Source organism: Hydrogenophaga sp. H7 (assembly GCF_002025745.1).
In the GTDB taxonomy this organism is placed as follows: domain Bacteria; phylum Pseudomonadota; class Gammaproteobacteria; order Burkholderiales; family Burkholderiaceae_C; genus Hydrogenophaga; species Hydrogenophaga pseudoflava.
In genome coordinates this window covers 1-54,427 of record NZ_MCIC01000012.1, presented here as the reverse complement: position 1 = coordinate 54,427, position 54,427 = coordinate 1, and the positions used below count along the sequence as shown (strand labels likewise).

Here is a 54,427-nt window from a genome sequence, read left to right as displayed (position 1 = left end):
TACCGAACCGCAGCTGCTCCAGAACGCGCTCAGCGGCGCCGCAGTCAACGAGTTCGCTGCCTTGCGGTACGACGCCTGGCTGCGGCGCCTGGCTCATGAACCGCTGCCGGTCCACGTGGTGGTGGCGCAGACCGACACGGCGGGCGAGGTCATTGTCGAGCTGCTCCCGCTGGAGCAGCAGGCCCGGCAGGAACGGGAAGAGCGGCTGATCGACCAGGCCCAGGCGAACAAGGAGCTGATCCGCAACCTGGCCCATGAAATCAAGAACCCGCTGGGCGGGATCCGCGGCGCGGCCCAGCTGCTGGAACTCGAGCTCGACAACAAGCAGCTGACCGAGTACACGCAGGTCATCATCCACGAGGCCGACCGCCTGCAGTCGCTGGTGGACCGCCTTCTGGCGCCACACCGCCGGCCCCATGTGGTGGGCGACGTGAACATCCACGAGGTGTGCGAGCGTGTGCGCTCGCTGATCGTGGCTGAGTTTCCCCGAGGTCTGAAGGTGGTTCGCGACTACGACACCTCCATTCCCGAGTTCCGCGGTGACAAGGAGCAGCTGATCCAGGCGGTGCTCAACATCGCGCACAACGCGGCGCAGGCGCTGGCCGAGCGCATCGCGGCGGGCGATGCACAGATCACCCTGCGCACGCGCGTGGGTCGGCAGGTGACCTTCGGCAAGCAGCGTTATCGGCTGGCACTGGAATTGCATGTGATCGACAACGGGCCTGGCGTGCCCGATGCGATCAAGGACCGCATCTTCTTCCCGCTGGTGTCGGGTCGTGAGGGAGGTTCCGGGCTGGGGCTGACCCTGGCACAAACCTTCGTGCAGCAGCACCATGGACTGATCGAGTGTGAGAGCGCGCCAGGCCACACGGATTTCAAATTGCTGATTCCGTTGCCATGAAACCGAAACGCCTCGCCTGAGGAAGGGAAGACGCACACATGAAGCCGATCTGGATAGTGGATGACGATCAATCGATCCGCTTCGTTCTGGAGAAGGCGCTGTTGAGGGAGAACCTGCCCACCCGCAGTTTCACCAATCCGCAGGAAGTCCTCAAGGCACTGAACGAGACGCCCGAAAGCGAAGGACCGCAGATCCTCGTGAGCGACATCCGCATGCCGGGCGGCTCGGGCCTGGACCTGCTGGAGAAGGTCAAGGAGAAGCTGCCGGGCCTGCCCGTCATCATCATGACCGCGTTCTCCGATCTGGACAGCGCGGTGTCGGCCTTCCAGGGCGGTGCGTTCGAATACCTGCCCAAGCCCTTCGATCTGCCCAAGGCGCTGGAGCTGATCCACCGCGCGGTGGAGGAGAGCCAGCGAGAGGAAGTGGCGCAGGAGTCGCTGACGGCCGCGCCCGAGATGCTGGGCCAGGCGCCCGCCATGCAGGATGTGTTCCGCGCCATCGGGCGGCTGTCGCAGAGCAACGTGACGGTGCTGATCACAGGTGAGTCGGGCTCGGGCAAGGAGCTGGTGGCGCGCGCGCTGCACAAGCACTCGCCGCGCGGTGGCGGTCCGTTCGTGGCGATCAACACCGCCGCCATTCCGAAGGACCTGCTGGAGTCCGAGCTGTTCGGTCACGAGCGCGGCGCCTTCACCGGCGCGCAGACCATGCGGCGCGGCCGCTTCGAGCAGGCCGAGGGCGGCACGCTGTTCCTGGACGAAATCGGTGACATGCCGTTCGACCTGCAGACGCGCCTGCTGCGCGTGCTGTCCGACGGGCACTTCTACCGCGTCGGTGGGCACAGCGCCGTCAAGGCCAATGTGCGCGTGATCGCGGCGACCCACCAGAACCTGGAGCAGCGCGTCAAGGAAGGCGTGTTCCGGGAGGACCTGTTCCACCGCCTCAACGTGATCCGGCTGCGCCTGCCCGCGCTGCGCGAGCGCCGAGAGGACGTGCCCATGCTCACGCGCTTCTTCCTGCAGCAAAGCGCCAAGCAGCTGGGTGTGGAGCCCAAGCGCATTTCGGATGCAGCCCTGCGCCTGCTCAGCGGTTTTGATTTCCCGGGCAACGTGCGCCAGCTGGAAAACGTCTGCCACTGGCTGACGGTGATGGCGCCCGCGCAGATGATCGAGGTGAAGGACCTGCCGCCGGAGGTGCTGTCTGCGGTCGGCGATGCGGTGCCGCCCGAGTTGTCGGTGCCCGCCGAGCCGGTGGCGCCGGTGTTTGCCGCGCCGGCACCGACGGCCGCTCCCGCGGAGTGGTCTCCTGTGGTTCACGAGGCGCCCGCAGTGGCCTCAGTGGGTGCGCCCGCCACGTCAGCCCCTGTGTCGGCCTGGGAGCTGGGTCTTCAGGCCGAAGCCCGCTCGCTGCTGGAAGCCGGGCGCACCGATGTGTGGGACGTGCTCACGCGCCGCTTCGAGACCGGCCTGATCCTGACCGCGCTCGCGAACACGCGCGGGCGCCGCATCGAGGCCGCCCACAAGCTGGGCATCGGCCGCAACACGATCACCCGCAAGATCCAGGAACTCAATCTGGAATGACCCCCTGCGGCGCTGACGCGCCTTCCCCCTTAGAGGGGGACAGCGCCTGCGGCCCGGCGAAGCCGGTTCCGCGGTGCTCCTGGAGGGGCTCAGGCGCCGATCGTCAACACCACCGGTGCGTGGTCGCTGGGCTGGGGGTTCTTGCGGGGCGCTCGGTCGATCTCGCAGGCGGTGGTGCGGGCCTTCAGCGCGTCGCTGATCAGGATGTGGTCGATGCGCAGGCCGCGGTTCTTCTGGAAACCCAGCATGCGGTAGTCCCACCAGCTGAAGGTCTTGGGCGGGTGCTCGAACAGCCGATGGGCGTCGTGCAGTCCGAGGCCGATCAGGCCCTGCAGCTGGGTGCGTTCTTCGGTCGTGCAGTGGATGGTCTCGCGCAGGCCCACCGGGTCCCATACGTCAGCGTCGTCGAAGGTGATGTTGTAGTCGCCCATGAGCACCAGTTGCGGATGCTGTTGCAGCTCAGCCCGGACCCACTCGCGCAGCGCGTCGAGCCAGCGCATCTTGTAGGCGAACTTGTCGCTGCCCGGCTCCTGGCCGTTCGGGAAGTAGGCTCCGATCACCCGCACGCCGTCGAAGGTGGCGCAGAGCACGCGCGACTGTTCGTCCTCGAAGCCCGGGATGTTTTTGATGACGTCGGCGGCGGGCGCCTTGCTCAGCAGCGCCACGCCGTTGTAGGTCTTCTGGCCGAACCACTGCGCGTGGTAGCCGGCGTCGGTGAAGGCCTGCACCGGGAACTTGTCGTCGGTGAGCTTGAGCTCCTGCAGTGCCAGCACGTCGACCGGGTGGGTGGCCAGCCAGGCCAGCACCTGGGGCAGGCGCACGTTGAGGGAGTTGACGTTCCACGTCGCTAGTTGCATGGGGATTCCCTGGAGTCCAAAGAGCTGCATTCTAGGGAGTGAGGGCACTGTTACGTCTCCCATAAGACTCGCTTAATCTGGTCCGCAGACCATGCATCCGTGTCCGGCCGAACCGGCTGGAAAAGGAAGCACGATGTCCCTGGCCATTGCCACCGCGGGTGGCCCATGCGCCCCCTCGTTCCCCGCGGCGAACCCGTCACCCTCGCTCTGCGTGTGCACAGAGTCCGATCCGGGGCGCGAAACCGTGGAGCGCTTCATCCAGCGGGTGTTTGCGCGCCGGTTTGGTGCACGCGTGCAGCGCTTCGCACCTGAACTGGTGTGCCTGCGCGATCCCGACAGCAGTGACATCGTGGCCGCGGCCGGCTACCGCTTTGCCGATCACGGGGCCCTGTTTCTGGAGCGCTACCTGGACCGGCCCATCGAGCAGTGCCTGGCCGAGCCGGGCCAGCCGGCGGTGGCCCGCGCCGGCATTGTCGAGGTCGGGCATCTGGCGTCCGAGCGCGCCGGTGAAGGCCTCCGCCTGATCGTGCGGCTGGCCCACCACCTGGCCGCGCAGAACACGCAGTGGGTGGTGAGCACGCTGACCGAAGAACTGCGCCACCTGTTCGTGCGCATGGGCATCACGCCGCTGGCCCTGGGCCGGGCGGACGCCACCGCGCTGGGCGAGCAGGCGGGCGAATGGGGCAGCTACTACGAACACCACCCGGTCGTGCTGGCGGGGCAGATGCAGCCGGCGCTGCGCTGGCTGCAGCGCCGCCAGGCCAGGGGGCTGGACGCATGATGGCGTTCGACACCGTGATCGCGCTGGGCAACGGCCAGACCGGTCTGACCCGCGACGAACTGACCGCCGAAGTGGCCGCCTTGACCGCGCACCTGAAGCACGCTGGCACCCGGGTGCTGGCCACGCTGCTGGACAACGGCATGCCCTGGGTGGTGGCCGACCTGGCCGCCGAGGACGCGGGTGTGGTGCACGTGCCGCTGCCACTGTTTTTCACGCCAGAGCAGACCGCGCACGCGCTGCAGGCGGCGGGCGTCGACACGCTGCTCACCATCGCCCCGCTGGCCGCGCGCTGGCCGCAGGCTCCGTGCGAGCAATGGGACGTGGCGGGCGAACCGCTGTGTGCGCTGCGCCTGCCGGCGCAGGGGCTGGTCATGCCGCCCGGCACGGCCAAGCTGACCTTCACCTCAGGCACCACCGGCACACCCAAGGGCGTGTGCCTCGGCGCCGCGGGCCTGCACCGGGTGCGCGATGCGCTGGTGCAGGTGCTGGAGCCGCTGGACATCCGCCGCCACCTGTGCGCGCTGCCGCTGGCGGTGCTGCTGGAGAACGTGGCTGGTGTCATGGCGCCGTTGGCGCGCGGGGCGGAGTGCCTAGTGCCCCCGTTGGCCGAACTGGGCCTGAGCGGTTCTTCGTCCTTCGACCCTGCCGTGTTCAACGCGGCGGTGGAGCGCCACCAGCCCCACAGCCTGATCCTGCTGCCGCAGATGCTGCGCGCCTGGGCCGGCTGGCTGGTCAGCCAGGGCCGCCGGGCGCCCGAAGGCCTGCGCATGGTCGCCGTCGGTGGCGCCGCCGTGGGCGCGCCGCTGCTGATGGCCGCCCGCCAGCTGGGCATTCCTGCTTACGAGGGATATGGCCTCTCTGAGGGCTCATCGGTGCAGACGCTCAACCTGCCCGGCGCCGACCGTCCCGGCAGCGCCGGCCGCCCATTGCCACATGCGCATCTGCGTGTGAATGAACACGGCGAGATCGAGGTGGCTGGCGGCCTGATGCTGGGTTACCTCGGCCAGCGGCCGCTGCAAGGCGACTGGTGGCCCACCGGTGACCTGGGCGAGATCGATGCTGACGGCTTCGTGCACGTGCGTGGGCGCATCAAACACGTGCTGATCACCGCCTTCGGCCGCAACGTCTCGCCCGAGTGGGTCGAGACCGCGCTGCGCAGCGGCCGCACCCTCGCGCAGGCGGTGGTGCTCGGCGACGGCGAACCGGCCCTGAGCGCCGTGGTCTGGCCGGTGAACGACGCGCTGCCCGATTCGGCCATCCAGGCCGAGATCGACGCCGCCAACGCCTCGCTGCCCGACTACGCCCGCGTGGCCCGCTGGGTGCGGGCGCAGGCGCCGTTCACCGCCGGCAGCAGCATGGCCACCGCCAACGGCCGGCCACGCCGCGACGCCATCCTGACCCTTCATGCCCAATTGCTCGGTCTCACCGCCCACGACGCGGTGACCGCCTGAGCGTTTCTCTGGAGTCCTCATGTCCTTTCACGCCCAACTGCTGCAACAGACCGTACAGGCCCGCATGGGCCTGCTCTCCGCGCCCATCATCCAGGGCTGCCTGCGCGGCGAAGTCTCGCTGCCCAGCTACATCGCCTTCCTCACCGAGGCTTACCACCACGTCAAGCACACCGTGCCGCTGCTGCAGGCCTGCCAGGCCGCGCTGCCGGCGCACCACGCTTGGCTGAAACCTGCACTGGACGAATACGTCGAAGAAGAGAAGGGCCACGAGGAGTGGATCCTGGACGACATCCGCGCCTGCGGTGGTGACGCCGAAGCGGTGCGCCACGGCCGGCCCGGCCATGCGGCCGAGGTCATGGTCGCCTACGCCTACGACACCATCCAGCGTGGCAACCCGCTGGGTTTCTTCGGCATGGTGCACGTGCTCGAAGGCACCAGCGTCTCGCTGGCCCTGCTGGCGGCCGACAGCATCCAGAAGCCGCTGAACCTGCCGGACTCGGCCTTCAGCTACCTGCGCTCGCACGGCACGCTGGACCAGGAGCACACGGCCCACTTCCAGCTGCTGATGGACCAGATCAGCGACCCGCAGGACCAGGCCGACATCGTGCACAGCGCGAAGGCGTTCTTCCGTCTGTATGGCGACGTGTTCCGCGGCCTGCCGCTGCCGCAAATGGCGGCACAGCCCGCGCGCGAGGCGGTGGCCGCATGAAGGCCGCGAACGCGCGTGTGGTGATCACTGGCGCGGCTGGTGGCATCGGTGCCGCCAGCGCCGAGGCGCTGCTCAAGGCCGGCGCGGCGGTGATGCTGGTGGGGCGCTCGGCGTCCCGCCTGGAAGAGCTGGCGAGCCAGCTCGGACGCAGCACCGGTGCCCATCCCGCGCGGGTGGCCTGCCGGGTGGCGGACCTGACGCAGCCGAAGGATCTGGACAGCCTGTCCGCGCAGGCGGCGGTCTGGGGCTGCAACGTGCTGGTGCACAACGCCGGCCTGCCCTCGTTCGGACGGCTGCAGGACCAGACACCCGAACAGATGACGGCGGCGCTGCAGATCAATCTGCTGGCGCCCATGCTGCTCACGCGCTGCCTGCTGCCGCACCTGCTGGCTCAGCAGGCCGCACAGGTGATCTGCGTCGGCTCGGCCCTGGGGGCCATTGGCCTGCCGGGCTTCAGCGTCTACAGCGCGGGCAAGTTCGGGCTGCGCGGTTTTGCGCAGGCGCTGCGCCGCGAGCTGGCCGAGACGCCGGTGGCGGTGCAGTACCTCGGCCCGCGCACCACGAAAACCGCCTTCAACAGCGAAGCTGTGGAGGCCTACAACCGCGCCACCGGCACCGCCAGCGACCGCCCCGAACAGGTGGCCGCCGAGCTGGTGGCCCTGCTGGAGAGCGGGGACGGGGAACGCTTTGTCGGCTTTCCCGAGAAGTTCGCTGCCCGCCTCAACGGCCTGGCGCCTGCGCTGCTGGATGGCAGCTTCAAGCGCCACAGCCGCCACCTGCAGGCCACCGGTCATGTCCGGCCGGTCCTGAGTTCCTGAATCACATTCCCGGAGGTCCTTCCATGTCTGTTCCGTTTCCGCTCTCCACCACCGGCGCGTCGCGCCGCCGTCTGACCTCTGTCCTGCTGGCGCTCGCCGGCCTGTCCCTGTTGCCGGCGGTCCAGGCCGCCACGGTCGAAGAATCCGTGACCGAGCTGCAGCAGGCCTGGGAGCTCATCAACTACAAGACGCCCGCGGCCGAGAAGGAGAAGAAGTTCGAGGCCCTGGCCGCCCGCGCCCACAAGGTCAGCGAGAGCTTCGCCGGCCGCCCTGAGCCCCTGGTCTGGGAAGGCATCATCCTCAGCTCCTGGGGCGGCGCCAAGGGCGGCCTGGGCGCGCTCGGCCTGGTCAAGCAGGCCAAGGTGCTGTACGAGCAGGCGATCCAGATCGACGGCAACACGCTCGATGGTTCGGCCTACAACAGCCTGGGCGTGCTGTACTACAAGGTGCCCGGCTGGCCCATCGCCTTCGGCGACAAGGACAAGGCACGCGACCTGCTGCAGAAGGCGCTGGCGATCAATCCCAAGGGCATCGACGCCAACTACTTCTTTGCCGACTACCTGGTCGAGACCGGCGAGCCGCAGAAGGCGGTGGCGCACCTGGAGAAGGTGATGCAGGCCGCGCCCCGCGCCGGCCGCCAGATCGCCGACGAAGGTCGCCGCGCCGAAGCCCGCGAACTGATGGAAAAGATCCGGTCGAAGTGACGGCCGGCGGGTGGTGGACGTTCAGGCGTCCGCGCGCCGGTAGGTGACGAAGGCGAAGGGCAGGCCGCTGGCGCTGACCTGCTCTTCGCGAGCCACCTCGCGCCAGTCGCCGCCCAGCACGGGCGCGAAAGCGTCGCCCTCGAAGTCCTGCGCGATCTCGGTCACCACCACCTCGCTCGCCAGCGGCAGCGCCTGCGCATAGATCTGTGCGCCGCCGATCACCCAGGCGGTGCTGCCGGCGGGGCATAGCCCGCGCGCGGCTTCGAGCGAGTGCGCCACGCTCGCGCCCTCGGCGACAAAGGCGGTGTCGCGCGTCACCACGATGTTCAGCCGCCCGGGCAGTGGACGAAACTTCGGCGGCAGCGAGTCCCAGGTCTTGCGGCCCATAATGACCGGGCAGCCCAGGGTGCTGCGCTTGAAGTGCGCCATGTCTTCTGGCAGGTGCCAGGGCAGCCGGTTGTCCTTGCCGATCACGCCATTGGCGGCGCGGGCGTAGATCAGGTGGAGCGAAGCGGGGGCGGTGGTCTCAGGCATCCGGCGATTGTGCCGCGCCGGGATTTCTGCGCAGAAAGCCCGAGGGCAGCAGCACGCTGGCGATCGCCACCATCACGAACACCATGGCCAGCCAGTCCTGCCAGTGCGGCACCTCGCCGGTGATGAAGGTGGCGCTGAGCGTGCCCACCAGCGGGATCGCCATCACACTCATGGCGCTGGTGGCCGGCGGCAGGTCGCGCGCCATGCCGAACCAGATCAGCTGCGCAAAGCCGTAGTTGATGAGCACGCCGTAGGCCAGGCTGATCCACATCATGGGCGTGAAGCTGGCAGGCTGCGGCAGCGGTTCCAGCGACAGCGCGAGTGCCCAGACCACGGCGCTGCCCAGCAGCAGCATCCAGACCGTGACCACCAGCGGCGAGAGCGTGAGGTGGGCGCGGCGGAACATCAGCGTGCCCAGCGCCCACGAGGCCGCGGCGCCCAGCATCCAGGCCACACCGGCGGGGCGGCCACTGAGCCGCTGCAGCTCGTGCCACAGCAGCAGGCCGATGGCCAGGCTCACACACACCACCGCCAGCCGCACGCGCGGCGTGATGCGCTCGCCGAAGAAGGCGGCGCCGATCAGCACGGTGAAGATGGGCATGGTGAAGCCCAGGATGGCGGCACGCCCCGAGGCCAGTTCCTGCACGCCGAAGATGGACAGCGTGTGCCAGCCGAGCACATTGGGCAGGCCCAGCCAGGCGATGGTCAGCCATTCCTTGCCGGAGGGTCGCATGCGCTCGCCTTTGGACGCCACGTAGGCGAACAGCCAGGCCGCACCCAGCAGCATGGTGCTGGCGCGGAAGTACAGCGGCGAGAGCTGCTGCAGCGAGAGCTTCATCATGGGCCAATTGACCCCCCACATGAGTGTGAGGGCCAGCAGCGCCCAGAGCTGGCGGCGCGAAATCACGGACAGATCGTCAGACGGCGACGGGCGCCTTGATGGCGGGGTGGCACTCGTAGCCGACCACCTCGAAGTCCTCGTACTCGTATTCGAAGATCGAGGCCGGCTTGCGCTTGATGTTGAGCGTCGGGTAGGCAAAAGGCTGGCGGCTCAGCTGCAGCTCCACCTGTTCGTGGTGGTTGCTGTAGATGTGGCAGTCGCCGCCGGTCCAGATGAAGTCGCCCACGTCCAGGTCGCACTGCTGCGCCAGCATGTGGGTCAGCAGGGCGTACGACGCGATGTTGAAGGGCACGCCCAGGAAGATGTCGGCGCTGCGCTGATACAGCTGGCAGGACAGCTTGCCGCGGCCGCCCGGCTCGGTGGCGGGCGCCACGTAGAACTGGAAGAAGGCGTGGCAGGGCATGAGCGCCATCTGGTCCAGGTCGGCCACGTTCCAGGCGCTGACGATGATGCGGCGGCTGTCGGGGTTGGTCTTGAGCTGCTTGACGACCTCGCTGATCTGGTCGATGTGGCCGCCACCCGGCTTGGGCCAGTTGCGCCACTGCACGCCGTACACCGGGCCGAGCTCGCCGTCTTCACGCGCCCATTCGTCCCAGATGGTGCAACCGCGTTCCTGCAGCCACTTCACATTGGAATCGCCGCGCAGGAACCACAGCAGCTCGACGATGATGGCCTTGAGGAACACCTTCTTGGTGGTGACCAGCGGAAAGCCTTCGTTGAGGTCGAAGCGCATCTGGTGGCCGAACACGCTGCGCGTGCCGGTGCCGGTGCGGTCGCCCTTCTGCACGCCGTGTTCATAGACGTGGCGCATGAAATCTTCGTACTGGGAGCGGACAGGGCGGGCGGTGGTCGGGGCGGTCATACCGCCATTTTGCCTGCTCGGTTGTGGCCGCCGTGGGCTGCGGCTAGGATCGCCCTTTGCCACCACCGACCACAGGAGGAACGCCATGAGCGAGCTGGTTTTCTACACCAACCCCCAGTCCCGGGGTCGCATCGCACACTGGATGATGGAAGAGGTGGGCCAGCCCTACCGCACCGTCTGGCTCAACTTCGGGCCCGAGATGAAGTCCGCCGAGTACCGCGCGGTCAACCCGATGGGCAAGGTGCCCGCCCTGCGGCACGGCGATGTGGTGGTGACCGAGGCCGCTGCGATCTGCGCCTACCTGGCCGACGCTTTTCCCGAGACCGGTCTGGCGCCCCCGCCGGGCGACCCGCTGCGCGGCACCTGGCTGCGCTGGCTCTTTTTCGGGGCCGGGCCGCTGGAGCAGGCGGTGACGGCCAGGGCGCTGGGCTGGCAGGTGCCGCCGGGGCGTGAGCGCATGGCGGGCTTTGGCAGCTACGACGACACCCTGAACGCGCTGGAAACCGCCCTGCGGCCCGGGCCGTTCATCTGCGGTGAGCGCTTCACCGCGGCCGACGTCTACCTGGGGTCGAGCCTGGCCTGGGGCCTGATGTTCGGAACCATAGAGAAGCGCCCCGTGTTCACCGACTATGTGAAGCGGCTGGGTGGGCGCCCGGCCGCACAGCGCGCCGACCGCCTCAACGAAGAACGCCTCAAGGCGCAGCCCGCAGGCTGACCTCGCCTGGACGGGCGTGCCGCTGCCGGCCGATCAGCGCAACACCCGGCCGGGGTTGAGGATGTTCTGCGGGTCCAGCGCCTGCTTGATCGAGCGCATCAGCGCCAGCGCCACCGGGTCCTTGTAGTCCGGCAGCTTGTCGACCTTGAGGCTGCCGACGCCGTGTTCGGCGCTGATCGAGCCCTCGAAGCGCGCGACCTGGTCGAACACCAGGTGGTTGACCCGTTCCTCCTGCTCGCGCAGGAAGGTGGCCGGGTCGCCGCCCTCGGGCGCCTGCACGTTGTAGTGCAGGTTGCCATCGCCCAGGTGGCCGAAATTCACCAGGCGCACGCCGGGTATCTCGCGCTGCAGCAGCGCGTCGGTCTCGGCGCAGAAGGCGGGGATCTTCGAGACCGGGATGCTGATGTCGTGCTTGATGTTCAGACCCTCTTCGGCCTGTGCCAGCGGAATGCTTTCGCGGACGTGCCACAGCGCATGGGCCTGCGACAGGTTCTCCGCCACCACCGCATCGCTGACCACGCCGTTTTCAAACGCGGTCTCCAGCAGTCGTTCGAACTGGCCGCGCGCGTGGTCTTCGGACTCGCTGTCGCTGTTTTCCAGCAGAACACAGTAGGGGTGGTCGGCCCACAGCGGCACGCGCTGCTGCGCAAAGTGTTTCGCCACCAGCGAGAGGGCGAACCGGCCCATGACCTCGAAGCCGGTCAGGCCCGCGCCCAGGTGCCGGTGCGCCAGGCCCAGCAGCTGCACCGCCGCCTCCAGCGAGGGCACGGCGGCCCAGGCGGTGAGTTGCGCGGCGGGCAGCGGGTAGAGCTTCATCGTCGCGGCGGTGATCACGCCCAGCGTGCCTTCGCTGCCCACGAACAGGTCGCGCAGGTCGTAGCCGGTGTTGTCCTTGCGCAGGCCCGAAAGCCCGTTCCAGACCTCGCCCTGCGCCGTCACCACCTCCAGCCCCAGGCACAGCTCGCGCGCGTTGCCGTAGCGCACCACCTGGGTGCCGCCCGCGTTGGTGGCGAGGTTGCCGCCGATGGTGCAGCTGCCTTCGGCCGCCAGCGACAGCGGGAACAGAAAGCCGGCTCTTTCGGCGGTTTCCTGCAGCACCTGCAGCACGCAGCCAGCCTCGACCGTCATGGTGAGATTGTCGCCGTCGATGGCGCGCACGGCGTTCATGCGGGTGAGGCTGAGCACCACCTGCGTGCCGCTGTCGTCGGGCACCGCGCCGACCACCAGACCGGTGTTGCCGCCCTGGGGCACGATGCTCACGCCGGCGGCGGCGCAGGCTTTCACCACCGCCGCCACCTCGGCCGTATGGCCGGGTCGCACCACGGCGAGGGCACGGCCGCGCAGGCGCTTGCGCCAGTCCTGTTCCCAGGCCGAGAGGTCGGTGGCCGGATCGTCGTGCGTCAGCACCTGGGCGTGGCCGACGATGCTGCGCAGGGTGGTGATCAGTTGGTTCATGGGGTCTTGGACGGAGGGAGCGGGTCGGCGGCAAAGCCGGCCTCGGCAGCCCGGCGGGCCGCGTCGGCCGCGATGGCCTCCTTGCCGGCGGCGCGCAGCCGGGTGCGGATGTGCCAGGTGCAGGCCACGAACAGCACGACGCACAGCAGCAGCTCGATGCCGGCCAGCAGGGCCGAGAGGCTGCTGGGGTCGCTGGTCATGCGCACCGCGCCCTCGGCCGCATACAGCCAGACCAGCAGGCTGAGCCAGCGGTAGGTGTACATGCGGTTCTTGAGCAGGCCCGCGAGCGGGATGGTCAGCGGCAGCACCTTGAGCACCAGCCAGGAACCGCCGGGCCGCAGCGGCGCCAGCCAGAGTTCCCAGGCCAGGCACAGCGCGATCAGCGCCACCAGGCTGGCCACTGCGAGCTGGCGGGAGCGGGCCACGCCCGCGGGAGCCGGGGCCATGGCGGCCGCGGGGGAAGAGGGGGTGAGCGGGTCTGACATGGCGGGTGGCATGATACCGGGATGACTGTTTCCGAGCGCCTTGCCGACGCCCAGACCCTGCTGGCCGAGCTGTGGCAGAACCTGCTGCGTTTCCCCTGGCGCACCACCGCGCTGACCCTGCGCGAGCGCTTCCGCGAGGACCGGCTGGGCGTGACCGCGTCCAGCCTCACCTTCACCACCACCATCTCGCTGGTGCCGCTGTTCACCGTGGCGCTGGCGGTGTTCAGCGCCTTCCCCATGTTCGGCCGCCTGCAGGTGACGCTGCAGCGCTGGCTGGTGGAGAGCCTGGTGCCCGACAACATCGCCAAGCAGGTGCTGAGCTACCTCAACCAGTTCGCGGCCAAGGCCGGGCAGATCGGCTGGGTCGGGGCGCTGATCCTGCTGGGCACCGCGCTGGCGCTGATCCTCACCATCGACCGCAAGCTCAACGACATCTGGCGTGTGCGCACCTCGAGGCCGCTGACACAGCGTGTGCTGGTGTACTGGGCGGTGCTCACCCTGGGGCCGCTGCTGCTGGCCGCCAGCCTGACCGCCACCTCCTACGCCGTCACCACGACGGGCGTGACGCGATCGGGCAGTGTGCGGGTGCTGCTCGACTCGCTGCAGTTCGTGCTTATGACCGGCGGCATGGCCGCGCTCTACCGCTTCGTGCCCAACACCAAGGTGCGCTGGTCGCACGCGCTGGTGGGCGGCCTGTTCACCGCGGGTGCGCTGGAACTGGCCAAGGGCGTGCTGGCCTGGTACCTGGGCCAGGTGCCGACCTACTCGGTGGTCTACGGCACCTTCGCCACCGTGCCCATCCTGCTGGTCTGGTTCTACGTGGCCTGGGTGATCGTGCTGCTGGGCGCGGTGGTCGCGGCCTACCTGCCCAGCCTGCTCTCGGGCATCGCACGCCGCGGCAACTACCCGGGCTGGCGCTTCCAGCTCGCGCTGGAGACGCTGGTGCAGCTGCAGCTGGTGCGCGAGGCCCCGGCGCGCGGCCTGAGCCTCGACGCGCTGGCGCAGGCGCTGCAGGTCGACCCGCTGCACCTGGAGGAGCCGATCGGCGCGCTGGTGGCGCTCGACTGGCTGGGCCGGCTGGACGAAGAGGACGAGCGCTACGTGCTGCTGCAGGACCCGGCGAACCTGCCGGTGGCGCCGCTGGCGCAGCGCCTGCTGCTGCCCGATTCGCCAAGCACCGAGGCCTTCTGGGCGGTCAGCGGGCTGCGGAGCATGACGGTGGCGCAGGCGCTGGCGGCGCCGTCGGTGCCCTGATCAGGCGGTCCTGAACGGCGCCGAGAGAAAGCCCCGGAACCGCGCCCGCCCGCCGCGCACCGGCGGCGCGCTGAGTTCAAAACGCGGAAACCGGTCGAGGAAACGCCCGATGGCGATGCGGCCTTCGAGCCGCGCCAGGCTCAGGCCCGCGCACTGGTGGATGCCGAAGCCGAAGGCCAGGTGTTTGTTGCCCTCGCGGCGCAGGTTCAGGGTCTCCGGCTGGTCGTACACGGCGGGGTCGCGGTTGGCGGCGCCGATGCAGAGCGTGACCAGCGCACCCGCGTCCAGCGCCATGCCGCCCACCGTGGCCGACGACAGCGCGCGCCGGTTGCCCAGCTGGTTGGACGACTCGAAGCGCAGGCATTCGTCCACCGCCAGCGTCAGCACCTGCTCGCGGGCCGCCTCGTCGGTGCCGGCGGTGCGCAGGTCGGCCAGCAGCTGTTTGCGCTGGGCCGGGAACTCCTGCATCAGGATCAGGCCGTTGCCGATCAGGTTGGTGGTGGTTTCGTGGCCGGCGTTGAGCAGGAAGATGCAGTTCTGCAGCAGCTCGACCTCGCTGAGTTTCTCGCCGCTGGCTTCGCCCTGGATCAGGCGCGTGAGCACGTCGCGCTCGGGGTCGCCCGGGGCCTGGCGCCGTGCGGCAACCAGCGTGCGCAGGTAGGCCAGCATCTCGGTCACGCTGCGGTTGCCGGCGGCGTGCTGCTCGGGCGTGGGCACGGGTTCAAGCGCGCCGAGGATGGCCAGCGACCAGTCGCGCAGCGGGCCACGGTCGGCGTGCGGCACCCCCAGCAGGTTGCCGATGATCTCGACCGGGATCGCGGAGGCGAAGTCCTCGACCAGATCACCGCCGCCTTGCGCCTCGATGCGGTCGAGCAGCTGGTCGACCAGGGTCACCAGGCCCGGCTCCATGTCGGCGATCGCGCGGCGGGTGAGGGCGCCCATGATGAGCTTGCGCACCCGCGTGTGCAGCGGCGGGTCGTTGAACACCAGGCTGGTGGTGTGGTGCTCGTACAGCGGCGAGCCCACGCCGTACTTGGGTGCGAACTCGACGTGTTTGTCGGAGCTGAACACGGCGGCGTCGCGGTACACCGCCATCAGGTCGGCGTGGCGCGTGAGGAAGAGCGAACCATCGGGCATGCGCCGCACCGGCTCGTGTTCGCGCAGCAGGGCGTAGACCGGGAATGGGTTGGCCAGGAAATCGGCGGGCAGGGCGCGCAGGTCGAACGTTGCGGCGATCTCGCGCGCGCGCTCGGCGCTCATGGGCGGGGTGATCTGTTGCGGCTGGATCATGGTGCGGCCATTCTGGCGCCGCCGCGCGGCGCTCAGGCGCGCTTCTTCTCGGGGTTTTCCTGCAGCATCTGCCGCGCGATCTCGCCGATGCGCGCCAGTGCCTGCATCTCCAGCGTGGTCCAGGGCCCGGAGAAGTTCAGGCGCAGGCAGTGCCGGTAGCGGTCGGTGGCGGTGAAGAATTCGCCGGGGCCGAAGGTGATGCCTTCGGTGGCGCAGCGACGGAACAGCTCCATGGCCGACAGGTCGGGCGCCAGTTCCAGCCAGAGCGTGTCGCCCGAGGGCGGGTTGCTCACCTTGGTGCCCGGCGGGAAGTGGTGCGCGATCAGGCGGCGCGCCTCGTTGCGGCGCTGGTTCATGTAGGTGGTCAGGCGCCGCAGGTGGGCCTCGTAACTGCCCTGGTTCAGCAGGTCGGCCAGGGCTTCCTCCAGCACCACCGGCGTGGCCGCACCCTGCAGCCGCTTGTGCGAGGCCACGCTGTCGCGCCAGCGGCCGGCCTCCACCCAGCCCAGGCGGATGCCGGGGGTGAGCGTCTTGGCGAACGAGCCGCAGACCATCACGTTGCCGTCGGTGTCGAAGGACTTGGCCGCCTTGCGGCGCTCGTCGCCGGCCAGCAGGTCGTTGAACACCACGTCCTCGATCAGCGGCACCCGCCGCTGCGCCAGCAGCTTCACCAGCTTCTGCTTGGCGCCCATCGACATCACCGAACCCAGCGGGTTGGACAGCGTGGGCGCGGCCAGCACCGCCTTGACCGGCTGCGTGTCCAGCGCGAGCTCGAGCGCGGGCAGGGACAGGCCGGTGGCGGGGTGCGTGGGGATCTCCAGCACGCGCAGGCCCAGCGACTCGATCAGGTCGAGGTAACCGAAGAAGGTGGGCGACTCCAGCGCCACCACGTCGCCCGGCTGGGTCACGGCGTGCAGGCACAGGCTGACGGCCTGGGTGCAGCTGGCGGTGATGACGATGTGGGCCGCGTCCAGCGCGCAGCCCAGGTGCAGCGCGCGCCGGGCCACCGCCTGGCGCAGCGCGGGGCGGCCGGCGTCGGCCTTGTTGTATTCGGTCAGGCTGTGGCGGTGCACGCGCGAGGCGCGGCCGATGGCGACGCGCAGGCGTTCCTCGTCGAACAGCGTGCTCTGTTCGGGCGCGAAGCCGCCGAAGCTGGCGCGGTCGCCCGGCTGGTGCAGCATGGCAAAGCCTTCGGAGCGCGTCTGCCGCTCCACCAGAAAGCTGCGCTGCGGCGGCGCGCTCAGGCCGGGCTGGGCGATGCGCTGCGGTCGCCGCACGAAGTAGCCGGCCTTGGGGCGCGCCTGCGCCAGGCCTTGCTCCTCCAGCTGGCGGTAGGCCTGCAGCGCGGTGGAGATCGACACGCCGTGCGCCACCGAGGTTTCGCGCACCGAGGGCAGGCGCTGGCCGGCCTTGAGGGTGCCGCCATGAATCAGTTGTGCCAGGGCCTGCGCGATCTGCTGGTACAGCGGCGTGTCGGGGGGCGACACCGGTGGAACCGGGCGCAGCGCGGGGGGCTGGGAGGGCTCGGGCATGGACGGTCCATGCTAACCGAGCGCCGGCCGGCCGGCGACGCCGGTGGTCTGCCGCCGACCAGCACAGTTGGCCGGCAAGCCGACCACACAGATGCGGATCTGTGCGGCGCTGAGCGGGCATGCTGCCGGCCCGCTGTGTCTGTTGCGGTGGGGCGGAACGCCGGACAGTGGGGCCTCATTCACGAAAGGTCCGACATGTCCACCAGCCAGCCCCCCACCACCCGCCTGTTCCCGCTGCAGACCCGCGTGATCCACGCCAGCGCCGGCCTGCGGCTGCGCGTGGTCAGCGGTCGGCTCTGGCTGACGCAGCCGAACATGGCGCAGGACCTGTTCCTCGGCCCGGGCTCGGTGATTGATCTGCAGCAGGACTGGGTGGTGATCGGTGCCGACGCTGAACCCTCGCACACGCCGCAGGAGCACTACAGCGAGTACCTGCTCATGCCGCTGGTGGCGCCCGCACCGTCCTGGTTTCAGCGCTTGAGGAAGTCGCGGATCGCGAACAGGGTGAGGTCCGGGGTCTCCGTCATCTGGTGATGGCCGACCGGCAGGGTCACGACCTGCACGGTTTTGCCCGCCGCCTGGGCGGTCTTGATCAACCCTTGTGCAGCCTTGGGCTGGGTCATCTGGTCCACGCCACCCAGCAGGAACAGCACCGGGCAGGTGAGCGCCGCCATGGCCGCCTCGCCCCCCGCGTAGCGGTCGCAGGCCACGAAGCCGCGGTGGAACACATTCACCTTGGGGTTGCTGCGCAGCACGCGCCGGCCCAGCGCCATGCCGGCGCCGTAGACCCAGGTGCCCGGGCCCAGTGCCGAGGGCGGCGCGGCCAGGGTGGAGCGCGAGAACACGTTGACCATGGTCAGCGCCTTCTCGGGTTCGTTCAGCGAGGACTCGATCAGCGCGGGCGACACCTTCATCGGGAAGGCGGTGCCGACCAGCACCGTGTGCGTGACACGGTCCTTGAGCCGAGCCGCCGCTTCCATCGCGATCAGCGAACCCCAGCTGTGGCCGACCAGCGCGGCCTTCTGGACGCCGGCGGCGTCGAGCAGGGCGCCGATGAAGTCGGCCGCTTCCTCGACCGTCGAGGGCGCTTCGCCCGCGCTGCGGCAGTGCCCCGGCAGGTCCACCGCCAGCACATTGAAGCCGTGGTTCGCCAGGTAGCGGCTCTGCAGGATCCAGACGCTGTGGTCGTTGAGCACGCCGTGGATGAAGACGACGGTCGGCTTGGCCGGGTCGAAGGCCTTGCCGCCGGTGTAGCAGTAGGTGGTGGCGCCGTTGACTTGGAGTTCCATCACGCACCCGCCTTTTCTGCGGCTTTCAAGGCGCGCTTGAGATCGTCGATGAGGTCGTCCGGGTCTTCCAGCCCGATGGACAGGCGGATCGTGCCCCGGCCGATGCCGGCGCCCGCCAGCGCCTCGTCGCTCATGCGGAAGTGCGTGGTGCTGGCCGGGTGGATCACCAGCGAGCGGCAGTCGCCCACGTTGGCCAGGTGGCTGAAGATCTTGAGCGCTTCGATGAAGGCCTTGCCCTGTTCGCGCGAGCCCTGGATGTCGAAGCTGAACACCGAGCCCGCGCCCTTGGCGCCGTGCCTGAGCAGGCGGTTGGCCAGCGCATGGCTGGGGTGCGATTCGAGCAACGGGTGACCGACGCGGCCCACGAGCGGATGGCTGGCCAGGAAAGCCACCACCTTTTCGGTGTTGCTGATGTGGCGTTCCATGCGCAGCGGCAGGGTTTCCAGACCCTGCAGGATCAGCCAGGCGCTGTGCGGACTCAGGCAGGCGCCGAAGTCGCGCAGGCCCTCGCGGCGCGCGCGCAGCAGGAAGGCGCCGACGGTGCTTTCCTCGCTGAAGGTCATGCCGTGGAAACCGTCGTAGGGCTCGGTCAGCTCGGGGTACTTGCCCGACGCGTCCCAGTCGAAGCTGCCGGCGTCCACCACCACACCGCCGATGACGGTGCCGTGACCCGAGAGGAACTTGGTGGCCGAGTGGTAGACCAGGTCGGCACCGTGCTCGAACGGCTTGATCAGGTAGGGCGTGGTCAGCGTGCTGTCCACCAGCAGCGGCACCTTGGCCTCGTGGGCGATCTGCGCCACGGTCGGGATGTCCAGCACGTCCAGGCCCGGGTTGCCCACGGTCTCGCCGAAGAACAGTTTCGTGTTCGGTCGCACCGCGGCCTTCCAGCCATCGATGTCGCCGGGTTTGACAAACGTGGTCTCGATGCCGAAGCGGCGCAGCGTGTAGTGCAGCAGGTTCTGACTGCCGCCGTACAGCGCGGTGCTGGCGACGATGTGCGAACCGGCGCCCATGAGGGTGGCGATGGACAGGTGCAGCGCGGCCTGGCCGCTGGCGACCGAGATGGCGCCGATACCGCCTTCGAGCGCGGCCATGCGCTGCTCGAACACCGCGTTGGTCGGGTTGCTGATGCGGCTGTAGACGTGGCCGGCGCGCTCCAGGTTGAACAGGGCGGCGGCGTGGTCGCTGGATTCGAAGACGAACGAGGTTGTCAGGTGGATGGGCACGGCGCGGGCGCCGGTGGAGGGGTCTGGGGCCGCACCGGCGTGCAGCGCCAGGGTGTCGAAGCCGGGGTCTGAATGGCCGGGCATGCGTGTGTCTCCGAAGGTAACGTCCGGGCAGTCCCGGTGTGTTGTTCGCGCCGATTGTGGGCTATATTCATCTCCACGCCTGCTCAGCTGGCGACAGCATCCATCCCAAGGAGAAGTGCCATGAAGGTCAGCGACATCCTGCGCGTCAAGGGCAACGCCCTCTACACCGTCACCCCCGAGGACTCCCTGGCCGACGCCGTCAAGCTCATGGACGAGAAGGACATCGGCTCGCTGGTCGTGATGTCCAACGGTCTGGTGGTCGGGATGCTCACCTTCCGCGAGGTCATCAAGACGCTGGTCAAGAACGGCGGCCAGCTGGGCACCACCACCGTCTACCGAGCCATGGACCCCGGCCCGCTGACCTGCACCATGGCCACCGAGATGGACGAGGTCCGCCGCATGATGCTCGACCGCCACGCCCGCTACATGCCCGTGATCGAGAACCGCATGCTGATGGGCGTGATCAGCTTCTACGACGTGGCCAAGGCCGTGGTGGACGCGCAGAACTTCGAGAACAAGATGCTGAAGGCCTACATCCGCGACTGGCCGGAAGAAGAGTCCGAAGGCAAGAACGAACCGAACTTCCCCTGATGGGTCTGTCCGTGACCCGAAGCAAAACGCCCCGCTCGCGGGGCGTTTTGCTTGGCGATAATCGGAGCCCATGAGCGGCAACACCTTCGGAACCCTGTTTTGCGTCACCAACTTCGGTGAATCCCACGGCCCGGCCATCGGCTGCGTGATCGACGGCTGCCCGCCCGGCATGTCGCTGACCGAAGCCGACATCCAGCACGACCTGGACCGCCGCCGCCCCGGCACCAGCAAGTTCGTCACCCAGCGCAACGAGCCCGACGCCGTCGAGATTCTCAGTGGCGTGTACGAGGGCCGGACCACCGGCACGCCGATTGCCCTGCTGATCCGCAACACCGACCAGCGCAGCAAGGACTACGGCAACATCCTGCAGACCTTCCGCCCCGGCCACGCCGACTACGCCTACTGGCAGAAGTACGGCATCCGCGACCCGCGCGGTGGTGGCCGCAGCTCGGCCCGCCTCACGGCGCCCACGGTGGCGGCCGGCGCCGTCGCCAGGAAGTGGCTCAAGGAGAAGTTCGGCACCACCTTCCACGCCTGCATGACGCAGATCGGCGAGGTACCGATCGGTTTCGAGAGCTGGGAGCATGTGCCCAACAACCCGTTCTTCGCCCCGGTGGCCGATGTGTCGGCGCTGGAGGCCTACATGAACGAACTGCGCAAGAGCGGCGATTCGTGTGGCGCGCGCCTGCGCGTGGTCGCGAAGAACATGCCGGTGGGCCTGGGCCAGCCGCTGTACGACAAGCTGGACGCCGACATCGCCTACGCCATGATGGGCCTGAACGCCGTCAAGGGTGTTGAGATCGGCGCCGGTTTTGCGTCGGTGGCCGACAAGGGCAGCACCCACGGCGACTCGCTCACCCCGAACGGCTTCGTCGGCAACAAGGCGGGCGGCGTGCTCGGCGGCATCAGCACCGGGCAGGACCTGGACGTGTCGGTCGCCATCAAGCCCACCAGTTCCATCCTGGTCCCGCGCGACTCCATCGACGTGGCAGGCCAGCCGACCGAGGTCATCACCAAGGGCCGCCACGACCCCTGCGTCGGCATCCGCGCCGCGCCCATCATGGAAGCCCTGCTGGCCCTGGTGGTGATGGACCACGCGCTGCGGCACCGTGCGCAGTGCGGCGATGTGACGGTCGAGACACCGGATATCGCTGCCGCGTCGCGTGCCTGAACAGCGCAAGCAACTCCTGCCCTTCGCGGCCCTGTCCGCGAGTTACTTCGCGCACATCGGCTTCTTCAACCCCTACCTGCCGCTCTGGCTGAAAGACCTGGGGTTCGGGCTGTTCGCCATCAGCGTGTTGACCTCGGTGCAGTCGGCCACGCGCCTGTTCGCGCCCTACGCCTGGGGCACGCTCTCCGACCGCACGGGCGAGCGCGTCAAGCTGCTGCGCTATGGGGCCACGGCGGCGCTCATCTTTTCCCTGGCGCTGTGGTTCCCGCTCGGCCCTGTGGCCCTGTTCGTGGTGTTGCTGCTCATGTTCACCCATACCAGCGCCATGATGCCGATGAGCGAGGCCGCGTTGGCGCACCTGGTCAGCCAGGGCGGGGCGTTCGACGCAAAACGCTATGGCCGCGTGCGGCTCTGGGGCTCGCTGGGCTTCCTGCTCACGGTGATGGTGGCCGGCTGGTGGTTCGAACACTTCGGGCTCGGTCATTTCCCGGCATGGACGCTGTTGACCCTGGTGGCGGTGGTGGCCAGCGTCTGGTGGCTGCCCGACCACAAGGAGGCGGCGCACCACGACGACGACCACCCCGCCATCTGGCCGCTGCTCAGGCAACCCGCGGTGCGCTGGTTCTTCGCGTCGGTGTTCTTCCACATCCTCGCGCACATCGCCATCTATGTCTTCTTCTCGCTCTACCTGGACAGCCTGGGCTACAGCAAGACCGTGATCGGTCTGCTCTGGGCGGTGTCCGTGCTGATCGAGATCGGCTGGTTCTTCACCCAGGGGCGCTGGCTGCCCCGGCTCAGCCTGACCGGCTGGCTGGTGCTGGCCTCGGCACTGATGGTGCTGCGCATGGGCCTGACCGCCGGCCTGCCGCAGGTCTGGCCGCTGCTGCTGGCCGCGCAGGCGCTGCACGCCATCACCTTCGCGGCGCACCACACGGTCTGCATCGCACTGATCTCGCACCACTTTCCCGGCCGGCTGCGCGGGCGCGGCCAGGCGCTGTACACCGTGATCGGCTACGGCCTGCCGGGCACGCTCGGCGGGCTGGGCGGCGGCGTGCTGTCGTCGGCGCTGGGCCTGGCCAGCGTGTTCTGGCTGGCGGGCGCGCTGGCGGGGGTGGCGACGCTGTGCGCCTGGCGCCTGCGCCGGCTGGAGCACCGCGCCTAGATCAGGTTGCGCAGCCCGCGCGCCGCTTCCTGCAGCACCGGCAGCACGCGCTTGACCGCATCCTCGCTGCTTTCCTGGTTGATCGGCATGGTGACGCTGATCGCGCCGTGCACATCGTTGTTGCGGTCCAGCAGAGGCACGGCGATACCGCGGTGGTTCAGTTCCAGCTGCTGTTCCGACAACACCCAGCCCTGGCGCCGGCAGCGTTTGAGTTCTGCGCGCAGCTGGTCCTTGCTGGAGACGGTGAACGAGGTGAAGGCGCGCAATGGATGCGCCAGCAGCCACTCGTTCAGGCTGGGCTCGCTGAGCATCGACAGAATGGCCAGGCCGGCAGCGGTGACCTGGGCGGGCACGCGCGTGCCCAGCATGTAGCCTTCGAACATGTGCCTTGGCGACCCACCTCGGGCGATGTAGACGGCGTCCTCGCCGTCCAGCACCGCGAGATACGCGATCTCCTGGGTGCCGCCCACGATCCGCTGGAGAAAGGGTTGCACCTGTCTTGGCAGGCGCGCCGACTCCAGATACGCATGCCCCAGCCGCATGATGCGCGGCATCAGCCAGAACAGCTTGCCGTCGGTGCCCACATAGCCCAGGTGTGCCAAGGTCAGCAGGTAACGCCGCGCAGCGGTGCGGGTCAGGCCGCAGCGCGCGCCGGCCTGGCTGGCGGTCAGGCGCGGGTGCTGGTCGTCGAAGGCTTCGATGATGGCCAGCCCTTTTTCAAGACCGGCGATCCAGTCGCGGCGTTCAAGCGCGGGATGCCCCCGCCCGGGCGCAGACGCAGCCGCCGTTGCCGCGCGCGCACTGTCGATGGTGGTCCGGGAGTTCATGGGGGAGGCATTGGGGGAAGTACCAGAAATGATCGATGATTGATCGATGTCGATCGATTATCGATCACTTGGGCGGCCCAGAAGTAGGAAGTTGGCCGTTCCTTTCATAGAGTGCTCGGGTGTTCCCGGCTATTTCCGTTTTTCCACCCAACCTTGGAGACATCACCATGAACCTTCGCCGTCAATTCCTGGCCACGGTCGCGCTGGCCGCCTTTTCCACGATCGGTGCCGCACAGGGCTTTCCTGACCGTGAACTGAGCGGGGTGATCCAGTGGGGCGCCGGCGGCGCCAGCGACGTGGTCAGCCGCGCGCTGGCGCCGGTGGCCGAGGAGGCGCTGGGCAAGAAGATCGTGCTGCAGAACAAGCCGGGCGGCGTCGGCGCCATCGCCACGAACTTCGTGTACCAGCAGCCCAGCGACGGCTACACGCTGCTGTTCGGTGCCGAAAACCCGCAGCTGCACCCGGTGCTGGCCATCAGCGAGCTGGACTACAGCAAGTTCTACCCGGTCACCATCGCCGCCCGCGGCAATGTGCTGCTGGTGACCAACGCCGCCAAGCCCTGGAAGGGCTTCAAGGACATGCTGGCCGAGATCCAGGCCAATCCTGGCAAGGTGAAGCAGGGGTCCACCGGCGCCGGCGGCCTGCCCTTCACCGTGGGGGCCATGGTGTCGACAGCCACCAAATTTCCGGTCACCTCGGTGCCGTTCGATGGCGACGGCCCGGGTCTGACGGCGCTGCTGGGCGGCCATGTGGACTTCATGTTCGTGGGTGCGGGCGCGGCCGCCGAGCACATCAAGGCCGGCCGCCTGAAGGCCCTGGCGGTGGTGGATGAGAAGCCGTTCGGCGATGTGCCGCCGATCACACAGGACCTGCCGACGCTGGAGAAGTACCTGCCCTGGGGGCCGTTCTACGGCGTGTTCGTCAAGCGCGATGTGCCGGATGCGGTCAAGGCCAGGCTGACGGCGGCATTCAAGAAGGCCGGCGACGATCCGAAGTTCCGCGAACTGATGGCCAGCCGTGGCAACGTGATGATGAACATCTCGGGCGCCGAAGCCGACGCTTTCCTCAAGAAGTGGCAGTCGGTCACTTCCTGGACCTACCAGGAAGTGGGCGTCGCTAAGAAGAACCCGGCCGAGCTGGGCATCGCCAAGCCCTGAGCGTCCGCCTGTCCGCAGCCTGTCCGGTCCCGGCCGGACGGCTGCGCGTTTGTGCCTGAACCCTTGCGTAACCCACCATGCAACCCACCCGACAACGGCTCCCTGGCGAGCTGAGCTTTCTGGCCGTGCTGCTGCTGGCCAGCCTCTTTCTTCTGTGGACGGCGTACGGCATCTCGAAGTTCGAGTCGCTCACGTCTGCGGGCGCGTTCCCGATGTTCGCTGCAGCGATCATGGTGGTCTGCGCCGTGCTGATCCTGCGGGATGCGGCGCGCTCGGCACCGACCGAGACTCGGGCCGGTGAGTCGCTGGCGGCGCAATTCGTGCGGCGCCTCACGCCGCCAGTGGTGGTGGGCTTCACGGTCGCCATCGCGCTGTACATGGTGCTGCTGCAACCACTGGGCTTTCTGCTGGCGTCCTACCTGTTCCTGGTGGTGTCGATGGCGCTGCTGGGCAGCCGCCGCTGGGGCCTGAACCTGCTGGTGTCGGCGCTGGCACTGGCCGCGATCTACGGGATCTTCCAGACCGTGTTCTCGGTGGTGCTGCCCAGCGGCACCCTGCTGCAGGGCCTGTTCAACGGAGCCGCCGCGTGATCGAAGCGCTCAACTATTTCTTCATCAGCTGGGTCGACGTCCGGTTGCTGCTGCTGACCGCGGCGGGCACCTTCGCCGGCATCTACATCGGCGCCATTCCCGGCCTGTCGGTGACGATGGCGGTGTCCATCCTGATCTCGTTCACCTTCAAATGGGAGGTCAACTCGGCGCTGGCGCTGATCTCGGGCATTTACCTGGGCGGCGTCTATGGCGGCTCGCGCAGCGCCATCCTGCTGAACATTCCCGGCGCGCCCTCGGCCATTGCCACCGGGCTGGACGGCTACCCGCTGGCCAAGCGGGGCGAGGCCGGCACCGCCATCGGGCTGACCACGGTGGTCTCTGTGGTGGGTGGTTTCATCGGCATCCTGGCGCTGGCCGTGGCCGCGCCGGCGGTGGCAGATCTGGCGCTCCAGTTCGCGCCGCGCGACTACCTGATGCTGGCCATCTGGGGCATCCTGCTGGTGGGCAGTCTCTCGGGTGGCTCGCTGGCCAAGGGCATCTTTGCCGGGGCCCTGGGCGTGCTGATCGGCTCGGTCGGGCTCGACCCGATGACCGCCGAGTCGCGCTTCACCTTTGGCAGCCTGCAGCTGACCGCGGGCATCTCCTATGTGGCAGCCATGATCGGCTTCTTCGGCGTGGCCGAGGTGCTGTGCCAGCTGCACGAACTCAAGCTCCAGGCGATCAAGCAGGACGTCTCGAAAATCCTGCCGTCCTGGAGCCTGCTGCGCAAATACCTGCCGCTGACCGCGCGCACCTCCACCATCGGCGTGGTGGTGGGCGCGCTGCCCGGCGCCGGTGGCGACATTGCCGCACTGATGGCCTACGACCACGCCAAGCGCACGGTCAAAGACCCGTCGCGGCCGTTCGGCGAGGGTGCCTACGAAGGGCTGGTGGCGCCGGAGTCGGCCAACAATGCGGCCGTGGGCGGCGCCTACATCCCGATGCTCACGCTGGGCATACCTGGCGACGCCGTCACCGCCGTGATCATCGGTGCCATGTACATCCACGGTCTCAAGCCCGGCCCGATGCTGATGGTGGAAACGCCGCACCTGTTCTGGTTCATCGTGGGCAGTCTCACACTGGCCAACATCTTCCTGCTGGTGTTCGGTCTCACCGGCATCCGGCTGTTCGCCAAGATCGTCGAAACGCCCAAACCCATCCTGTTGCCGGTGATCCTGGTGCTGTCGGCCGTGGGTGCGTACGCGATCAACAACAACCCGGTGGATGTGTACTGGATGCTCGGTTTCGGCGTGCTCGGTTACTTCCTCAAGATGTACGGCTTCCAGGTGGGGCCGGTGATCCTGGGCATGATCCTGGGTCCGCTGATGGACAAGAGCTACCGACAGGCCATGATCTCGGCCGAGGGCAACCCGGTGCAGTTTGCGGGCGAATTCTTCACATCGCCGCTGTCGCTCGTGATCCTGATCGCGCTGACACTGACCATCGCCAGCCAGTCGACCTGCTGGAAGCGGTTGCGCGGTCGCACCTGATATTCCCTTTTTTGCATGGAGTCTTGCCATGAGTGATCTGCTGCTCAACACCGCCGCTGGCCGCGAGCCCCTTCAGGCTTCGTTCAGCGACGCCGCCAACCCCCTGGGCCTGGACGGCATCGAGTTCATCGAATACGCCACCACCAAACCCCAGGCCCTGGGCCAGGTGCTGGAGATGATGGGTTTCCGCCCGGTGGCGCGCCACCGCTCGCGCGAGATCCTGCTCTACCGCCAGGGTGGGCTGAACATCGTCGTCAACGCCCACCCCAGTGATGCCCAGGGCGCCAGCCACGGCAGCGACGTGCCCTCGATTTCCGCGATGGCGCTGCGCGTGCGCGATGCGCGTGCCGCCTACCACTATGTGCTGGAGCGCGGCGCCTGGTCGGTGCCGACGCACGCCGAGGTGATGGAGCTGAACATCCCGGCCATCCACGGCGCCGGCGGCAGCCGCATCTACTTCGTGGACCGCTACAAGGAGTTCTCGATCTACGACGTGGACTTCGTGCCCATCCCCACGGTGGACCAGAAGCCGCCCGCCACCGCCGGCATCCACTTCTTCGGCATCGTGCAGTACATCGGCCCGGAGCGCAGCAACGACTGGATCGCCTTCTACGACGAGCTGTTCGGCACCGAGGTCATTCCCGACGACCAGCGCTTCGGCATCATGCCCAAGGGCACGCTGCTGCGCACCCCGGCGCTGGACCCGTCGCAGCGCTTCATGCTGCAGCTGGTGGAGCCGCCGGTGAACGTGTACGACGCCGACGAGAAGCTGCAGCGCATCGGCCTGGGCGTGCCCGACGTGCTGGCGGCGGTGAAGGCGCTGCGCGCGCTGGGCGTCGAGTTCGTCGAGACCGAAGCGGCGCACACCGAGCAGCGCGGCGCCATCACCAAGACCTACCTGGGTTCGGTGGTGTTCGAGCTGGTGCACAGCGAGCGCGCCGGAGGCTGAGCCATGAAGCCTTCCCACGCCGCCATCGTCGAAGCCATCTCCGGCTTCGGCATGGACACCATCACGCTCGCCGGCCCGCTCGAAGCCAAGCTGGCCGCCATGAAGGCCGCGGGTTTCTCGCAGGTCATGCTCAAGGCCAACGACATCAACGGCCACCCGGGCGGCATCGAGGCCGCCGTCGCGGCCGTCAAGGCCAGTGGTCTGCGCGGCACGGGCTTCCAGGTGCTGCGCGACTTCGAGGGCCTCTCGGGCCATCTGCACCACTACAAGATCGACATCGCCAAGGCCATGCTGGAGATGTGCGCGGCGCTGGACTGCAAGGTGCTGCTGGCCTGCTCGTCCACCTCGGCCCACGCCACGCAGGACCTCGACCACCTCGCGCGCGACCTGCGCAAGCTGGCCATGCTGGCGCTGCCGCTGGGCATCCGGATCGCCTACGAAGGCCTGTCCTGGGGCCGCACCATCAACGAGTTCACCGCCGCCTGGGACGTGGTCTGCCGCGCCGACTGCCCGAACCTTGGCATTGGCCTGGACTCGTTCCACATCTTCGCGGCCAAGACGGCGCTGGACGAGATCGACTACCTCGACCCGAGCAAGATCTTCCTGGTGCAGCTCTCCGACTTCATGTGGCAGGAGGCCAAGACCTTCGAGGAGCGCATGGCGACCGCGCGCACCTTCCGCGTCTTCCCCGGCGAAGGGGTGCACAGCGAGCAGATCGTCGACCTCGTGCTGCGGCTGGACAGGCTCGGCTACGCGGGCGACTACAGCTTCGAGGTATTCAACGACGACTACCAGCAGATGCCGCTGCCCATGGTGGCCGAGCGCGGCAAGCGCGCCGCGCTCTGGCTGGCCGAGGACGTGCTGCGCCGCTCGGTGCCGCTGCCCAACCAGATGCGGCTGAAGTCGGTGGGCTGAAGCGGGCGTTACGCTGAACGCCCGGTGCCGTACGCCAGCCCCGACGCCACGCCGCCAAACAGGTCCCCCTCGATCAGCGGCACGCCCGGGAACGCCGCGCGCAGCGTCTGCTGGAACGGCCGCAGGGCGGAGGAGCCGCCGGTGAGGTAGACGGCATCGAGCTGGTCGTTTCGCAGGCCGGCGCGTTGCACACATTCCCGAGCGCAGACCACGGTGCGATCCAGCAGCCCGCCCAGGTGCTCGCGCAGCGCGGCCTTGCCCAGCGGCGCCGTGAGGGCGGCTTCGACGATGGACAGGTCCACGCTGGTGTCGGCGTCGGTCATCGAGCAGCGGATCTTGGCCTGCTCGACCTCGTGGGCGATGTGGTGGCCGTGGCGCTCGCGCAGCACGCGCATCAGCCGCTCGTGCAGTCGCACGTCGCTGTAGTTGACGCGCAGCGCCTGCGCCTGGCTGACCGCTTTGGGCAGACAGAGCCACTGGATCAGGTGCCAGGTCGAGAGGTCGAAGAAGGTGCGGCTGGGCACTTCGCGCCCTTGCGGGCCGAGGTGGCGGTATCCCAGCAGCGGCATCACCTGTTCCAGGCTGAGCCGGTGGTCGAAGTCGGTGCCGCCGATGTGCACGCCGGTGGTGGCGAGCACGTCGTCCGCCCGGTCGGGCCGCGCGATGCGATCAGGGCCCAGGCGCACCACGGTGAAGTCGGAGGTGCCGCCGCCGATGTCGACGATCAGCACCAGGGACTCGCGGTCCAGCCGGCGCTCGTGGTCCAGCGCGGCGGCGATCGGTTCGAGCTGGAAGCGCACCTCGCGGAAGCCGGCGGCCTGTGCGGCTTCCAGCAGCGACTGCTGGGCCGCCGCGTCGCGCGCCGGGTCGTCGTCCACGAAGTGCACCGGCCGGCCCATGACCACGCGCCTGGGCGCGCTGCCCAGCGTGCGGGTGGCGCGCTCGCGCAGCTCGGCCACGAAGGTGGTCACGATCTCCAGGAAGCTGACCGGGCGGTGGTTGACCTCGGTGCTTTCGTGGATCAGCGGGCTGCCCAGCAGGCTCTTGAGCGAGCGCATCAGCCGGCCTTCGGTGCCGGCGAGGTACTGGGCCACGGCGTCGCGGCCGAAGTGGGTGCGGTGGTCTTCGCTGTTGAAGAACACGGCGGTGGGCATGGAGACGGCGTCGCCTTCGAGCGGGATCAGGCGCGACAGGCCGCCGGGGGCGGCCCAGGACATGGCGGAGTTGGAGGTGCCGAAATCGATGCCGAGGGTGCCGTGGGAGTCTGGATGCATAGGAGGGGGTCAACTAGGGGAGCGGCATTCTGCCACCGCGCCGGGTGGCCCGAAACGGAACAGCTTGTCCCCACGCCAACGTAGGACAAGGGTTGACCCGGTCCGGGGCTCGGGAGCGGCTCGTTACATTGCAGAACGACCTTGGCGCCTTGATCGCCGGGCGAACCTCACAGGAGACAACCCCATGTTGAACATCAATGTCAACGGGAAAGCGGCGTCCGTCGACGCCGAACCCGACATGCCCCTGCTGTGGGCGCTGCGCGAAGACCTGCAACTCACCGGCACCAAGTTCGGCTGCGGCATGGCGCTGTGCGGCGCCTGCACCGTGCACCTGGACGGCCAGCCGGTGCGCTCCTGCTCCACCCCGCTGTCGGCCGCGGCCGGCAAGAAAGTGGTGACCATCGAGGCCATTGGCAACAGCAAGGCCGGCAAGGCCGTGCAGGCCGCCTGGGTCAAGCACGACGTGCCGCAGTGCGGCTACTGCCAGAGCGGCCAGATCATGAGCGCCACCGCGCTGCTGACCGCCAAGCCCAGGCCCAGCGACAAGGACATCGACGAGGCCATGAGCGGCAACATCTGCCGCTGCGGCACGTACAACCAGATCAAGGCGGCCATCAAGGACGCTGCGACCGCCCTGCAGGGAGCCTGATCATGAGCACCACCAACGATTCCCACGCCTTCGAGACCAGCCGCCGCGGCTTCATGGCCGGTTCAGGCGCCGCCCTGGTCGTCGGCTTCACCCTGCCGTCCATGGGCGGCCGGGCTCTGGCAGCGACCGACACCGCCTTCACGCCCAACGCCTGGCTGCGCATCACGCCCGACAACCGCGTCACCGTGGTCTGCGGCAGCTCCGAGATGGGGCAGGGCGTGCTGACCGCGATCCCGCAGCTGATGGCCGAAGAGCTGGACGCCGACTGGGCCACGGTGGGCGTGGAGCAGGCGCCGGTGAGCCAGGCCTTCAACAACCCCGCCTTCGGCATGCAGGCGACCGGCGGTTCGACCACGGTGCGCGGCCACTGGGACGTGATGCGCAACGCCGGCGCCACCGCGCGCGCCATGCTGGTGGCGGCCGCGGCCGAGCAATGGAAGGTGCCGGCCGGCGAATGCCGCACCGAGGCCGGCCACGTGATGCACGGCAGCAAGAAGCTGAGCTACGGCCAGCTCGCCGAGGCGGCGTCAAAACAGAAGGCGCCCGAGAAGGTGGCGCTGAAGGACCCGAAGGACTTCAAGATCCTCGGCCAGCGCAAGGCCCGGCTGGACACGGCGGGCAAGACCAACGGTTCGGCCAAGTTCGGCATCGACGTCAACCTGCCCGGCATGCTGGTGGCCGTGATGGCGCGCGCGCCCCTGCCGGGCGTGAAGGTGGCCAAGGTGGACGACACGGCGGCCAAGGCGGTCAAGGGCGTGAAGCAGGTGATCACGCTGCCCACCGGTGTGGCGGTGCTGGCCACGGGTTACTGGGCGGCGAAGAAGGGCCGCGACGCGTTGAAGGTGGACTGGGACTTTGGCGACAAGGCCGGGCTCGATTCGGCCAAGGTCACGGCCATGCTGACCGACGGCGCCAGCAAGGCCGACGCGGTGGCGCTCAAGGCGGGCGACGCCGGCATCACCCCGGCCAAGCTGGTCGAGGCCACCTACGAGGCGCCCTATCTCGCGCACGCCTGCATGGAGCCGATGAACTGCACCGCCTGGGTCAAGCCCGACGGCGTGGAAATCTGGGCCGGCACGCAGAGCCAGGGGCCGGTGCAGGGCATCCTTAGCCAGGTGGCCTCGGTCGACCCGGGCAAGGTCAAGGTCAACACCATGATGCTGGGCGGCGGCTTCGGCCGGCGTTTCGCGCCCGACTTCGTGATCGACGCCACCCTGCTGTCCAAGATCAGCGGCGCGCCGGTCAAGCTGGTCTACACCCGCGAGGACGACATGGCCGCCGGCTTCTACCGCCCGGCTTCGGTGGCCAAGTTCACCGGCGGCCTGGACGCCCAGGGCAACGCGGTGCTGCTCAAGGCCGGCGTGGGCTCGCCGTCCATCATGGCGGCCTCGGGCTTCATGAAGATCCCCGAGAGCGGCGTCGACAGCTTTGCGATGGAGGGCATCAACGACCACCCCTACAGCGTGCCCAACCAGCTCATCACCTACGGCCGGCGCGAGCCTGGGCCCAGCGTCTGGTTCTGGCGCTCGGTCGGCCACTCGCAGAACAGCTTCTTCATGGAAGGCTTCATCGACGAGATGGCGCACGCCGCGGGCAAGGACCCGTTCGAGTTCCGCCGCGCGCTGATGGACCAGCAGCCGCGCTACAGGCAGGTGCTGGAAGTGGCGGCCGAGAAGGCCGGCTGGGGCAAGCCGCTGCCGGCGGGCGTGTTCCGCGGCATCGCGGTGGTGCAGAGTTTCGGCAGTTATGTGGCCGAGGTGGCCGAAGTCTCGATCAACGCCGATGGCACGCCCAAGGTGCACCGCGTGGTGGCCGCAGTGGACTGCGGCATGACGGTGAACCCCACCATCATCGAGCGCCAGGTCGAGGGCGCCATCGTCTACGGGCTGTCGGCCGCGCTGTACGGCAGGATCAGCCTCAAGGACGGCAGGGTCGAACAGGGCAACTTCCACGACTACCCGGTGCTGCGCCACAACGAGATGCCCAAGGTCGAGGTGCACATCGTCAAGAGCACCGAGAAGCCCGGCGGCATCGGCGAGCCCGGCACGCCACCGGTGGCGCCGGCGGTGGCCAACGCGATCTTCGCGGCCACTGGCAAGCGCCTGCGCAGCCTGCCGTTCGACACCTCGCAGCTCAAGAAGGCCTGATCGGCGAGGCCCGGGCCTGGTGGCGGGCCACCTCCTCCAACAGCATGGGCGCACCCATGCTGTTGGCATGCAGGCCGAGCACGCTCACGCCCTGGAGCACCGCCGCAATCTCCTCCGGGGTGGCGCCGAGTTCCAGTGCCCGGCGGATGTGGCGCCGCGTGCCCGGGCCATACATGTGCGTGCATGAGGCGTCCACCGCGATCGAGATGAACTCCCAGACCTTGGGCTCGATCAGGCCCTTGCGCATGGGGTGCATGGCCATGTCGAGGAATTTTTCGGTCCACAGGGGGTCGAGCTCGGCGAAGCTGTCCCACTCGGGGTTCCAGTAGCCGCTGGCGCGCAGCTCGTCGCTGACCGGGGTGGCGCTGGTGCCCGCGCCGGGGGAGGTGGTCGGATGGCTCATGCGTGGTTCAGGAGGGTTGGTGGCCGATCGAGCGCAGCATCCGGCCCGTGCTCTCGTTGTCCTGCCGCAGCGCCTTCTCCAGCTCGGGGACGGTCTGGGCGGGGTTGCCGGCGTCCATGCCCAGGGCGCCGAGCTGGCTCTTCACAGAAGGGGTCGAGATGGCCTTGATCAGTTCCTGGCGGAACTTGTCGCGGATGTCCTGCGGGACGTCGGGCGTGGACCAGATCGAGGTGCCCATGATCTGGCTCAGATCGGGGTGTCCCGCTTCCGCCAGCGAGGGCACGTCGGGCAGATAGGGCGATCGCTTGGCCGAGGTCACGGCCAGGGCGCGCACCTTTCCGCTTTTGATCAGGGGCAGCGAGGTGCCCAGGCCGTCGAACATGAACTGCACCTGGCCGCCCATGAGGTCTTGCAGCGCGGGCGGAGAGCCCTTGTAGCCCACGTGCACCATGTCCAGCCCTGCAGCCTTGCTGAACTGCAGGCCCTTGAGATGCGACAGCGTGCCGGGACTGTAGGACGCGTAGGACACCTTGCCCGGTCGCGTTTTCACGTAGGCCACCATCTCGGCCAGGTTGGAGACGGGCAGGGACGGGTCGGCCACCAGCACCAGCGCGACGGAGGCGACCTCGGCGATCGGGACCAGGTCCTTGAGGGGGTCGAAGCGGAACTTGTAGCTGTGCGGGTTTTCCGTCACGAGCGAGTTGGGCGACAGAACAAAGGTGTACCCGTCGCGCGGAGCACCCAGCATGCTTTCGACGGCGAGGATGCCGCCGGCTCCGGGCTTGTTTTCGACCAGCACCGGCTGGTACAGGCTTTTGCGGACGTTCTCGGCCACGGTGCGCGCGATCATGTCGGAGGCGCCACCGGCCGGTGCAGGCACGACGATGCGGATCGGGCGGTTGGGCCAGCCAGTGCCCTGGGCCATCACCTGGCCGAAGGGCAGGGCCAGCAGCGAGGCCAGAACAAGGGTTCTGCGCGGGAGGGCAGGCGAAGAAGTGTGGAAGGTCATGGACTGTCCTGACATCGTTGAAGGTCTTTCGGGTCGACGCGGGGCGGGCTGCCCTCAGGCCACCTTGCGCAGAAAGCCCTGCTGGCGCCCCGGCGCGTTGGGCGAGAAGCCGTTGGCCGCCAGGGTCTCTTCCACGGTGTCGTAGAACACGCCGATCTTCAGGATCTCGCGCGCCTGCTGGCCGGTGGCGATAGGGCGGCCGAACTCGTTGGCCATGCGCACCAGCTGCTGAATCTGCTGCACGGTGGTCATCTTCTCGGTGCGGCTCTGGTTCCAGAGGTTGTCCTCGATGCCGCAGCGCACGTGCAGGCCCATGGCCATGCCCATCATGTTGATCGGCAGGGTGTTGCGCATGCTGCTTTCCACCGTGAGCATGGTGCCGTCGGGAATGGCGCGCAGGAAGTTGGCCAGGTTGTAGATGTTGGGCGCGTCCATGCCGCCGCTGATGGCGACCCAGTTGCACACCAGCGGGCCCTTGTAGACGCCGCGGCGGATCAGGCGCTCGACGGTCTCGAAGCTGTTGAGGTTGTAGAACTGGAAGGCGCTCTGGATGCCGGCGGCGGACAGGCGCCTGACGTGTTCCTCGACGAAGCTGGGCGTGGAGGGCACCACCATCTCCGTGTAGGCGCGGCGACCCTCGGGCGTGGCCATGGAGGTGCCGGCGATGTCGGCCTCTTCCATGTGTTCGGTCACGTTCATCTGGGTGGTGTTGACGGTCACGGTCACCTGGTCGGGCTTGGGCGTCAGCTCAGCCAGCATGTGGCGCGTGTCGTCGGACAGCCACTTGGCGATCTCGCCTTCGCCGACCGGCGCGAACGAGATCGATCCGCCGACCTGGATCACCATCTCGGGAACCGCCTCTCGCACGCCGGCGATCAGCTCGTTGAACTTGGACAGGCGTTTGCTGCCCTTGCCGTCCAGCTCGCGCACGTGCAGGTGCAGCACGGTGGCGCCGGCGTTGTAGCAGTCCACGGCTTTCTGTACCTGCTCTTCCATGGTCACGGCGATGTCCTCGGGGAAGTCCGAAGGAATCCACTCGGGACCGTAGGGGGCGGCGGTGATGACCAGGGGTTGCTGGTTCTCGGGGAAGAGGTGACCGTCGAGGAAGTTCATGGTTGTCTCCGGGTGCGTTGAATGGGGCGATCAGAAGGTGAACGGTCAGAAGGTGGGCGTGCCGACGATGCCGGCGCGTTCCATCTTTCGGTGGCAAGGGGGGTAGTCCATCACCGCGTAGTGCTGGGTGGACCGGTTGTCCCAGATGGCGACGCTGTTGGGTTGCCAGCGCCAGCGCACCTGGTATTCGGGGATGGCGGCCTGGTTGATGAGGTACTGCAGCAGGGACGAACTGCCCTGCGTGAAGTCCTGGCCGCAGCGCACGTTCTCGGGGGTGTGGTAGTTCGTGAAGTGGGTGGTGAAGCCGTTGACGAACAGCACCTTCTCGCTGGTCTCGGGGTGGGTGCGCACCACCGGGTGTTCGGCGTCGGGGAACTGGGCCTTGAGCGCCAGGCGCCGTTCGATCGGCATGGCGGCGCCGAAGGTGCATTCGATGCTGTGGCGCGCGCGCAGGCCGCCGATCTGCTGCTTGATGGGCTCCGGCAGCTTCTCGTAGGCCAGTGCCATGTTGGCCCACATGGTGTCGCCGCCCACCGGCGGGCATTCCACGCAGCGCAGCACGCAGCCCATGGGCGGGACCTCGCGCCAGGTGGCGTCGGTGTGCCAGGAGTTCTCGTAGCGGTCGTTGGGGGCGTCGGGCGTCTTGTAGATGCGCACCAGGCCCGGGTGCTCCGGGTCGCTGCCGGCCACCGGGTGGTTCTCCAGCTCGCCGAAGCGGCGCGCGAAGGCCACGTGGTCGGCGCGGCTGATGTCCTGGTCGCGCAGGAACAGCACCTTGTGCCGGAGCAGCGCGGCCTTGATCTCCTCGTACAGCGCGTTGTCGCGCGCCGCATCGGCCAGGCTCACGCCGCTGACTTCCGCGCCGATGGCGCAGGTGAGTTGCTCGATCTTCATGGGGTGTCTCCTCGGGCGGTTCAGATCACGAACACCGACGAACCGGTGGTCTTGCGCGACTCCAGGTCGCGGTGCGCCTGCTGCGCATCGCCGAGTGCGTAGCGCTGGTGGATGTCGATGCGGATGCGGCCGGCCGCCACGTGGCCGAACACTTCGGCGGCGAGTTCGGCCTTCTCGGCCGGGTCGGCGATGTAGTCGGCCAGGGCCGGGCGCGTGAGGTAGAGCGAGCCCTTCATGGCCAGCAGGTTGGGGTTGAAGCCCTCGATGGGGCCGCTGGCCGTGCCCACGCAGACCATCAGGCCGCGGCGCTTGAGCGAATCGAGCGAGGCCATGAAGGTGCTCTTGCCCACGCTGTCGAACACCACGTCCACGCCGCGTCCGCCGGTGAGTTCCTTCACCCGGGCGGCCACGTCCTCGTGGCTGTAGTTGATGGTGTGGGTGCAGCCGTGGGCCCTGGCCACCTCGGCCTTGGCGTCGGTGGACACGGTGCCGATCACGGTGATGCCCAGCAGCTTCGCCCACTGCGCCACGATCAGGCCCACGCCACCGGCCGCCGCGTGCAGCAGCAGCGTGTCGCCGGCCTGGAAGGGGTGGATGCGGCGCATCAGGTAGGCCGAGGTCAGGCCGCGCATGGTCATGGCGGCGGCGGTCTCGAAGCCGATGCCCTCGGGCAGCCGGATCAGCGGTGCGGCCGGGATCAGGCGCTCGGTGGCGTAGGCGCCCAGGGTGTTGAGGAAGCCGGTGTAGGTGACGCGGTCGCCCACGGCGACGTTGCTCACATCGGGGCCGACGGCCTCGACCACACCCGCCGCCTCCACGCCCATGCCGGCGGGCAGGGGCATGGGGTAGGTGCCGTTGCGGAAGTAGGTGTCGGCGTAGTTCAGGCCGACGGCGGCGTGGCGCAGGCGGACCTGGCCCGGGCCTGGGTCGCCCACCTCGACCTGTTCGATCTCCAGCACCTCGGGGCCGCCGGTGCGGTGCATGCGGATGGCAGTGGCCATGGGGGGTGTCTCCTTGTTGCGTTCGGGGGGCCGGGTGTCCGGGCCATGGAACGCATCGTAGGAGTCACCACCCTTGAATGCTTGTCAAACTGGGACATTGATTTGCGAATCTGGGACAGTCAGGGTTCACCCTGACGCACCGCCGCTTTCGCCTTTTCCTGTGCGCGCCAGGCGGTGACACTGCAGCCGAAGGTGTGGCGGAACCAGTGCGAGAACGCGGCCGGCGCCGCAAACCCCAGCAGCTGCGCCACCTCGGACAGCGGCAGGTCGCTGTCCCGCACCTGGCGCAGCACCAGCTCGGAACGCACCGCCTGCAGCAGCGTGGCGAAGCTCTCGCCCTCGCGCGCCAGGTGGCGGTGGATGGTGCGGCGGTCCACGCCCAGGTGCTGCGCCACCTGCTGCGAGGTGCAGCGCCCGCCGGGCAGCAGCGCGGCCACCAGCTGCTGCACCGTGGCCTTGGTGCTCTGGTGCCGGCCCGAAAGCGCGCGGTCCAGGTACTGGCGCGCAAAGCGCGCCATCTCCGGGTTGTTGCCGGGCAGCGGGGTCTGCAGGTCGGCGGCGGTGCAGACGATGCCGTTGAACTCGCTGTTGAAGTCCACCGCGGTACCGAAGAAGGCGCGGTGCGCTGTGGTGTCCTTCGGCGGCCGGTGCTTGAAGCACACGCGCACCGGCTTCCACGGCCCGCCCAGCAGCTCGCGCACGATGCGGTACATCACCCCCACCGCCAGCTCCATCGACTGGCGCGTGCTGGCCGGCTGATCGACCAGGATCTCCTCCCGGATGATCACCAGCGCGCCGTGGTCTTCCACCCGCGTCAGCAGCGAGGCATTGAGCAGGCGCAGGTAGCGGCACAGCGTGTCCAGCGCGGCGCGCGCGGTCGGCTCGTCCTTGAGCACCAGGCTGATCGGCCCCAGGTTGGCCAGGTGGCGCCGCGCCGCCATGCGCAGGCCGAAGTCGTCCACCCCGCTGGCCTGCGCGCTGTCTTCCAGCAGGGCGCGCACGGCGGCGGCGCTCAGGGGCGTTTCGGGGTCGTCCAGCGCGCGCGGCGACAGGCCGGCCTTGCGCAGCAGGGCGCGCGCGTCCAGCCCCAGCGACTGCGCCAGCTCGACGTAGCCGGCGAGGCTGGCGCTGCGCACCACGGGCACGTAGGGGAAATCCATGAATGTCCCAGTTTCGAAAGCTGTTGTCCCAATTGGACAAGCGCAGTCGGGAGTGCGCACCTAGTATTTGCCCCACGGTCCGACACCCGGGCCACGACAGGCCCGCCCGATGGCCTGCGCCACACTGGAGACACGACATGACCGCCTTCCGTTTCCCGCCCCTGCGCCGCGCTGTCTGCGCCGCCGCCCTTGCGCTCACCCTGCCGGCTGCCATGGCCTGGACCGACAAGCCGGTTCGCATGCTGGTGCCCGCGCCGGCCGGCGGCACCATGGACGTGGTGGCCCGCATCGTGGCCGACCAGCTCGGGGCCGACATCGGCCAGCCGGTGGTGGTGGAGAACAAGCCCGGTGCCGGCGGCGCCATCGCGGTGCAGGCCATGCTGGCCGCGCCGCCCGACGGCCACACCATCATGATGACGGCGAGCAACATCCTCACCGAGATCCCGCACGTCATGAAGACGGCCTTCGACCCGCTCAAGGACGTCAGGCCGGTGACCGCCATCGCGCGCGCCACCATGGTCCTGGTCGGCGCGCCCAACGTGCCGGCCAAGGACGTCAAGGGCGTGGTGGCCTGGGTCAAGGCGAATCCGGGCAAGGTCAGCTTCGCCTCCTACAGCACCGGCACCAGCTCGCACTACGCCGGCATGATCCTCAACCAGAAGGCCGGGCTGGACATGCAGCACGTGCCCTTCGCCGGCTCGCCGCCCGCGCTGGCCCAGCTCATGGGCGGCCAGGTGCCGCTGATGTTCGACGGCATGGCCACCTCCAAGAAGATGGTCGAGGCCGGCAAGATCCAGGCCTTCGGCGTGGCGGCCAAGAAGCGTTCGCCCCACCTGCCGAATGTGCCGACCATGGCCGAGCAGGGCTACCCCGATGTGGACTTCAGCAACTGGGTCGGCATCATCGTTGCCAGCAGCGTTCCGCCCGCCCTGGTGCAGAAGATCAATGCCGCGGTGGACAAGACGGCGGCCTCGCCCAAGGTGCGCGACCGCCTGCTGGGAGCGGGCTTCGATGCGGGTGGCGACGAGACCGCCGAGCAGATGGCGCAGTCGCTGCGCGCCGACTTCGAGCGCAACGCGGCCATCGTCAAGGCCTTCGACATCAAGCTCAACCAGTGAGCCCCTGGTGCTGACAATGAGCACGTTCCTCGCGCCTGCACACTGGCCCCGGCTGCGCACCCACGCGGCCGAGCTGGCCCCAGGCATCACCCTCAGCGCCGTGGTGGCGGTGGCCGCCATGGCGCTGGGGGCGCACTACGGCGCGCCGGTGATGCTGTTCGCGCTGCTGCTGGGCATGGCGCTGAATTTCCTCTCGGCCGAAGGCAAGGCCGGCACCGGCATCCAGTTCACCGCGCGCACCCTGCTGCGCCTGGGCGTGGCCCTGCTGGGGCTGCGCATCACGGTGGCGCAGGTGGCGGCGCTGGGCTGGTCGCCGGTGCTGATGGTGCTGGTCTCGGTGGCCGCGACGATTGCCGTGGGCATGGTGCTGGCGCGGCTGATGAGGTTCCGCCTGTTCTTCGGCCTGCTCACCGGCGGCGCAGTCGCCATCTGTGGCGCGTCGGCGGCGCTGGCGCTGTCGGCGGCCATGCCGGCCCACCCGCTCAAGGAGCGCGCCACGCTGTTCACCGTGATCGGCGTGAGCACGCTCTCGACCCTGGCCATGGTGCTCTACCCCATGCTCACCCACGCGCTGGACATGCCGCCGGTGATGGCCGGCTTCTTCATCGGCGGCACCATCCACGACGTGGCCCAGGTGGTCGGCGCGGGCTACAGCCTCTCGCACGACGCGGGCGACGCCGCCACCCTGGTCAAGCTGATGCGGGTGGCGATGCTGCTGCCGGTGATCGCGCTGGCGGCGGTGCTGGCGCGGCGCCACGAGCGCGCGCAGGGCGGCGACCAACCCGCCGGCCCGCGCCCGCCGCTGCTGCCCTGGTTCGCGGTGGCTTTCGCCGTGCTGGTGCTGGTCAACAGCAGCGGCTGGCTGCCGGCGGCGCTGGTGCAGGCGGGGCAGGGCAGCTCGCAGTTCCTGCTGGTGGCCTCGATGGCGGCCATCGGCATGAAGACCCAGCTGCGCGAGATCGTCACCGTGGGCTGGAAGCCGGTGGCGCTGATGGTGCTGGAGACGGCCTTCCTGGCGGTGCTATTCTGGGGCCTGCTGCGGCTTCAGTAGCCCTGAGCCCTGCGTCTCGGAGGGTGACCCAACTGGCATGTAGGCATGCTTTTGCCAGTGGTGACGAGCACATGCACAGGAAAGCGGGACTGAAATGATCGAGGACTTTGACCAGCTGTCTGTCGACGGCGAAGTGATGTGCGATGTCTGTGTTGTCGGTACCGGTCCTGCGGGTCTCGCTGTCGCCACGTCGCTTGCCAACACGCAGCTGGATGTCCTGGTGCTTGAGACGGGTGGGGAGCATCATGAATCCCGGTCTGAGGCCCTTTCCGAGTTCGAGTCGGTCGGAGCACGTCGCGCGCATCACATGTCGGTGCGAAGACGCATCTTTGGTGGAACGTCCGTGCTCTGGAGTGGCCGCTGCGTTCCTTTTGCGCCGACAGATTACCAACCGCGCTCCTGGGTGCCGAACAGCGGTTGGCCCATTGACAGCGCCGATGTCGCGCCCTACCTGGATCGCGCTGGTGGCCTGCTCGGAATAGGTCCTGGGGTCTATGACGATCGACTGTGGCAGATGCTGAACAAGCGTGCGCCGCAACCCGCATGGGATCCGGCAAAGTTCGAGTGGCAGTATTTCCAGGCGAGCCTGCCAGGTGTAAGCGTCAGGCGTCAGGTCCCCAGCGTTGACGACCACGACTGCCAGAATCTCGGTGCGCTGATGCACAGTGGCGCTCCGGCCGCGCTGGATGTTGCCCAGGCATCCCGTCGGGTGCTCTCCGACGCACCCAATATTCGGGTGTGGCTGCACGCTCACGTGAGAAGCGTGAACTGCGACAACGATGGGAGCACGGTCACCGGCGTGACCATTCAACGTGCCGGCGGTGGGTTCGCACGGGTGAGGTCCAGGGCCGTGGTCCTGGCCTGCGGAGGCATCGACAACGCGCGGTTGTTGTTGCTGTCCGACGAGCAGACGCCCGGTGGAATTGGAAACCATCACGATCAGGTGGGTCGCTATCTGATGGATCATCACTACGCCGAGATCGGGACCGTGACGGGTGAGGCTCGGCGGTTGCGCACGAGGTTTCGCCAGTTGTGGTTCGACCGGCATGGTCGGCGGCACGTGTATGTCACGGGTGCAAGCCTGTCGGGGCAACGCCAGATGGAAGAGCAGCTCACCCGAGGAACGGTGTACTTGTTCGAACATGTCCGCATGCCCTCACCCGTGTCTTCGCTGGGCACCATTTTGCGTGCCGCCCGAAGCGGGCGTCTGGGCAGCAGCGATCTTGCACACCTCGTCAATATGGGCCGGCATCCGGTCCGATTGCTCGAAGGTATCTATGACCGTTACGTTGAGAGACGGCCCGCGTTCACGTTGACGAGCCAGGTGGACATCGGCTGCAACGTGGAGCAGGTGCCCGATGCACAGAGCCGGGTGACGCTGAGCGAGCGCGTTGATGAATATGGACAGCGATTGGCGCGCATAGACTGGCGGATGCACGACGTTGAGCGCCAGACGTACGCGGCGTGTGCGCGACTCGTTGAAGAGGAATGTCGGAGATTGCGTCTCGAGATGCCGCAGATCGCACCCTGGCTACGCGATCCGGCAGCCGACTGGCGCTCGCATCTTCACGACATGGCTCATCCGATGGGCACGACACGCATGAGTGCGAGTCCGAGAAATGGTGTCGTCGATGTGAACTGTGCGGTGCATGGCACGCGTGGGCTTTATGTCGCCGGAAGTTCGGTGTTTGCTACGGCCGGGACAAGCAACCCGACCCTGCTCATTGCTGCCCTGGGCGTTCGACTGGCCGATCACCTGCACAAAGCCTTGAAGCACCCCTCACCTTCTGGGCACTAGCTTGTTATGGAGAGCGCCCCCACATGAACGACATCAACTCAGCCGCTACAGCCTCGAACCATGGACGCACCAGGGTAGGCATCGTGGGTGCGGGGGACCGGGTGAGGAACATCTATGGCCCGGTATTGCGCGCGCTGAGTGATCGCATTGAGGTCTCAGGCTTTTTCGCGCGCGATCGGGAGAAGGGAGCTGCCTTTGCTGCTTCATCGGGATGGCCTCACTTCGCATCGATCGACGAACTCATCAAAGGTGCTCAGCCTGCGTTTCTGATCGTTGCGGTCAACGGTGCGGCAAATACCACGGTGCTTTTTGATGTGATTGGTCGCGGCCTACCCGTGTTGGCGGAAACACCCATTGCATGGGACGAGCGCCTGGCGCGCAACGTAGTCGATCTCGCTGCGAAACGTGGGGTTCAGGTGGGTGTCGCCGAACAGTTTCCGTTTCTCCCTGCCGAGGCACTCAAACTGAAGCTGATCGGTCTCGGTGTTCTGGGTCCGGTCACCTCGGCAATCAATGAATTTTCCACTTTCGACTATCACGGAATAGCACAGCTGCGCTCGTATCTGGGTGGTCATCGGCAAGCCGCATCGGCGACAGCGATCGAACAGGATTTCGGCAAGACCGGACTCATCGAGGGTGTGGCACCGCCCATCCCGGAGTTGGCGTGGCCTGAGCGCTGGCTGCTCGGTACCGTGAAGCATCTGGACGGTGCGCTGCTCGTGCACAACTATTCGTCCGGATACACCGTGCTTCCGACGCGTCCGCAGGGACGGCTGCTCGTGCATGGGGGATGTGGGAGCCTCGTTGACGACCAACTTCTTGTCGTCAACCGGCGTACCGGTGAAACGCATCAAAGCGGGTTCCAGCGCCATGTCGTCGAGGGCGAAGGCGGTCCATTGCTCCGCAGCGTTTCGGTGGCCACGCGGGAATTTGGCGAAGTCGAGTGGCGCAATCCATTTGCACCGCATTCATTGAGCGATGAGCAGATAGCCGTCGCAACCCATGTGGATGCAATGATTCAGGTGGCACGACACGGCGCACTGCCGCTGTACCCGGCAGCGTCAGCGGCCCAGGACATCGAGTACCTTCGAGCAATGTCCTATTCGGCGCGCCGTGCTGGCGCGCCCGTGGGGTTGCCGGTTGCAAGCCGTTATCAACAGATCCGTATCGGCCTGTCGCTCCAGCAGTGGGGCAAGCTGGCGGCTAAGGTGGCGGGAAAACTGAAACGTACCTAGATGTCATAACCGCTGCTCGAACGGTGAGCGGGCGCCGAGGCAAACTACCATCAGCGGTTCGCCAATCGATCCGCCACGATCGAGGCGTGACTCGAACCAGCCGCCCACCACTGTTCACGGGCGGGCAACACACAACAAAGGAGCACCCCCATGGGCGCGCAATGGAAAGCCAAACACAAGGACATCGCGGCGAACGCGAAGGGCAAGCTGTTCGGCAAGCTGGTCAAGGACATCATCATTGCGGCCCGCAACGGCCCCGACCCCACGGCCAACGCCCGCCTGCGGCTGGTGGTGGAGCAGGCGCGCAAGGTTTCCATGCCCAAGGACACGCTGGAGCGCGCCATCAAGAAAGGCGCCGGCCTCACGGGTGAGGCGGTGCACTACGAACACGTGATCTACGAAGGCTTCGCGCCGCACCGCGTGCCGGTGATGGTGGAGTGCCTGACCGACAACGTGAACCGCACCGCACCAGAGATGCGCGTGCTGTTCCGCAAGGGCCAGCTGGGCACCAGCGGCTCGGTGTCGTGGGACTTCGACCATGTCGGCATCATCGAGGCGGAGGCCGCGAACCAGGACGCCGACGCCGAGCTCGCGGCCATCGAGGCCGGTGCGCAGGACTTCGAGCCCGCCGACGACGAGGGCGTGTGCGTCTTTCTCACCGACCCGACCGACCTCGATCTGGTCAGCCGCGCGCTGCCCGCCCAGGGCTTCACCGTGCTGTCGGCCAAGCTGGGCTACAAGCCCAAGAACCCGGTGGGCCCGGCGAGCCTGAGCGCCGAGGCGCTGGAGGAGGTGGAGGCCTTCCTGGCGGCGCTGGACGAGCACGACGACGTGCAGAACCTCTTCGCCGGGCTGGGCGGCTGATGCTCTGGCGCCTGGTGCGGTGGACCGGCATCGGGCTGCTGGTGCTGCTGATCGGTGTGCCGGTGGTGTTCGCCGTCGCCTTCCTGGGCATCCAGGAAGCGAGCGAGCGCCAGTGGCTGGGCCAGGCGCCGCAGCACGCCGCCATCGACGTGCGTTCGCGCGAGCCGCACGCGGTGGCGCTGCTGGACGTGGGCTTCGACTCGCTGGCCGCGCGGCTCAAGCTCATCGAGGAGGCGAAGGAATCGATCGAGCTGGAGTTCTTCATCTACGAGCTCGATGAGTCCAGCCGCCTGATCAACCAGGCGCTGGCGCGCAAGGCCGCGCAGGGCGTGAAGGTGCGCATCCTGGTGGACTTTGCGATGCCGGTGTTCAAGCTGGCGCCGCAGGTGGCGCGCTCGCTGGAGCAGGCGGGCGTGCAGGTGCGCTACTACAACACCTCGGGCATCGCGCGTTTCTTCGCCATGCAGCACCGCACCCACCGCAAGCTGCTGGTGGCGGACCGGCAGAAGGCCATCGTCGGTGGGCGCAACATCGGTAACGACTACTTCGACCTGTCCACGCACTACAACTTCCTCGACAGCGACCTGCTGATCCAGGGGCCGATCGCGGCCGCCATCGTGGACAGCTTCGAGCTGTACTGGGCGTCGGACTGGGTGACCGAGCCCAAGGACATCGCGGTGGACGAGACCGACGCGCCTCGCATCAACCTGCTGGGCAACCGCACGGTGGCCGAAGAGCGCATCAGCGCCGAGCTGCGGCAGCACGCGGCGGCGCCGCGGTTCAGCACCTGCCGCGACACGCATTTCGTCACCGACTATCCCGGCTCGGGCGTGGAGCGGCGCAAGGTCTACACGGCGATTGCTGCGCTGGTGCAGGAGGCCAAGCAGCACATCGTGGTCGAGAGCCCGTATCTGGTGCTGCGCGACGATGGCGTCGCGCTGATGCAGGGGTTGCTGCAGCGCGGCGTGAAGTTGCAGTTCCTCACCAACACCCTGCGTTCCACCGACGCGTTCTACGCCGTGGCCAGCCTGGCCGATTCGCTGGACCGCTTCGCGCTGGAGAACCTCGAAGTCTGGGGCTACGACGGCCGGCCGCTGAAGCAGAACGCCCGTCCGCCCGCGTCCGAGCGCTGGGGCGTGCACGGCAAGCGCGCCTTGTTCGACGACCGCACCGTGGTGGTCGGCACCTACAACATGGACCCGCGCTCGGCCAACCTCAACTCCGAGCTGATCGTGATCTGCCGCGACAACCCCGAGCTGGCCGCGGCCATGACGGCGAGCCTGAAGGCGCGACTGGCGCAGTCGCGCGCCATCACCGGCGCACCGGGCGCGCGCGGCTACGACGCGCTGATCGAGGGCGCGGACCCGGACACCATCTTCCAGATGCGCATGGTCCGGCCCTTCGCCAGCTTCCTCGACTTCCTGCTGTAGCCCGCGGCTCAGGCCGTGGCGCGCTGCTCGCCCAGGCGGCCGTCGCGGAAATCGGCCAGCGCCTGGTAGATCTCGTCGGTGGTGTTCATCACGAACGGGCCGTACTGGGCGATGGGCTCGTTCAGCGGCCGGCCGGCGATCAGCAGCACTTTGGCGTCGGTCGAGGCCTCGATGCGCACACCGTCGCTGGCCGGTTCGGTGGCCAGCAGTGCCATGCGCTGCACCGGCACCGCCGTGCCGTTCACGCTCACCTCACCGCGGTAGACGTAGACGAAGGCGTTGTGCGTGCCCGGCAGCGCCTGCTCGAAGGACGAGCCCGCGGCCAGGTGCAGGTCCAGGTACAGCGGCTGCGTGCCCTCGCGCGTCACCGCACCGGTCACGCCGTGGCTCTCACCGGCGATCACCGTCACCGCCACGCCTTCGGGCGTGGTGAACTGCGGCAGGTCGGCGTTGGCAAAGTCGCGGTACCAGGGCGGGCACAGCTTGTCGCGCGCAGGCAGGTTCAGCCAGAGCTGGAAGCCTTCCATCAGGCCTTCTTCCTGCTGCGGAATCTCGGAGTGGATCACGCCGTGGCCGGCGGTCATCCACTGCACGCCGCCGTTTTCCAGCAGGCCTTCGTGGCCGGCGCTGTCGCGGTGCAGCATGCGGCCCGCGATCATGTAGGTCACGGTCTCGAAGCCGCGGTGCGGGTGGTCGGGGAAGCCGGCGATGTAGTCGTCGGCCTGGTCGCTGCCGAAGGCGTCGAGCATCAGGAACGGGTCCAGCCGGCGCTGCAGGTTTTGCGTCAGCACGCGGGTGAGCTTGACGCCCGCGCCGTCGGAGGTGGGTATGCCGGCCACCAGCCGCTCGACGCGGCGGGGCTGCTGCAGGCGGGGGGTGAGGGTGGCGGTCATGGTGGTCTCCTGAAGGTGCGGGGTGTCAAAAGCGGCCACCCCGCGCAGCCGCTGTGAACGCGGGCGCTCAGCCGATGGCGGCGGCCAGGTCGGCCTCGGCCTGGGCAAAGCCCTTGGCGGCGGCCTCGGGGCCCATGTTCAGGCCTTCGGCGTAGATCAGGCGCACATCGGTCAGGCCCAGGAATCCCAGCACCGTCTTGAGGTAGGGCGTCTGGCTGTCGTGCGGCTGGTCGCGGTAGAGGCCGCCGCGGGCCAGCGCCAGGTAGACGGTCTTGCCCTTGACCAGGCCCTCGGGGCCCTTCTCGGTGTAGCGGAAGGTCACGCCGGCGCGGGCGACCGCGTCGATCCAGGCCTTGAGCTGCACCGGCACGCCGAAGTTGTACATCGGCACGCCCAGCACGACGGCGTCGTGCGCCTGCAGTTCGGCGATCAGGGCGTCGTACTCGGCCACCACGGCGGCCTGTTCGGCGCGGCGCTGCTCGGCGGGGGTGAACAGGGCGCCCAGGGCGGCCTCGTCCAGCACGGTGACGGGCGAGGTGCCCAGGTCGCGCAGGGTGACGGTGCTGCCCGGGTGGGCGGCCACCAGGCGCTCGCTCACGCTGTTGGCGAGCTTGGTGGAGTTGCCGGCTTCGCGGCGGGGGCTGGCGTTGATCTGCAGAATCTTCATGGCGGGCTCCTGGGTATTGGGTGATTCGGAAACGGTCAGTAGTTGACCGATGAACTCAACTTTATGGGTTGCGAATCCTCTTGAAAAGCTGTCGAAATGGATAAGATTGTTTCCTTGGTGGAACAATCAATGCGCGAATGTGGCCCCGACGCCATCGAACCGACCGACCTGCTCATCTTTGCCCGGGTGGCCGAGCTGGGCAGCTTCAGCCAGGCCGCGGTGCGCCTGGGCCTGCCCAAATCCACGGTCTCGCGCCGCGTGGCCGCGCTGGAGCGGCTGATGGGCGAGCGCCTGCTGCTGCGCACCACGCGCCGCCAGTCGCTCACCGAGTTCGGCCTGCAGCTGCTGGAACACGCGCGGCAGGTGGTGGCCGAACTGGAGGCGGTGCACAGCCTGCGCGAGCAGCGCCGCGCCGCGCCCAGCGGCCGGCTGCGCGTGTCCATGCCCAGCGACTTCGCCAACCTGATGCTGGCCGACAGCCTGGCCGCCTTCACCGCGCTGCACCCGGCGATCACGCTCGACCTGGACCTCTCGCCGCGCCGGGTCGACCTGCTGGGCGAAGGCTTCGACGTGGTGGTGCGCATGGGCGAACTGCCCGACGACAACCTGCTGGTGGCCACGCGGCTGGCGGTGTTTGCCAACGGGCTGTATGCCGCGCCGGGCTACCTGCAAGCGCGCGGCGATCCGCAACACCCCGACGACCTGGCCGGCCACACCGCGCTGCGCCTGATGCGCGGCAACGGCGAGCCAGCGGTGTGGCCGCTGAGCCGCGGCGGCGAGCGCTGGTCGGCGGTGCCCAGCGGGCAGGTCAGCGCCAACTCGCCCGAACTGCTGATGCGCATGGCGCGCGCCGGCGCCGGCATCGCCGCGCTGCCCAACCATTTCGCCGAGGAAGTGGTGAACGCCGGCCAGCTGCGCCGCGTGCTGCCCGACTGGTGCCTGCCCGAAGCGCCGGCCTGGGCGGTCTACCCGGGGCGCAAGCTGGTGCCGCCCAAGACCCGCGCGTTCGTGGACATGCTCAAGGCAGCGCTTGCGCGCTGCGACATGGCGCGCATTCCCCCTTCCAACCTCACCCAGGAGACACCATGACCCACCGCGGACAAGCCCAGCTCGCCATCTGGAGCGACATCGAACCCGGCCAGGAAACCGACTACCTGCACTGGCTCACGCGCGAGCACGTGCTGGAGCGCGTCGGCGTCGACGGCTTTCTCTCGGGTCGCGTGTTCCGCGCCGAGGCCGGTGGCAAGCGCCGCTTCTTCATCACCTACGAGCTGCAGGACGCTGGCGTGCTGGCCGGCCCCTCGTACCTCGCCCGGCTGAACGCGCCCACGCCCTGGTCGCAGCGCACCATGCCCATCCTGCAGAACTTTGCGCGCGGCGGCGGGCCGGTGGTGGCAAGGGCGGGGTTGGGCAATGGATCGGTGGTGGCGCCGCTGCGGTTGGACCTTGCCGCGGCGGGCCTGCAAGACGCTGGCGCGCAGCAAGCGCTGGTGCAGAAGATCGCAGGTCTGGACGCCGTGGCCCAGGTCTGGCTGATGGAGGTGGACGCAGCCGGCACCGGCGTGCAGACGAAAGAGAAGGCCATGCGCCGCAGCGTCGAGGGTGTGTTCGACGGCGTGCTGGTGGTGGAGGCGCTGCACGCCGCGGCTGCGCAGGCGGCGCTGGACGGCCTGCTGGCCGGTGAGCTGGGGAGCGCGGCAGTGGCCGACCGCCAGCTCTTCAGCGCCTGCTTCCAGCTCGACCGGCGGCTGGCCGGTCTGGAGGGCGCGGACTGAGCCTCAATTCGCCGGCGCCGACATCGTCAGCTGCAGCGGTCCGTACCAGGCGGTGACCGCGGCGCCCGAGTTGTTCGAATCGGTCATCAGGCCCAGGCCGATCATCGGCCCCGGCGCCTCGCCGAAGGCCAGCCGGAAATCGGCCTCCACGTCGCGGTCGAAGTCCACCCACTGGTTCAGCCGCGCCGGCCCCGACTCCACCACGATCTGGCGGATGCGCCCGGTGTAGGGGTTGGGAATCACCGTGCCGGCCGGGTAGCGGTTGTCCCACACATACATGATCGACGCGTAGGGCAGAGGCTTGCCGGCGATCAGGCCCGACAGCTCCGAGACGATGTGGTCGCGCGCCTTCCAGGTGCCGTTGTGGCGGTCGCCGTCGAAGCTCAGGATCAGCCGCGCCACCGAATCGTCCTCGCCCTTCTCGCCCAGGTTGAATGCCGGGTTCAGCGCCGGCACGAAGAGCGAGAAGTGCAGGCGTTTGGCCTGCGCGCCGGGGGCGGGCTTGAGCAGCAGGTTCAGCGTGCTGTTGGAGCCCATGGCCTCGGCCCGCACGGCCGGCCGACCTTCGTGTTCGGTGGCCTGGTAGCGCGTGGGGCGGCGGCTCATGAAGACCTGGTGTTCCCAGGGCGTGGCCGGCGCGGCGCCGTCGATGTGGTTGCTGGCCTGCCAGGCGGTGCCGTCGAGGATCACCGGGCGCTGCCTGGGGCTGGCCTCGTCGGCCTCCGCGGTGGTGTCGTCGGTTCCGTCGGCCGAAGGGGATGGGGCGCTGGCGCAGGCGCTTAGCAGCAGGGCCAGCAGGGAGGCCCAGAGGCGGGGCGAGCGCGGGGAGAGAGCAGAAGACATGAAAGACGCGTGAGGCAGCGGCGAAAAAGCCGGGCCATATTGTGACGCCGCGGTGCGGGTGGGATGGGTTACGAGTTGTGCCGTCCGGTGGCCGCCCACCCTACAAACGCTCCAGCCCCACCAGCGCCGCGTGCTGCAGCAGCATGATGGTCTTGCCGTCCTGGATCTCGCCGGTGCCGATCATGGCCAGCGCGCGCTCCAGCGGCAGCTCCAGCACCTCGATGTCCTCGCCCTCGCTGGCGTCGCCGCCGCCTTGGCTCACGCGGTCACCGGGCTCGTATTCCGCCACGAAGAAGTGCAGCCGCTCGGTGACGGAGCCCGGGCTCATGAAGGCTTCGAACACCTTGCGCGGCATGCGCACCGCAAACCCAGTTTCTTCCTCCACCTCCCGCCGGATCGCCACTTCCGGTGCCTCGTTGTCCAGCAGGCCGGCGCAGGCTTCCACCAGCATGCCGTCGGCCAGTCCGTTGGCGTAGGCCGGAAAACGGAACTGGCGGATCAGCACCACCGTGCCCCGCGCCCGGTTGAACAGCAGCAGGGCCGCGCCGTCGCCGCGGTCGTAGGTTTCGCGCTGCAGCCGCTGCCAGCGCCCGTTGCTGTGGCGGTAGTCGAAGGTCGTCTTCTTCAGCACGAACCAGTCGTCGGCCAGCACGCGCTGTTCGACGATGCGCACGCGTTCGTTCGCGGGCAGCGGGATCTCTCGGTGGTGGGGGTTGGTCATCGTATAAATTCGTGCAGTGTCGTGTAATATCGTGCAATCGTAGCGCGTCCCCATTCCTTGCACAAGAGGCCCCCATGCTCACCGCCCAGCGCAAACAGCTCATCCTCGGCCGCCTCGCCACGCAGGGCCAGATCGTGGCCGGGGAACTGGCGCTGGAGCTCGGCACCTCGGAAGACACCATCCGCCGCGATCTGCGCGAGCTGGCCCAGCAGGGCAAGCTGCAGCGCGTGCACGGCGGGGCGCTGCCCGCGTCCGCGGCCACGGGCGACCTGCGGGTGAGGCAGCAGGTGTCGACCGACGAAAAACAGGCGCTGGGGCGCCACGGCGCGCAGCTCATCAAGCCCGGCCAGGTGGTCATGCTCGACGGCGGCACCACCGCCATCCAGGTCGCGCGTCAGCTGCCGGCCGACCTGCGCGCCACGGTGATCACCCACAGCCCCAACGTGGCGGTGGAACTGGCCGCGCACCGGCACGTGGAAATCATCGTGCTCGGCGGTCGCCTGTTCCGCCATTCCATGGTGAACGTCGGCGCCTCGGTCATCGAAGCCGCGGCGCGCTTCCGGGCCGACCTGTTCTTCCTCGGCGTGACCGGTGTGCACCCCGAAGCCGGGCTGAGCACCGGCGACGCCGAAGAGGCCGACGTGAAGCGCGCGCTGCACGCCCGCGCGGCGGAAACCGTGGTGCTCGCGTCCAGCGAGAAGCTGCTCAGCGCCTCGGCCTTCGTCATCGCACCGATGAAAGCGCTGTCGCTGCTGGTGGTGCCCGGCGGCACGAAGCCCAAGACGGTGGCGGCGCTGCGGGCGGGGGGCGTGGCGGTGCAGAAGGCGGTTTGACGCCGCCCGGCCTGCGGGCGACCCGGTCAGCGCTCGCGCCGGTAGTGCATGGCGACCGCGCCGCAGCGCAGCGGCGTCGCAGAAATCAGCTCAAGCCGACGCGTGCCGGGCAGCCCACCCTCGTGCAGCCTCGGGCCGTGGCCGGCGATGCGGGGGTGCACGAGCAATTGGTACTCGTCGATCAGATCCAGCCGGTCAAGCTCGGTGGCAAGCCGGCCGCTGCCGACGAGCACGCCATCCGGGGTCGCGGCCTTGAGCGCCTGCACGCCCGTGCGCAGGTCGCCGGTGATGTGGTGGCTGTGGGTCCACGGGAAATCCTTGCGCGTGGACGACACCACGTACTTCGGCTTGGCCTCCAGCTTCACCGCCCATTCGCGCACCGCGGGTGGCGCCTCGACTTCGCCACGCGCCACCGCCGGCCAGTAGCTCTCCATCATCTCGTAGGTGGTGCGGCCCCACAGCATCGCGCCGCACCCGTCCATGAGGCGCGTGAAGAAGGCGTGCGTCTCTTCGTCGGCAATGCCTTCCTGGTGGTCGACGCAACCGTCCAGGGTGAGGTTGATGCTGAAGGTCAGGCGTCCCATGACGCTCTCCCGATGGAAAGGTGGGGCATCACGTCTTCGGTTGCGGAGCCACCACCGGTGCCCCCTCGAATTGTTCCAGCGATGGGTCAACGCAAGCCCAGCTGGGCGCACTGGCCACCCAGATGTTGGTGGTGGGCCTGACGGCCGATGGCTCGTCCAAGGTGCCCACGCGAACTACCGTCAGGCCCGGGCGACCACTGGAGTCGGAGAACAACTGGGAGCCGCAGCTTGGGCAGAACCGGCGGGTCACCGTGTTGCCGCTGTCGGCCGTCTTCTCGTGCTGGCCCGGCGCTCCAGTGATCTGGATGGCATCGCTGGGGAAGATGACGTTGACCGTTCCGTTGGACGAGATTTTCTGGCAGTCCCTGCACCAGCAGATCCTGGATGGACCGGCCTCTGCGGTGATCTCGTATCGAATGGCGCCACAGAGACAACCACCGGTGAATGACTTCATGAGAGCTCCTTGTCGGTTTCAAATTCGGCACCTGCGGGAGAGCCTACAGACCGGAAGGGCATGCGTCTACCCGGCCAAGGTCTTGCAGAGCACACGGTTCTCGTAGCCCACGCCATCGATGACGTACTCCGTCGTCCCGATGTCCCGGAAGCCCAGCGACTGGTAGAACGCCAGCGCCGCCTGGTTGCCGGCCCAGGCGGTGAGCCAGATGGCGTCCAGACCCCGCGCGCGCGCCGACGCTTCGGCCTTGGCCATCAGGGCGCGCCCCAGACCGCGGCGCAGGAACGGGCGCTGCACGTACAGCCGGAACACCTCGGCGCCGCGCACGCCCGGAACCGGGCAGCTCGTGGCAAAGGCGATGTCCACGAAACCCACCGTGTACCCGCCGGCTTCGACCATCCACAGCTCGACAGCGGCATCCCGCATCCGCCGTTCAAACACCTCGGCGGAGTAGACCGTGGCCACCTCCCGGGCGAGGGCCTCGTTGATCCCGTGGGTGGCGTAGGTGTCGAGGAAGACCTGGGCGGCGAGTGTGCTGAGGGGCAGGGCATCAGCGGTGGTTGCGCGGCGGTGGATGAAGTCGTCGGGCATGGGGTATGGGACTTGGGGCCGGTTTCGGCCAGGAGCAGACGCTCAACGTAAAGGTACCCGGCGCGGAGCCGGCCTTGTCGGCGGAGCTCCGTGTTGACCGCCATGTTAGGAGTTCATGTGTGTAGAAAGCGAGCCAAATAGTGACTTAAGCTGCATTGCGTATTCTTCCTTGAGTTCTAATCTTTCGTTTAGCAATCCTTGAACCTCGTCCGTAGCCTTGCGCGGCGGTTTGGTCCGAATGTCCTTGGCAGGGATACATGCAAAGTGGAATTCTGGAAATTCGACCTCAGCCTTTTCCCGCTCTTCGACCTTGTCTCCATCAAATAGGCCAGCTACCTTCTTGTATCCGAGGTCTTTAAGAATCCGACACAGATGCCGGATGTTGCTTGCGCCACCAGCGCCCCAGCCAAAGAAACTTCCAGTGATTTCTGCTTTTACCTGTTCTGCTACACGTGGTGAAGTCCCCTTGAAAACCTGAACCACCCGGAAGTAGAGAATTCCCCAAGACGGAGTCTCTACATGAAGAAATCCAGATTCAGCGAAGCGCAGATAGTCGGCATCCTCAAGGAGGTCGAGATGGGTGCCAAGGTCGGCGAGACGTGCAGGAAGCACGGCGTGAGCGAGCCGACCTACTACAAGTGGAAGAGTCAGTTCTCTGGCATGACGGTCTCGCACCTGGCGCAGCTTCGGCAACTGCAGGACGAGAACGCCAAGCTCAAACGCATGTATGCCGACCTGGCGCTCATGCACCACGCGCTCAAGGACGTTGTCGACCGAAAGCTCTGACCCCGGAGCGTCGCGAGATGGTCGTTCAAGCCCTCATGGCCGAGCACGGCATGAGCGAGCGCCGAGCCTGCCAGGCCAGCGGCATTGCCCGCTCCACACTGCGCTACCGACCCATTGCGCGCGACGACTCCGGGGTCATCACCTTCATCCAGATGCACATGGCGCTCAACCCGCGCCACGGCTTTGGCCTGCTTTACGACAGTGCCCGCCACCAAGGCAAGCCCTGGGGCAAGACGGTGCTTTGGCGCGTGTACTGCGAGCTGCGGCTGAACCTGCCACGGCGCGGCAAGAAGCGTTTGCCGGCGCGCATCAAGCAACCGCTGGAGGCTGCTGGCCAACCCAATCAGGGTTGGAGCTGCGACTTCATGGCCGATGCACTGTGGTCCGGCAGGCGATTCAGGACCTTCAACGTCATCGATGAGTTCAACCGCGAGGGCCTGCGTATCGAGGTCGACACCAGCCTGCCGGCAGCCCGTGTCATACGTGCCTTGAATGAGCTGGTGGAAGTGCGCGGAGCGCCGCTGTCGATTCGCCTGGACAACGGCCCGGAGTTCATCGCTCACGCTCTGTCCGAATGGGCGAAATCCAAGGGCATCGCGCTCAATCACATCCAGCCAGGAAAGCCCACGCAAAACGCCTATGTCGAACGATTCAACAAGACCTACCGAACCGAGGTGCTGGACTGCTATGTCTTCGAGTCATTGCAGGAGGTGCGTGATATGACGGCCGACTGGCTGCACCGCTACAACCACCAGCGCCCCCATGAATCTCTCGGCCGAATCCCACCGGTCGAGTACCGTGTCAAACTGTTCCCCAACCTCTACTTCTGACTGGCTCAGGAATTCGAGGGGACTTCA

Annotated in this window: 56 protein-coding genes (1 of these 56 cut by a window edge); 30 read left to right on the top strand and 26 right to left on the bottom strand. The window is 68.1% G+C overall.

Annotated elements, in window-relative coordinates:
• Both glnL and ntrC read left to right on the top strand, forming a co-directional pair.
• Positions 1 to 901 carry the 3' portion of a nitrogen regulation protein NR(II) gene (glnL, locus tag BC358_RS06710; RefSeq protein ID WP_066155876.1) on the top strand. It extends 188 nt beyond the left edge of the window, so the window shows 901 of its 1,089 coding nt (coding positions 189-1,089); its start codon lies off the left edge, out of view; its stop codon occupies positions 899 to 901.
• A 38-nt stretch (positions 902 to 939) separates the two neighbouring features.
• Positions 940 to 2,478 (top strand): nitrogen regulation protein NR(I), encoded by a 1,539-nt coding sequence (ntrC, locus tag BC358_RS06705; RefSeq protein WP_066155880.1) that lies wholly within the window; start codon positions 940 to 942, stop codon positions 2,476 to 2,478.
• Positions 2,479 to 2,567: 89 nt separating this feature from the next.
• On the opposite strand, the gene xth is transcribed toward ntrC, so the two are convergent.
• Positions 2,568 to 3,335, bottom strand: a complete 768-nt coding sequence (gene xth, locus BC358_RS06700) for an exodeoxyribonuclease III (RefSeq protein WP_079365214.1) — start codon at positions 3,333 to 3,335, stop codon at positions 2,568 to 2,570.
• A gap of 133 nt (positions 3,336 to 3,468) precedes the next feature.
• Here xth and BC358_RS06695 point away from each other — a divergent pair, with 133 nt between their 5' ends.
• The 5 genes from BC358_RS06695 to BC358_RS06675 are packed head-to-tail and all read left to right on the top strand — an operon-like array spanning position 3,469 to position 7,798.
• Complete coding sequence (locus tag BC358_RS06695; protein ID WP_079365213.1) at positions 3,469 to 4,116, top strand: thermostable hemolysin; 648 nt, start codon at positions 3,469 to 3,471, stop codon at positions 4,114 to 4,116.
• A complete protein-coding gene (locus BC358_RS06690) occupies positions 4,116 to 5,567 on the top strand; it encodes an AMP-binding protein (protein ID WP_079365212.1) in 1,452 nt (483 codons plus the stop codon). The genes BC358_RS06695 and BC358_RS06690 overlap by 1 nt, the downstream gene beginning before the upstream one ends.
• A 19-nt stretch (positions 5,568 to 5,586) precedes the next feature.
• Complete coding sequence (locus BC358_RS06685; protein WP_066155892.1) at positions 5,587 to 6,276, top strand: TenA family transcriptional regulator; 690 nt, start codon at positions 5,587 to 5,589, stop codon at positions 6,274 to 6,276.
• Positions 6,273 to 7,094, top strand: a complete 822-nt coding sequence (locus BC358_RS06680; RefSeq protein WP_079365211.1) for an SDR family oxidoreductase — start codon at positions 6,273 to 6,275, stop codon at positions 7,092 to 7,094. Before BC358_RS06685 ends, BC358_RS06680 begins: the two co-directional genes overlap by 4 nt.
• Positions 7,095 to 7,117: 23 nt before the next feature.
• Positions 7,118 to 7,798, top strand: a complete 681-nt coding sequence (locus BC358_RS06675) for a tetratricopeptide repeat protein (RefSeq protein WP_079365210.1) — start codon at positions 7,118 to 7,120, stop codon at positions 7,796 to 7,798.
• 21 nt (positions 7,799 to 7,819) lie between these two features.
• On the opposite strand, the gene BC358_RS06670 is transcribed toward BC358_RS06675, so the two are convergent.
• Genes BC358_RS06670 through BC358_RS06660 form a run of 3 tightly spaced genes read right to left on the bottom strand, consistent with a single transcriptional unit; the run spans position 7,820 to position 10,095 of the window.
• Positions 7,820 to 8,332: a dihydrofolate reductase gene (locus BC358_RS06670; RefSeq protein WP_079365209.1), complete on the bottom strand. Its 513-nt coding sequence runs from the start codon at positions 8,330 to 8,332 to the stop codon at positions 7,820 to 7,822.
• Positions 8,325 to 9,239, bottom strand: coding sequence for a DMT family transporter (locus tag BC358_RS06665; protein WP_079365208.1), 915 nt, complete (start codon positions 9,237 to 9,239; stop codon positions 8,325 to 8,327). Before BC358_RS06665 ends, BC358_RS06670 begins: the two co-directional genes overlap by 8 nt.
• Before the next feature lie 10 nt (positions 9,240 to 9,249).
• Positions 9,250 to 10,095: a thymidylate synthase gene (locus tag BC358_RS06660; protein ID WP_079365207.1), complete on the bottom strand. Its 846-nt coding sequence runs from the start codon at positions 10,093 to 10,095 to the stop codon at positions 9,250 to 9,252.
• An 85-nt stretch (positions 10,096 to 10,180) separates the two neighbouring features.
• On the opposite strand from BC358_RS06660, the gene BC358_RS06655 reads away from it, so the two are divergent.
• Complete coding sequence (locus BC358_RS06655; protein ID WP_079365206.1) at positions 10,181 to 10,810, top strand: glutathione S-transferase family protein; 630 nt, start codon at positions 10,181 to 10,183, stop codon at positions 10,808 to 10,810.
• 33 nt (positions 10,811 to 10,843) lie between these two features.
• Here BC358_RS06655 and BC358_RS06650 read toward each other — a convergent pair whose 3' ends face one another.
• Positions 10,844 to 12,265 (bottom strand): FAD-binding oxidoreductase, encoded by a 1,422-nt coding sequence (locus tag BC358_RS06650; RefSeq protein WP_079365205.1) that lies wholly within the window; start codon positions 12,263 to 12,265, stop codon positions 10,844 to 10,846.
• The gene (locus tag BC358_RS06645; protein WP_079365204.1) at positions 12,262 to 12,750 is read right to left on the bottom strand and encodes a DUF2069 domain-containing protein; all 489 of its coding nucleotides are present in this window, start codon (positions 12,748 to 12,750) and stop codon (positions 12,262 to 12,264) included. Before BC358_RS06645 ends, BC358_RS06650 begins: the two co-directional genes overlap by 4 nt.
• A 21-nt stretch (positions 12,751 to 12,771) precedes the next feature.
• Between BC358_RS06645 and BC358_RS06640 the strand changes: the two genes are divergently transcribed.
• A complete protein-coding gene (locus tag BC358_RS06640; protein ID WP_066155920.1) occupies positions 12,772 to 14,004 on the top strand; it encodes a YihY family inner membrane protein in 1,233 nt (410 codons plus the stop codon).
• Here BC358_RS06640 and BC358_RS06635 read toward each other — a convergent pair whose 3' ends face one another.
• Together BC358_RS06635 and BC358_RS06630 are read right to left on the bottom strand one after the other, a co-directional pair.
• Entirely contained in the window at positions 14,005 to 15,294 is a 1,290-nt protein-coding gene (locus BC358_RS06635) for a cytochrome P450 (protein WP_256861438.1), read from the bottom strand.
• Between the two features lie 32 nt (positions 15,295 to 15,326).
• Positions 15,327 to 16,826, bottom strand: a complete 1,500-nt coding sequence (locus BC358_RS06630; RefSeq protein ID WP_079365203.1) for a PLP-dependent aminotransferase family protein — start codon at positions 16,824 to 16,826, stop codon at positions 15,327 to 15,329.
• Positions 16,827 to 17,021: 195 nt separating this feature from the next.
• On the opposite strand from BC358_RS06630, the gene BC358_RS22075 reads away from it, so the two are divergent.
• A complete protein-coding gene (locus BC358_RS22075; protein ID WP_066155922.1) occupies positions 17,022 to 17,360 on the top strand; it encodes a DUF2917 domain-containing protein in 339 nt (112 codons plus the stop codon).
• Here BC358_RS22075 and BC358_RS06620 read toward each other — a convergent pair.
• Both BC358_RS06620 and BC358_RS06615 read right to left on the bottom strand, forming a co-directional pair.
• On the bottom strand, positions 17,297 to 18,115 hold the full coding sequence (locus tag BC358_RS06620) for an alpha/beta fold hydrolase (protein ID WP_079365202.1): 819 nt from the start codon (positions 18,113 to 18,115) through the stop codon (positions 17,297 to 17,299). The two genes, BC358_RS22075 and BC358_RS06620, sit on opposite strands and share 64 nt — an antisense overlap.
• The gene (locus BC358_RS06615; RefSeq protein ID WP_079365201.1) at positions 18,115 to 19,425 is read right to left on the bottom strand and encodes an O-acetylhomoserine aminocarboxypropyltransferase; all 1,311 of its coding nucleotides are present in this window, start codon (positions 19,423 to 19,425) and stop codon (positions 18,115 to 18,117) included. Before BC358_RS06615 ends, BC358_RS06620 begins: the two co-directional genes overlap by 1 nt.
• Before the next feature lie 120 nt (positions 19,426 to 19,545).
• On the opposite strand from BC358_RS06615, the gene BC358_RS06610 reads away from it, so the two are divergent.
• The 3 genes from BC358_RS06610 to BC358_RS06600 all read left to right on the top strand — a co-directional run bounded on the left by BC358_RS06610 (position 19,546) and on the right by BC358_RS06600 (position 22,349).
• Positions 19,546 to 20,016, top strand: coding sequence for a CBS domain-containing protein (locus BC358_RS06610; RefSeq protein WP_066155932.1), 471 nt, complete (start codon positions 19,546 to 19,548; stop codon positions 20,014 to 20,016).
• A gap of 70 nt (positions 20,017 to 20,086) precedes the next feature.
• Positions 20,087 to 21,187, top strand: coding sequence for a chorismate synthase (aroC, locus tag BC358_RS06605; RefSeq protein ID WP_066155935.1), 1,101 nt, complete (start codon positions 20,087 to 20,089; stop codon positions 21,185 to 21,187).
• Positions 21,180 to 22,349 (top strand): MFS transporter, encoded by a 1,170-nt coding sequence (locus BC358_RS06600; protein WP_079365200.1) that lies wholly within the window; start codon positions 21,180 to 21,182, stop codon positions 22,347 to 22,349. The genes aroC and BC358_RS06600 overlap by 8 nt, the downstream gene beginning before the upstream one ends.
• Here the strand turns inward: BC358_RS06600 and BC358_RS06595 are convergent.
• Positions 22,346 to 23,176 (bottom strand): IclR family transcriptional regulator C-terminal domain-containing protein, encoded by an 831-nt coding sequence (locus BC358_RS06595; protein WP_079365199.1) that lies wholly within the window; start codon positions 23,174 to 23,176, stop codon positions 22,346 to 22,348. The genes BC358_RS06600 and BC358_RS06595 overlap by 4 nt on opposite strands.
• A gap of 167 nt (positions 23,177 to 23,343) precedes the next feature.
• On the opposite strand from BC358_RS06595, the gene BC358_RS06590 reads away from it, so the two are divergent.
• The 5 genes from BC358_RS06590 to BC358_RS06570 all read left to right on the top strand — a co-directional run bounded on the left by BC358_RS06590 (position 23,344) and on the right by BC358_RS06570 (position 28,277).
• On the top strand, positions 23,344 to 24,333 hold the full coding sequence (locus tag BC358_RS06590) for a tripartite tricarboxylate transporter substrate binding protein (RefSeq protein ID WP_066155940.1): 990 nt from the start codon (positions 23,344 to 23,346) through the stop codon (positions 24,331 to 24,333).
• A gap of 77 nt (positions 24,334 to 24,410) precedes the next feature.
• Complete coding sequence (locus tag BC358_RS06585) at positions 24,411 to 24,923, top strand: tripartite tricarboxylate transporter TctB family protein (RefSeq protein WP_066155943.1); 513 nt, start codon at positions 24,411 to 24,413, stop codon at positions 24,921 to 24,923.
• A complete protein-coding gene (locus tag BC358_RS06580; RefSeq protein ID WP_079365198.1) occupies positions 24,920 to 26,413 on the top strand; it encodes a tripartite tricarboxylate transporter permease in 1,494 nt (497 codons plus the stop codon). The genes BC358_RS06585 and BC358_RS06580 overlap by 4 nt, the downstream gene beginning before the upstream one ends.
• Before the next feature lie 28 nt (positions 26,414 to 26,441).
• Complete coding sequence (locus BC358_RS06575; protein WP_066155949.1) at positions 26,442 to 27,362, top strand: 4-hydroxyphenylpyruvate dioxygenase; 921 nt, start codon at positions 26,442 to 26,444, stop codon at positions 27,360 to 27,362.
• A gap of 3 nt (positions 27,363 to 27,365) precedes the next feature.
• Positions 27,366 to 28,277: a sugar phosphate isomerase/epimerase gene (locus BC358_RS06570; protein ID WP_079365197.1), complete on the top strand. Its 912-nt coding sequence runs from the start codon at positions 27,366 to 27,368 to the stop codon at positions 28,275 to 28,277.
• A gap of 8 nt (positions 28,278 to 28,285) precedes the next feature.
• Here BC358_RS06570 and BC358_RS06565 read toward each other — a convergent pair whose 3' ends face one another.
• Positions 28,286 to 29,551: an Hsp70 family protein gene (locus tag BC358_RS06565; protein ID WP_079365196.1), complete on the bottom strand. Its 1,266-nt coding sequence runs from the start codon at positions 29,549 to 29,551 to the stop codon at positions 28,286 to 28,288.
• A 184-nt stretch (positions 29,552 to 29,735) separates the two neighbouring features.
• Here BC358_RS06565 and BC358_RS06560 point away from each other — a divergent pair, with 184 nt between their 5' ends.
• On the top strand, positions 29,736 to 30,200 hold the full coding sequence (locus tag BC358_RS06560; protein ID WP_079365195.1) for a (2Fe-2S)-binding protein: 465 nt from the start codon (positions 29,736 to 29,738) through the stop codon (positions 30,198 to 30,200).
• Positions 30,201 to 30,202: 2 nt separating this feature from the next.
• Positions 30,203 to 32,347 carry a xanthine dehydrogenase family protein molybdopterin-binding subunit gene (locus BC358_RS06555; RefSeq protein WP_079365194.1) on the top strand — a complete coding sequence of 715 codons (2,145 nt, stop codon included), beginning with the start codon at positions 30,203 to 30,205 and terminating at the stop codon, positions 32,345 to 32,347.
• On the opposite strand, the gene BC358_RS06550 is transcribed toward BC358_RS06555, so the two are convergent.
• The 6 genes from BC358_RS06550 to BC358_RS06525 all read right to left on the bottom strand — a co-directional run bounded on the left by BC358_RS06550 (position 32,334) and on the right by BC358_RS06525 (position 37,927).
• Positions 32,334 to 32,750: a carboxymuconolactone decarboxylase family protein gene (locus tag BC358_RS06550; protein WP_066155964.1), complete on the bottom strand. Its 417-nt coding sequence runs from the start codon at positions 32,748 to 32,750 to the stop codon at positions 32,334 to 32,336. The two genes, BC358_RS06555 and BC358_RS06550, sit on opposite strands and share 14 nt — an antisense overlap.
• Before the next feature lie 7 nt (positions 32,751 to 32,757).
• A complete protein-coding gene (locus tag BC358_RS06545) occupies positions 32,758 to 33,759 on the bottom strand; it encodes a tripartite tricarboxylate transporter substrate binding protein (protein ID WP_079365193.1) in 1,002 nt (333 codons plus the stop codon).
• Between the two features lie 54 nt (positions 33,760 to 33,813).
• Positions 33,814 to 34,872, bottom strand: a complete 1,059-nt coding sequence (locus BC358_RS06540) for a 3-keto-5-aminohexanoate cleavage protein (protein WP_079365192.1) — start codon at positions 34,870 to 34,872, stop codon at positions 33,814 to 33,816.
• A 45-nt stretch (positions 34,873 to 34,917) separates the two neighbouring features.
• Positions 34,918 to 35,766 carry a TauD/TfdA family dioxygenase gene (locus BC358_RS06535; RefSeq protein ID WP_079365191.1) on the bottom strand — a complete coding sequence of 283 codons (849 nt, stop codon included), beginning with the start codon at positions 35,764 to 35,766 and terminating at the stop codon, positions 34,918 to 34,920.
• Between the two features lie 20 nt (positions 35,767 to 35,786).
• Entirely contained in the window at positions 35,787 to 36,767 is a 981-nt protein-coding gene (locus BC358_RS06530) for a quinone oxidoreductase (RefSeq protein WP_079365190.1), read from the bottom strand.
• Between the two features lie 119 nt (positions 36,768 to 36,886).
• The gene (locus BC358_RS06525) at positions 36,887 to 37,927 is read right to left on the bottom strand and encodes an AraC family transcriptional regulator (protein ID WP_143434203.1); all 1,041 of its coding nucleotides are present in this window, start codon (positions 37,925 to 37,927) and stop codon (positions 36,887 to 36,889) included.
• A 137-nt stretch (positions 37,928 to 38,064) separates the two neighbouring features.
• On the opposite strand from BC358_RS06525, the gene BC358_RS06520 reads away from it, so the two are divergent.
• The 6 genes from BC358_RS06520 (at position 38,065) to BC358_RS06495 (ending at position 45,423) form a co-directional block, all read left to right on the top strand.
• On the top strand, positions 38,065 to 39,045 hold the full coding sequence (locus BC358_RS06520; RefSeq protein ID WP_079365188.1) for a tripartite tricarboxylate transporter substrate binding protein: 981 nt from the start codon (positions 38,065 to 38,067) through the stop codon (positions 39,043 to 39,045).
• 16 nt (positions 39,046 to 39,061) lie between these two features.
• Positions 39,062 to 40,096: a YeiH family protein gene (locus tag BC358_RS06515; protein WP_079365187.1), complete on the top strand. Its 1,035-nt coding sequence runs from the start codon at positions 39,062 to 39,064 to the stop codon at positions 40,094 to 40,096.
• Positions 40,097 to 40,190: 94 nt separating this feature from the next.
• Entirely contained in the window at positions 40,191 to 41,894 is a 1,704-nt protein-coding gene (locus tag BC358_RS06510) for a GMC oxidoreductase (protein ID WP_079365186.1), read from the top strand.
• A gap of 23 nt (positions 41,895 to 41,917) precedes the next feature.
• Positions 41,918 to 43,129 carry a Gfo/Idh/MocA family oxidoreductase gene (locus BC358_RS06505; RefSeq protein WP_079365185.1) on the top strand — a complete coding sequence of 404 codons (1,212 nt, stop codon included), beginning with the start codon at positions 41,918 to 41,920 and terminating at the stop codon, positions 43,127 to 43,129.
• A 150-nt stretch (positions 43,130 to 43,279) separates the two neighbouring features.
• On the top strand, positions 43,280 to 43,993 hold the full coding sequence (locus tag BC358_RS06500) for a YebC/PmpR family DNA-binding transcriptional regulator (RefSeq protein ID WP_079365184.1): 714 nt from the start codon (positions 43,280 to 43,282) through the stop codon (positions 43,991 to 43,993).
• Positions 43,993 to 45,423 (top strand): phosphatidylserine/phosphatidylglycerophosphate/cardiolipin synthase family protein, encoded by a 1,431-nt coding sequence (locus tag BC358_RS06495; RefSeq protein ID WP_079365183.1) that lies wholly within the window; start codon positions 43,993 to 43,995, stop codon positions 45,421 to 45,423. The genes BC358_RS06500 and BC358_RS06495 overlap by 1 nt, the downstream gene beginning before the upstream one ends.
• Positions 45,424 to 45,431: 8 nt before the next feature.
• On the opposite strand, the gene BC358_RS06490 is transcribed toward BC358_RS06495, so the two are convergent.
• Positions 45,432 to 46,316 (bottom strand): pirin family protein, encoded by an 885-nt coding sequence (locus BC358_RS06490; RefSeq protein ID WP_079365182.1) that lies wholly within the window; start codon positions 46,314 to 46,316, stop codon positions 45,432 to 45,434.
• Positions 46,317 to 46,383: 67 nt separating this feature from the next.
• Positions 46,384 to 46,983, bottom strand: coding sequence for an FMN-dependent NADH-azoreductase (locus BC358_RS06485; RefSeq protein ID WP_079365181.1), 600 nt, complete (start codon positions 46,981 to 46,983; stop codon positions 46,384 to 46,386).
• 129 nt (positions 46,984 to 47,112) lie between these two features.
• Between BC358_RS06485 and BC358_RS06480 the strand changes: the two genes are divergently transcribed.
• Positions 47,113 to 48,072, top strand: coding sequence for a LysR family transcriptional regulator (locus tag BC358_RS06480; RefSeq protein ID WP_079365180.1), 960 nt, complete (start codon positions 47,113 to 47,115; stop codon positions 48,070 to 48,072).
• Positions 48,069 to 48,758, top strand: coding sequence for a DUF4286 family protein (locus tag BC358_RS06475; RefSeq protein WP_079365179.1), 690 nt, complete (start codon positions 48,069 to 48,071; stop codon positions 48,756 to 48,758). The genes BC358_RS06480 and BC358_RS06475 overlap by 4 nt, the downstream gene beginning before the upstream one ends.
• A gap of 3 nt (positions 48,759 to 48,761) precedes the next feature.
• Here BC358_RS06475 and BC358_RS06470 read toward each other — a convergent pair whose 3' ends face one another.
• Entirely contained in the window at positions 48,762 to 49,601 is an 840-nt protein-coding gene (locus tag BC358_RS06470; protein ID WP_079365178.1) for a DUF3047 domain-containing protein, read from the bottom strand.
• A 100-nt stretch (positions 49,602 to 49,701) separates the two neighbouring features.
• A complete protein-coding gene (locus tag BC358_RS06465) occupies positions 49,702 to 50,322 on the bottom strand; it encodes an NUDIX domain-containing protein (protein WP_079365177.1) in 621 nt (206 codons plus the stop codon).
• A 74-nt stretch (positions 50,323 to 50,396) separates the two neighbouring features.
• Between BC358_RS06465 and BC358_RS06460 the strand changes: the two genes are divergently transcribed.
• Positions 50,397 to 51,155 (top strand): DeoR/GlpR family DNA-binding transcription regulator, encoded by a 759-nt coding sequence (locus tag BC358_RS06460; RefSeq protein WP_079365176.1) that lies wholly within the window; start codon positions 50,397 to 50,399, stop codon positions 51,153 to 51,155.
• A gap of 26 nt (positions 51,156 to 51,181) precedes the next feature.
• Here the strand turns inward: BC358_RS06460 and BC358_RS06455 are convergent, their stop codons facing one another.
• From BC358_RS06455 to BC358_RS21770, 4 genes are all read right to left on the bottom strand, one after another.
• Positions 51,182 to 51,739, bottom strand: a complete 558-nt coding sequence (locus BC358_RS06455) for a dihydrofolate reductase family protein (RefSeq protein ID WP_079365175.1) — start codon at positions 51,737 to 51,739, stop codon at positions 51,182 to 51,184.
• Positions 51,740 to 51,767: 28 nt separating this feature from the next.
• Entirely contained in the window at positions 51,768 to 52,193 is a 426-nt protein-coding gene (locus BC358_RS06450) for a GFA family protein (RefSeq protein ID WP_079365174.1), read from the bottom strand.
• 66 nt (positions 52,194 to 52,259) lie between these two features.
• Positions 52,260 to 52,784 carry a GNAT family N-acetyltransferase gene (locus tag BC358_RS06445; RefSeq protein WP_079365173.1) on the bottom strand — a complete coding sequence of 175 codons (525 nt, stop codon included), beginning with the start codon at positions 52,782 to 52,784 and terminating at the stop codon, positions 52,260 to 52,262.
• 105 nt (positions 52,785 to 52,889) lie between these two features.
• Positions 52,890 to 53,267, bottom strand: coding sequence for a hypothetical protein (locus BC358_RS21770; protein ID WP_143434201.1), 378 nt, complete (start codon positions 53,265 to 53,267; stop codon positions 52,890 to 52,892).
• A gap of 36 nt (positions 53,268 to 53,303) precedes the next feature.
• Between BC358_RS21770 and BC358_RS06440 the strand changes: the two genes are divergently transcribed.
• Positions 53,304 to 54,400, top strand: a protein-coding gene (locus BC358_RS06440; protein WP_256861428.1) for an IS3 family transposase whose coding sequence is annotated in 2 segments (ribosomal slippage) — positions 53,304 to 53,556 and positions 53,556 to 54,400 — 1,098 coding nt in all. Because the reading frame shifts where the segments join, the coding sequence is not laid out codon by codon here.
• The last annotated feature ends 27 nt before the right edge of the window (positions 54,401 to 54,427 follow it).

Coding starts and splice junctions, on each gene's coding strand:
- ntrC (WP_066155880.1), top strand. CDS start 940: ATGAAGCCGATCTGGATAGTGGATGACGATCAATCGATCCGCTTCGTT.
- xth (WP_079365214.1), bottom strand. CDS start 3,335: ATGCAACTAGCGACGTGGAACGTCAACTCCCTCAACGTGCGCCTGCCC.
- BC358_RS06695 (WP_079365213.1), top strand. CDS start 3,469: ATGTCCCTGGCCATTGCCACCGCGGGTGGCCCATGCGCCCCCTCGTTC.
- BC358_RS06690 (WP_079365212.1), top strand. CDS start 4,116: ATGGCGTTCGACACCGTGATCGCGCTGGGCAACGGCCAGACCGGTCTG.
- BC358_RS06685 (WP_066155892.1), top strand. CDS start 5,587: ATGTCCTTTCACGCCCAACTGCTGCAACAGACCGTACAGGCCCGCATG.
- BC358_RS06680 (WP_079365211.1), top strand. CDS start 6,273: ATGAAGGCCGCGAACGCGCGTGTGGTGATCACTGGCGCGGCTGGTGGC.
- BC358_RS06675 (WP_079365210.1), top strand. CDS start 7,118: ATGTCTGTTCCGTTTCCGCTCTCCACCACCGGCGCGTCGCGCCGCCGT.
- BC358_RS06670 (WP_079365209.1), bottom strand. CDS start 8,332: ATGCCTGAGACCACCGCCCCCGCTTCGCTCCACCTGATCTACGCCCGC.
- BC358_RS06660 (WP_079365207.1), bottom strand. CDS start 10,095: ATGACCGCCCCGACCACCGCCCGCCCTGTCCGCTCCCAGTACGAAGAT.
- BC358_RS06655 (WP_079365206.1), top strand. CDS start 10,181: ATGAGCGAGCTGGTTTTCTACACCAACCCCCAGTCCCGGGGTCGCATC.
- BC358_RS06650 (WP_079365205.1), bottom strand. CDS start 12,265: ATGAACCAACTGATCACCACCCTGCGCAGCATCGTCGGCCACGCCCAG.
- BC358_RS06645 (WP_079365204.1), bottom strand. CDS start 12,750: ATGTCAGACCCGCTCACCCCCTCTTCCCCCGCGGCCGCCATGGCCCCG.
- BC358_RS06640 (WP_066155920.1), top strand. CDS start 12,772: ATGACTGTTTCCGAGCGCCTTGCCGACGCCCAGACCCTGCTGGCCGAG.
- BC358_RS06635 (WP_256861438.1), bottom strand. CDS start 15,294: ATGATCCAGCCGCAACAGATCACCCCGCCCATGAGCGCCGAGCGCGCG.
- BC358_RS06630 (WP_079365203.1), bottom strand. CDS start 16,826: ATGCCCGAGCCCTCCCAGCCCCCCGCGCTGCGCCCGGTTCCACCGGTG.
- BC358_RS22075 (WP_066155922.1), top strand. CDS start 17,022: ATGTCCACCAGCCAGCCCCCCACCACCCGCCTGTTCCCGCTGCAGACC.
- BC358_RS06620 (WP_079365202.1), bottom strand. CDS start 18,115: ATGGAACTCCAAGTCAACGGCGCCACCACCTACTGCTACACCGGCGGC.
- BC358_RS06615 (WP_079365201.1), bottom strand. CDS start 19,425: ATGCCCGGCCATTCAGACCCCGGCTTCGACACCCTGGCGCTGCACGCC.
- BC358_RS06610 (WP_066155932.1), top strand. CDS start 19,546: ATGAAGGTCAGCGACATCCTGCGCGTCAAGGGCAACGCCCTCTACACC.
- aroC (WP_066155935.1), top strand. CDS start 20,087: ATGAGCGGCAACACCTTCGGAACCCTGTTTTGCGTCACCAACTTCGGT.
- BC358_RS06595 (WP_079365199.1), bottom strand. CDS start 23,176: ATGAACTCCCGGACCACCATCGACAGTGCGCGCGCGGCAACGGCGGCT.
- BC358_RS06590 (WP_066155940.1), top strand. CDS start 23,344: ATGAACCTTCGCCGTCAATTCCTGGCCACGGTCGCGCTGGCCGCCTTT.
- BC358_RS06585 (WP_066155943.1), top strand. CDS start 24,411: ATGCAACCCACCCGACAACGGCTCCCTGGCGAGCTGAGCTTTCTGGCC.
- BC358_RS06575 (WP_066155949.1), top strand. CDS start 26,442: ATGAGTGATCTGCTGCTCAACACCGCCGCTGGCCGCGAGCCCCTTCAG.
- BC358_RS06570 (WP_079365197.1), top strand. CDS start 27,366: ATGAAGCCTTCCCACGCCGCCATCGTCGAAGCCATCTCCGGCTTCGGC.
- BC358_RS06565 (WP_079365196.1), bottom strand. CDS start 29,551: ATGCATCCAGACTCCCACGGCACCCTCGGCATCGATTTCGGCACCTCC.
- BC358_RS06560 (WP_079365195.1), top strand. CDS start 29,736: ATGTTGAACATCAATGTCAACGGGAAAGCGGCGTCCGTCGACGCCGAA.
- BC358_RS06555 (WP_079365194.1), top strand. CDS start 30,203: ATGAGCACCACCAACGATTCCCACGCCTTCGAGACCAGCCGCCGCGGC.
- BC358_RS06550 (WP_066155964.1), bottom strand. CDS start 32,750: ATGAGCCATCCGACCACCTCCCCCGGCGCGGGCACCAGCGCCACCCCG.
- BC358_RS06545 (WP_079365193.1), bottom strand. CDS start 33,759: ATGACCTTCCACACTTCTTCGCCTGCCCTCCCGCGCAGAACCCTTGTT.
- BC358_RS06540 (WP_079365192.1), bottom strand. CDS start 34,872: ATGAACTTCCTCGACGGTCACCTCTTCCCCGAGAACCAGCAACCCCTG.
- BC358_RS06535 (WP_079365191.1), bottom strand. CDS start 35,766: ATGAAGATCGAGCAACTCACCTGCGCCATCGGCGCGGAAGTCAGCGGC.
- BC358_RS06530 (WP_079365190.1), bottom strand. CDS start 36,767: ATGGCCACTGCCATCCGCATGCACCGCACCGGCGGCCCCGAGGTGCTG.
- BC358_RS06525 (WP_143434203.1), bottom strand. CDS start 37,927: ATGGATTTCCCCTACGTGCCCGTGGTGCGCAGCGCCAGCCTCGCCGGC.
- BC358_RS06520 (WP_079365188.1), top strand. CDS start 38,065: ATGACCGCCTTCCGTTTCCCGCCCCTGCGCCGCGCTGTCTGCGCCGCC.
- BC358_RS06515 (WP_079365187.1), top strand. CDS start 39,062: ATGAGCACGTTCCTCGCGCCTGCACACTGGCCCCGGCTGCGCACCCAC.
- BC358_RS06510 (WP_079365186.1), top strand. CDS start 40,191: ATGATCGAGGACTTTGACCAGCTGTCTGTCGACGGCGAAGTGATGTGC.
- BC358_RS06505 (WP_079365185.1), top strand. CDS start 41,918: ATGAACGACATCAACTCAGCCGCTACAGCCTCGAACCATGGACGCACC.
- BC358_RS06500 (WP_079365184.1), top strand. CDS start 43,280: ATGGGCGCGCAATGGAAAGCCAAACACAAGGACATCGCGGCGAACGCG.
- BC358_RS06495 (WP_079365183.1), top strand. CDS start 43,993: ATGCTCTGGCGCCTGGTGCGGTGGACCGGCATCGGGCTGCTGGTGCTG.
- BC358_RS06490 (WP_079365182.1), bottom strand. CDS start 46,316: ATGACCGCCACCCTCACCCCCCGCCTGCAGCAGCCCCGCCGCGTCGAG.
- BC358_RS06485 (WP_079365181.1), bottom strand. CDS start 46,983: ATGAAGATTCTGCAGATCAACGCCAGCCCCCGCCGCGAAGCCGGCAAC.
- BC358_RS06480 (WP_079365180.1), top strand. CDS start 47,113: ATGCGCGAATGTGGCCCCGACGCCATCGAACCGACCGACCTGCTCATC.
- BC358_RS06475 (WP_079365179.1), top strand. CDS start 48,069: ATGACCCACCGCGGACAAGCCCAGCTCGCCATCTGGAGCGACATCGAA.
- BC358_RS06470 (WP_079365178.1), bottom strand. CDS start 49,601: ATGTCTTCTGCTCTCTCCCCGCGCTCGCCCCGCCTCTGGGCCTCCCTG.
- BC358_RS06465 (WP_079365177.1), bottom strand. CDS start 50,322: ATGACCAACCCCCACCACCGAGAGATCCCGCTGCCCGCGAACGAACGC.
- BC358_RS06460 (WP_079365176.1), top strand. CDS start 50,397: ATGCTCACCGCCCAGCGCAAACAGCTCATCCTCGGCCGCCTCGCCACG.
- BC358_RS06455 (WP_079365175.1), bottom strand. CDS start 51,739: ATGGGACGCCTGACCTTCAGCATCAACCTCACCCTGGACGGTTGCGTC.
- BC358_RS06450 (WP_079365174.1), bottom strand. CDS start 52,193: ATGAAGTCATTCACCGGTGGTTGTCTCTGTGGCGCCATTCGATACGAG.
- BC358_RS06445 (WP_079365173.1), bottom strand. CDS start 52,784: ATGCCCGACGACTTCATCCACCGCCGCGCAACCACCGCTGATGCCCTG.